The 53,876-nt window shown below is 70.3% G+C and carries 59 protein-coding genes and 1 pseudogene (2 of these 60 running past the window's edge); 30 read left to right on the plus strand and 30 right to left on the minus strand.

Translation table 11 applies throughout. The features are described 5' to 3' along the window. On the minus strand, nucleotides 1–306 hold the 5' portion of the coding sequence (locus G6N45_RS17170; protein WP_163723346.1) for a pyridoxamine 5'-phosphate oxidase family protein. The gene continues 135 nt to the left of window position 1, outside the view; 306 of the gene's 441 nt are visible here — the first part of the coding sequence; its start codon is at nucleotides 304–306; its stop codon lies off the left edge, out of view. A 170-nt stretch (nucleotides 307–476) separates the two neighbouring features. Here G6N45_RS17170 and thiD point away from each other — a divergent pair, with 170 nt between their 5' ends. Continuing rightward, nucleotides 477–1,325, plus strand: a complete 849-nt coding sequence (thiD, locus tag G6N45_RS17175; RefSeq protein ID WP_163723347.1) for a bifunctional hydroxymethylpyrimidine kinase/phosphomethylpyrimidine kinase — start codon at nucleotides 477–479, stop codon at nucleotides 1,323–1,325. A gap of 49 nt (nucleotides 1,326–1,374) precedes the next feature. Beyond that, nucleotides 1,375–1,941 (plus strand): dihydrofolate reductase family protein, encoded by a 567-nt coding sequence (locus G6N45_RS17180; RefSeq protein WP_163723348.1) that lies wholly within the window; start codon nucleotides 1,375–1,377, stop codon nucleotides 1,939–1,941. A gap of 17 nt (nucleotides 1,942–1,958) precedes the next feature. On the opposite strand, the gene G6N45_RS17185 is transcribed toward G6N45_RS17180, so the two are convergent. Continuing rightward, entirely contained in the window at nucleotides 1,959–2,861 is a 903-nt protein-coding gene (locus tag G6N45_RS17185; RefSeq protein WP_246228707.1) for an LLM class flavin-dependent oxidoreductase, read from the minus strand. 313 nt (nucleotides 2,862–3,174) lie between these two features. On the opposite strand from G6N45_RS17185, the gene G6N45_RS17190 reads away from it, so the two are divergent. Further along, nucleotides 3,175–4,269 (plus strand): S1C family serine protease, encoded by a 1,095-nt coding sequence (locus tag G6N45_RS17190; protein ID WP_308207060.1) that lies wholly within the window; start codon nucleotides 3,175–3,177, stop codon nucleotides 4,267–4,269. Between the two features lie 14 nt (nucleotides 4,270–4,283). Here the strand turns inward: G6N45_RS17190 and G6N45_RS17195 are convergent, their stop codons facing one another. Then, complete coding sequence (locus tag G6N45_RS17195; RefSeq protein WP_163723350.1) at nucleotides 4,284–5,321, minus strand: zinc-dependent alcohol dehydrogenase family protein; 1,038 nt, start codon at nucleotides 5,319–5,321, stop codon at nucleotides 4,284–4,286. 63 nt (nucleotides 5,322–5,384) lie between these two features. Here G6N45_RS17195 and G6N45_RS17200 point away from each other — a divergent pair, with 63 nt between their 5' ends. Further along, nucleotides 5,385–5,915: a nitroreductase family deazaflavin-dependent oxidoreductase gene (locus G6N45_RS17200; protein ID WP_163723351.1), complete on the plus strand. Its 531-nt coding sequence runs from the start codon at nucleotides 5,385–5,387 to the stop codon at nucleotides 5,913–5,915. On the opposite strand, the gene G6N45_RS17205 is transcribed toward G6N45_RS17200, so the two are convergent. Then, entirely contained in the window at nucleotides 5,869–6,336 is a 468-nt protein-coding gene (locus G6N45_RS17205) for an SRPBCC family protein (RefSeq protein ID WP_163723352.1), read from the minus strand. The two genes, G6N45_RS17200 and G6N45_RS17205, sit on opposite strands and share 47 nt — an antisense overlap. Nucleotides 6,337–6,402: 66 nt before the next feature. On the opposite strand from G6N45_RS17205, the gene G6N45_RS17210 reads away from it, so the two are divergent. Then, nucleotides 6,403–6,969 (plus strand): FKBP-type peptidyl-prolyl cis-trans isomerase, encoded by a 567-nt coding sequence (locus tag G6N45_RS17210; protein WP_163723353.1) that lies wholly within the window; start codon nucleotides 6,403–6,405, stop codon nucleotides 6,967–6,969. Nucleotides 6,970–6,975: 6 nt separating this feature from the next. Here the strand turns inward: G6N45_RS17210 and G6N45_RS17215 are convergent, their stop codons facing one another. Then, on the minus strand, nucleotides 6,976–7,836 hold the full coding sequence (locus G6N45_RS17215; protein ID WP_163723354.1) for a MurR/RpiR family transcriptional regulator: 861 nt from the start codon (nucleotides 7,834–7,836) through the stop codon (nucleotides 6,976–6,978). Nucleotides 7,837–7,841: 5 nt separating this feature from the next. Further along, complete coding sequence (locus G6N45_RS17220) at nucleotides 7,842–8,636, minus strand: class II glutamine amidotransferase (RefSeq protein ID WP_163723355.1); 795 nt, start codon at nucleotides 8,634–8,636, stop codon at nucleotides 7,842–7,844. Between the two features lie 127 nt (nucleotides 8,637–8,763). Here G6N45_RS17220 and G6N45_RS17225 point away from each other — a divergent pair, with 127 nt between their 5' ends. Genes G6N45_RS17225 through G6N45_RS17245 form a run of 5 tightly spaced genes read left to right on the plus strand, consistent with a single transcriptional unit; the run spans nucleotide 8,764 to nucleotide 15,518 of the window. Further along, complete coding sequence (locus G6N45_RS17225) at nucleotides 8,764–10,071, plus strand: type I glutamate--ammonia ligase (RefSeq protein ID WP_163723356.1); 1,308 nt, start codon at nucleotides 8,764–8,766, stop codon at nucleotides 10,069–10,071. 16 nt (nucleotides 10,072–10,087) lie between these two features. After that, nucleotides 10,088–11,608 carry an APC family permease gene (locus G6N45_RS17230; RefSeq protein WP_163723357.1) on the plus strand — a complete coding sequence of 507 codons (1,521 nt, stop codon included), beginning with the start codon at nucleotides 10,088–10,090 and terminating at the stop codon, nucleotides 11,606–11,608. Further along, on the plus strand, nucleotides 11,605–12,912 hold the full coding sequence (locus G6N45_RS17235; RefSeq protein ID WP_163723358.1) for an aspartate aminotransferase family protein: 1,308 nt from the start codon (nucleotides 11,605–11,607) through the stop codon (nucleotides 12,910–12,912). The genes G6N45_RS17230 and G6N45_RS17235 overlap by 4 nt, the downstream gene beginning before the upstream one ends. Then, the gene (locus G6N45_RS17240) at nucleotides 12,899–14,074 is read left to right on the plus strand and encodes an amidohydrolase family protein (RefSeq protein WP_163723359.1); all 1,176 of its coding nucleotides are present in this window, start codon (nucleotides 12,899–12,901) and stop codon (nucleotides 14,072–14,074) included. The genes G6N45_RS17235 and G6N45_RS17240 overlap by 14 nt, the downstream gene beginning before the upstream one ends. Further along, the gene (locus G6N45_RS17245; protein WP_163723360.1) at nucleotides 14,064–15,518 is read left to right on the plus strand and encodes an aminotransferase class I/II-fold pyridoxal phosphate-dependent enzyme; all 1,455 of its coding nucleotides are present in this window, start codon (nucleotides 14,064–14,066) and stop codon (nucleotides 15,516–15,518) included. The genes G6N45_RS17240 and G6N45_RS17245 overlap by 11 nt, the downstream gene beginning before the upstream one ends. Before the next feature lie 12 nt (nucleotides 15,519–15,530). On the opposite strand, the gene G6N45_RS17250 is transcribed toward G6N45_RS17245, so the two are convergent. After that, nucleotides 15,531–16,103, minus strand: a complete 573-nt coding sequence (locus G6N45_RS17250) for a TetR/AcrR family transcriptional regulator (protein ID WP_163723361.1) — start codon at nucleotides 16,101–16,103, stop codon at nucleotides 15,531–15,533. 94 nt (nucleotides 16,104–16,197) lie between these two features. On the opposite strand from G6N45_RS17250, the gene G6N45_RS17255 reads away from it, so the two are divergent. Continuing rightward, nucleotides 16,198–17,070, plus strand: coding sequence for an SDR family NAD(P)-dependent oxidoreductase (locus G6N45_RS17255; protein ID WP_163723362.1), 873 nt, complete (start codon nucleotides 16,198–16,200; stop codon nucleotides 17,068–17,070). 18 nt (nucleotides 17,071–17,088) lie between these two features. On the opposite strand, the gene G6N45_RS17260 is transcribed toward G6N45_RS17255, so the two are convergent. Continuing rightward, nucleotides 17,089–17,526, minus strand: a complete 438-nt coding sequence (locus tag G6N45_RS17260) for a VOC family protein (RefSeq protein WP_163723363.1) — start codon at nucleotides 17,524–17,526, stop codon at nucleotides 17,089–17,091. Further along, the gene (locus G6N45_RS17265; protein ID WP_163723364.1) at nucleotides 17,526–18,170 is read right to left on the minus strand and encodes a dihydrofolate reductase family protein; all 645 of its coding nucleotides are present in this window, start codon (nucleotides 18,168–18,170) and stop codon (nucleotides 17,526–17,528) included. The genes G6N45_RS17260 and G6N45_RS17265 overlap by 1 nt, the downstream gene beginning before the upstream one ends. A 292-nt stretch (nucleotides 18,171–18,462) precedes the next feature. On the opposite strand from G6N45_RS17265, the gene G6N45_RS17270 reads away from it, so the two are divergent. Continuing rightward, nucleotides 18,463–19,653 carry a lycopene cyclase family protein gene (locus G6N45_RS17270; RefSeq protein ID WP_246228708.1) on the plus strand — a complete coding sequence of 397 codons (1,191 nt, stop codon included), beginning with the start codon at nucleotides 18,463–18,465 and terminating at the stop codon, nucleotides 19,651–19,653. 27 nt (nucleotides 19,654–19,680) lie between these two features. Beyond that, entirely contained in the window at nucleotides 19,681–20,325 is a 645-nt protein-coding gene (locus G6N45_RS17275) for a pyridoxamine 5'-phosphate oxidase family protein (RefSeq protein WP_163723365.1), read from the plus strand. 12 nt (nucleotides 20,326–20,337) lie between these two features. Here G6N45_RS17275 and G6N45_RS17280 read toward each other — a convergent pair whose 3' ends face one another. Then, the gene (locus G6N45_RS17280; RefSeq protein ID WP_163723366.1) at nucleotides 20,338–21,144 is read right to left on the minus strand and encodes a YhjD/YihY/BrkB family envelope integrity protein; all 807 of its coding nucleotides are present in this window, start codon (nucleotides 21,142–21,144) and stop codon (nucleotides 20,338–20,340) included. 45 nt (nucleotides 21,145–21,189) lie between these two features. Between G6N45_RS17280 and G6N45_RS17285 the strand changes: the two genes are divergently transcribed. After that, nucleotides 21,190–21,876, plus strand: a complete 687-nt coding sequence (locus G6N45_RS17285) for a CDP-alcohol phosphatidyltransferase family protein (protein WP_163723367.1) — start codon at nucleotides 21,190–21,192, stop codon at nucleotides 21,874–21,876. Here G6N45_RS17285 and G6N45_RS17290 read toward each other — a convergent pair. Both G6N45_RS17290 and G6N45_RS17295 read right to left on the minus strand, forming a co-directional pair. Beyond that, complete coding sequence (locus G6N45_RS17290; protein WP_163723368.1) at nucleotides 21,779–23,326, minus strand: phytoene desaturase family protein; 1,548 nt, start codon at nucleotides 23,324–23,326, stop codon at nucleotides 21,779–21,781. The two genes, G6N45_RS17285 and G6N45_RS17290, sit on opposite strands and share 98 nt — an antisense overlap. Next, on the minus strand, nucleotides 23,323–24,456 hold the full coding sequence (locus tag G6N45_RS17295) for a glycosyltransferase family 2 protein (RefSeq protein ID WP_197746845.1): 1,134 nt from the start codon (nucleotides 24,454–24,456) through the stop codon (nucleotides 23,323–23,325). Before G6N45_RS17295 ends, G6N45_RS17290 begins: the two co-directional genes overlap by 4 nt. A 98-nt stretch (nucleotides 24,457–24,554) precedes the next feature. Here G6N45_RS17295 and G6N45_RS17300 point away from each other — a divergent pair, with 98 nt between their 5' ends. Continuing rightward, complete coding sequence (locus tag G6N45_RS17300; protein WP_246228709.1) at nucleotides 24,555–25,376, plus strand: carotenoid biosynthesis protein; 822 nt, start codon at nucleotides 24,555–24,557, stop codon at nucleotides 25,374–25,376. Beyond that, a complete protein-coding gene (locus G6N45_RS17305) occupies nucleotides 25,373–26,935 on the plus strand; it encodes an FAD-dependent oxidoreductase (RefSeq protein ID WP_163723369.1) in 1,563 nt (520 codons plus the stop codon). Before G6N45_RS17300 ends, G6N45_RS17305 begins: the two co-directional genes overlap by 4 nt. An 8-nt stretch (nucleotides 26,936–26,943) precedes the next feature. On the opposite strand, the gene G6N45_RS17310 is transcribed toward G6N45_RS17305, so the two are convergent. The 4 genes and pseudogenes from G6N45_RS17310 to G6N45_RS17325 all read right to left on the minus strand — a co-directional run bounded on the left by G6N45_RS17310 (nucleotide 26,944) and on the right by G6N45_RS17325 (nucleotide 30,019). Further along, complete coding sequence (locus tag G6N45_RS17310) at nucleotides 26,944–27,390, minus strand: VOC family protein (protein ID WP_163723370.1); 447 nt, start codon at nucleotides 27,388–27,390, stop codon at nucleotides 26,944–26,946. Between the two features lie 214 nt (nucleotides 27,391–27,604). Beyond that, a pseudogene (locus G6N45_RS17315) lies at nucleotides 27,605–27,895 on the minus strand (putative quinol monooxygenase). 101 nt (nucleotides 27,896–27,996) lie between these two features. After that, entirely contained in the window at nucleotides 27,997–28,287 is a 291-nt protein-coding gene (locus tag G6N45_RS17320; protein ID WP_163723371.1) for a hypothetical protein, read from the minus strand. Nucleotides 28,288–28,402: 115 nt separating this feature from the next. Next, nucleotides 28,403–30,019 carry an NAD(P)/FAD-dependent oxidoreductase gene (locus G6N45_RS17325; RefSeq protein WP_163723372.1) on the minus strand — a complete coding sequence of 539 codons (1,617 nt, stop codon included), beginning with the start codon at nucleotides 30,017–30,019 and terminating at the stop codon, nucleotides 28,403–28,405. Nucleotides 30,020–30,219: 200 nt separating this feature from the next. Here G6N45_RS17325 and G6N45_RS17330 point away from each other — a divergent pair, with 200 nt between their 5' ends. Continuing rightward, nucleotides 30,220–31,179 (plus strand): esterase family protein, encoded by a 960-nt coding sequence (locus tag G6N45_RS17330; protein WP_163723373.1) that lies wholly within the window; start codon nucleotides 30,220–30,222, stop codon nucleotides 31,177–31,179. Nucleotides 31,180–31,294: 115 nt separating this feature from the next. On the opposite strand, the gene G6N45_RS17335 is transcribed toward G6N45_RS17330, so the two are convergent. Then, nucleotides 31,295–31,561, minus strand: coding sequence for a hypothetical protein (locus tag G6N45_RS17335; protein WP_163723374.1), 267 nt, complete (start codon nucleotides 31,559–31,561; stop codon nucleotides 31,295–31,297). Nucleotides 31,562–31,686: 125 nt separating this feature from the next. Between G6N45_RS17335 and G6N45_RS17340 the strand changes: the two genes are divergently transcribed. Both G6N45_RS17340 and G6N45_RS17345 read left to right on the plus strand, forming a co-directional pair. Further along, nucleotides 31,687–32,028 carry a DUF3253 domain-containing protein gene (locus G6N45_RS17340; protein WP_163723375.1) on the plus strand — a complete coding sequence of 114 codons (342 nt, stop codon included), beginning with the start codon at nucleotides 31,687–31,689 and terminating at the stop codon, nucleotides 32,026–32,028. Between the two features lie 30 nt (nucleotides 32,029–32,058). Then, nucleotides 32,059–32,601 carry a class I SAM-dependent methyltransferase gene (locus G6N45_RS17345; protein ID WP_246228710.1) on the plus strand — a complete coding sequence of 181 codons (543 nt, stop codon included), beginning with the start codon at nucleotides 32,059–32,061 and terminating at the stop codon, nucleotides 32,599–32,601. 1 nt (nucleotide 32,602) lies between these two features. Here G6N45_RS17345 and G6N45_RS17350 read toward each other — a convergent pair whose 3' ends face one another. Genes G6N45_RS17350 through G6N45_RS17360 form a run of 3 tightly spaced genes read right to left on the minus strand, consistent with a single transcriptional unit; the run spans nucleotide 32,603 to nucleotide 34,295 of the window. Then, the gene (locus G6N45_RS17350) at nucleotides 32,603–32,986 is read right to left on the minus strand and encodes a DUF4267 domain-containing protein (protein ID WP_057148023.1); all 384 of its coding nucleotides are present in this window, start codon (nucleotides 32,984–32,986) and stop codon (nucleotides 32,603–32,605) included. A gap of 4 nt (nucleotides 32,987–32,990) precedes the next feature. Then, the gene (locus G6N45_RS17355; RefSeq protein WP_163723376.1) at nucleotides 32,991–33,359 is read right to left on the minus strand and encodes a SpoIIAA family protein; all 369 of its coding nucleotides are present in this window, start codon (nucleotides 33,357–33,359) and stop codon (nucleotides 32,991–32,993) included. Nucleotides 33,360–33,413: 54 nt separating this feature from the next. Next, the gene (locus G6N45_RS17360; protein ID WP_163723377.1) at nucleotides 33,414–34,295 is read right to left on the minus strand and encodes a TIGR03854 family LLM class F420-dependent oxidoreductase; all 882 of its coding nucleotides are present in this window, start codon (nucleotides 34,293–34,295) and stop codon (nucleotides 33,414–33,416) included. A 67-nt stretch (nucleotides 34,296–34,362) separates the two neighbouring features. Here G6N45_RS17360 and G6N45_RS17365 point away from each other — a divergent pair, with 67 nt between their 5' ends. Both G6N45_RS17365 and G6N45_RS17370 read left to right on the plus strand, forming a co-directional pair. Continuing rightward, a complete protein-coding gene (locus tag G6N45_RS17365) occupies nucleotides 34,363–35,115 on the plus strand; it encodes an alpha/beta hydrolase family protein (RefSeq protein WP_163723378.1) in 753 nt (250 codons plus the stop codon). A 247-nt stretch (nucleotides 35,116–35,362) separates the two neighbouring features. After that, entirely contained in the window at nucleotides 35,363–35,665 is a 303-nt protein-coding gene (locus G6N45_RS17370; RefSeq protein WP_246229124.1) for an MOSC domain-containing protein, read from the plus strand. A 6-nt stretch (nucleotides 35,666–35,671) separates the two neighbouring features. Here the strand turns inward: G6N45_RS17370 and G6N45_RS17375 are convergent, their stop codons facing one another. After that, on the minus strand, nucleotides 35,672–36,178 hold the full coding sequence (locus tag G6N45_RS17375) for a hypothetical protein (RefSeq protein WP_163723379.1): 507 nt from the start codon (nucleotides 36,176–36,178) through the stop codon (nucleotides 35,672–35,674). A 114-nt stretch (nucleotides 36,179–36,292) separates the two neighbouring features. Between G6N45_RS17375 and G6N45_RS17380 the strand changes: the two genes are divergently transcribed. Continuing rightward, nucleotides 36,293–36,883 (plus strand): YdcF family protein, encoded by a 591-nt coding sequence (locus tag G6N45_RS17380; protein ID WP_163723380.1) that lies wholly within the window; start codon nucleotides 36,293–36,295, stop codon nucleotides 36,881–36,883. Here the strand turns inward: G6N45_RS17380 and G6N45_RS17385 are convergent. From G6N45_RS17385 to G6N45_RS17400, 4 genes are all read right to left on the minus strand, one after another. Further along, nucleotides 36,876–38,723, minus strand: coding sequence for a fatty acyl-AMP ligase (locus tag G6N45_RS17385; RefSeq protein ID WP_163723381.1), 1,848 nt, complete (start codon nucleotides 38,721–38,723; stop codon nucleotides 36,876–36,878). The two genes, G6N45_RS17380 and G6N45_RS17385, sit on opposite strands and share 8 nt — an antisense overlap. Nucleotides 38,724–38,789: 66 nt before the next feature. Beyond that, nucleotides 38,790–39,413: an NlpC/P60 family peptidoglycan-binding protein RipD gene (gene ripD, locus G6N45_RS17390; RefSeq protein ID WP_163723382.1), complete on the minus strand. Its 624-nt coding sequence runs from the start codon at nucleotides 39,411–39,413 to the stop codon at nucleotides 38,790–38,792. A 197-nt stretch (nucleotides 39,414–39,610) separates the two neighbouring features. Further along, the gene (gene tpx, locus G6N45_RS17395) at nucleotides 39,611–40,108 is read right to left on the minus strand and encodes a thiol peroxidase (protein WP_163723383.1); all 498 of its coding nucleotides are present in this window, start codon (nucleotides 40,106–40,108) and stop codon (nucleotides 39,611–39,613) included. Between the two features lie 42 nt (nucleotides 40,109–40,150). Next, complete coding sequence (locus G6N45_RS17400; protein ID WP_163723384.1) at nucleotides 40,151–40,846, minus strand: DUF899 domain-containing protein; 696 nt, start codon at nucleotides 40,844–40,846, stop codon at nucleotides 40,151–40,153. 86 nt (nucleotides 40,847–40,932) lie between these two features. On the opposite strand from G6N45_RS17400, the gene tenA reads away from it, so the two are divergent. From tenA to aceA, 5 genes are read left to right on the plus strand one after another with little or no spacing between them, the layout of a single operon-like run. Further along, nucleotides 40,933–41,670: a thiaminase II gene (tenA, locus tag G6N45_RS17405; protein ID WP_163723385.1), complete on the plus strand. Its 738-nt coding sequence runs from the start codon at nucleotides 40,933–40,935 to the stop codon at nucleotides 41,668–41,670. A gap of 46 nt (nucleotides 41,671–41,716) precedes the next feature. After that, nucleotides 41,717–42,952: a GTP cyclohydrolase II gene (locus G6N45_RS17410; protein ID WP_163723386.1), complete on the plus strand. Its 1,236-nt coding sequence runs from the start codon at nucleotides 41,717–41,719 to the stop codon at nucleotides 42,950–42,952. Next, nucleotides 42,949–44,163: a URC4/urg3 family protein gene (locus G6N45_RS17415; protein ID WP_163723387.1), complete on the plus strand. Its 1,215-nt coding sequence runs from the start codon at nucleotides 42,949–42,951 to the stop codon at nucleotides 44,161–44,163. The genes G6N45_RS17410 and G6N45_RS17415 overlap by 4 nt, the downstream gene beginning before the upstream one ends. After that, a complete protein-coding gene (gene upp / locus G6N45_RS17420) occupies nucleotides 44,164–44,793 on the plus strand; it encodes a uracil phosphoribosyltransferase (protein ID WP_163723388.1) in 630 nt (209 codons plus the stop codon). It abuts the gene before it with no gap. 37 nt (nucleotides 44,794–44,830) lie between these two features. Continuing rightward, the gene (aceA, locus tag G6N45_RS17425; protein WP_163723389.1) at nucleotides 44,831–47,119 is read left to right on the plus strand and encodes an isocitrate lyase ICL2; all 2,289 of its coding nucleotides are present in this window, start codon (nucleotides 44,831–44,833) and stop codon (nucleotides 47,117–47,119) included. A 13-nt stretch (nucleotides 47,120–47,132) separates the two neighbouring features. On the opposite strand, the gene G6N45_RS17430 is transcribed toward aceA, so the two are convergent. After that, the gene (locus G6N45_RS17430) at nucleotides 47,133–47,909 is read right to left on the minus strand and encodes an O-succinylbenzoate-CoA synthase (protein WP_163723390.1); all 777 of its coding nucleotides are present in this window, start codon (nucleotides 47,907–47,909) and stop codon (nucleotides 47,133–47,135) included. Between the two features lie 36 nt (nucleotides 47,910–47,945). On the opposite strand from G6N45_RS17430, the gene G6N45_RS17435 reads away from it, so the two are divergent. Continuing rightward, a complete protein-coding gene (locus tag G6N45_RS17435) occupies nucleotides 47,946–48,689 on the plus strand; it encodes a glutamine amidotransferase (protein ID WP_163723391.1) in 744 nt (247 codons plus the stop codon). A gap of 9 nt (nucleotides 48,690–48,698) precedes the next feature. Here the strand turns inward: G6N45_RS17435 and G6N45_RS17440 are convergent, their stop codons facing one another. The 4 genes from G6N45_RS17440 to G6N45_RS17455 all read right to left on the minus strand — a co-directional run bounded on the left by G6N45_RS17440 (nucleotide 48,699) and on the right by G6N45_RS17455 (nucleotide 51,453). Further along, nucleotides 48,699–49,070, minus strand: a complete 372-nt coding sequence (locus G6N45_RS17440) for a group I truncated hemoglobin (RefSeq protein WP_163723392.1) — start codon at nucleotides 49,068–49,070, stop codon at nucleotides 48,699–48,701. A 103-nt stretch (nucleotides 49,071–49,173) separates the two neighbouring features. Continuing rightward, a complete protein-coding gene (locus G6N45_RS17445; RefSeq protein ID WP_163723393.1) occupies nucleotides 49,174–49,467 on the minus strand; it encodes a Dabb family protein in 294 nt (97 codons plus the stop codon). Between the two features lie 19 nt (nucleotides 49,468–49,486). Then, the gene (locus tag G6N45_RS17450) at nucleotides 49,487–50,176 is read right to left on the minus strand and encodes an Rv0518 family GDSL lipase (protein ID WP_163723394.1); all 690 of its coding nucleotides are present in this window, start codon (nucleotides 50,174–50,176) and stop codon (nucleotides 49,487–49,489) included. Nucleotides 50,177–50,238: 62 nt separating this feature from the next. Further along, nucleotides 50,239–51,453 carry an acyltransferase family protein gene (locus tag G6N45_RS17455; protein ID WP_163723395.1) on the minus strand — a complete coding sequence of 405 codons (1,215 nt, stop codon included), beginning with the start codon at nucleotides 51,451–51,453 and terminating at the stop codon, nucleotides 50,239–50,241. A 245-nt stretch (nucleotides 51,454–51,698) separates the two neighbouring features. Between G6N45_RS17455 and G6N45_RS17460 the strand changes: the two genes are divergently transcribed. Beyond that, entirely contained in the window at nucleotides 51,699–52,880 is a 1,182-nt protein-coding gene (locus G6N45_RS17460; RefSeq protein WP_163723396.1) for a PP2C family protein-serine/threonine phosphatase, read from the plus strand. After that, on the plus strand, nucleotides 52,870–53,876 hold the 5' portion of the coding sequence (locus tag G6N45_RS17465) for a sensor histidine kinase (protein ID WP_163723397.1). Its footprint extends 577 nt past the window's final position; only the first 1,007 of its 1,584 coding nucleotides appear in the window; its start codon is at nucleotides 52,870–52,872; its stop codon lies beyond the right edge, outside the window. Before G6N45_RS17460 ends, G6N45_RS17465 begins: the two co-directional genes overlap by 11 nt.

The raw sequence follows: 53,876 nt of genomic DNA on the forward strand, positions 1-53,876 counted from the left end.
ATCCAGCAGTAGATTCAGGCCATCTCGGGCGGCGCTGCCTTGGAGCAGTTCGGCTGTCCCCCAAGCGATCACGCTGCGCCAGTTCGAGAGGTCGGTGATGTTCTCGACCTCGAAGCACACCGTGTCGTCGTGGCTCAGCGCGGTGAGCTTGGCGCCCGGCATCGAGTGCCCGTACACGCAACCCTCGTGGTACACGTAGCACACCGGCACCACATACGGTCGCCCGCTGCTCAGGCAGCCGATGCGGCCGACGACGCCCCCGCGCAGCTCGGCCTCCACATCGGCGGCATCGAGGTCGCCCAGCATCTACTACCTCCCGGTTGCGGTGCACGTTCACTTTGAACAGCTCGATGCTGCGTCGCCCGCTGCGTCGCGGTAATGGCCGAAAGACCCATGGTGCGCGGGCGTCGGTCACCGGTTCTCATCCAGCCGATAGTGTTACCACCACCGAAACCGTCTCACGAAGCGATCGATACATGGCCGACACGACGCACAGCCTGCCGCTGACGCCGCCGGGACAGACCCCGCGCCGCGTCATGACGATCGCGGGCTCGGATTCCGGTGGCAGTGCCGGTCTGCAGGCCGACATGCGCACATTCGCGATGCTGGGCGCGCACGGCTCTGCTGCCGTGACGGCCGTGACAGTTCAGAACACCCTGGGCGTCAAAGCATTTCACGAGGTTCCGGCGGATGTCGTTGCTGCCCAGATCAGCGCGGTGGCATCCGACATCGGAATCGAGGCGGCCAAGACGGGCATGCTGGCCTCGACCGCAATCATCAGGGCCATCGTGGCGACGTGGTCGGCGGAAGGGCTCGACGGCACCGTGCCTCTGGTCGTCGATCCGGTATGCGCCTCCAATGTCGGCGAGCCGCTTCTGCACGCCAGCGCACTCGACGCCATGCGCGACGAACTGATCCCCCTGGCCACGCTGGTGACGCCGAACCTCGACGAAGTGCGACTGCTCGTCGGGATCGAGGTCGTGGACGACGACACCCAGCGCGACGCGGCCAAGGCGCTGCACGCGCTGGGCCCGCAGTGGGCACTGGTCAAGGGCGGCCACCTGCGCACCTCACGCATCAGCTCCGACCTCCTGTTCGACGGCTCCGATTTTCATCAGTTCGCGGCGGCTCGAGTCGACACCCGCCACGACCACGGCGCCGGCGACACGCTCGCCGCGGCGATCACCGTGGCGCTGGCACATGGCCACTCGGTTCCCGATGCGGTCGCATTCGGCAAGCGCTGGGTGACCGAGTGCATTCGCGCCGCCTATCCCCTGGGCCACGGCCTCGGCACGGTGAACGGGATGGCCAGTCTGTACCGCTGACTCGCGTGGCGTCGCGATGAGTTCCGCGCTTCGGTGCAGTCTGATCTGCGTGGGCACACTCATCTATGGCTTCAACGTGTCGGTCGACGGGTACATCGCCGACGCAGACGGCAACATCGACTGGGGCGAGCCGAGCGAAGAGTTGCACCAGTACTGGAACGATTTCGAGCGGGAGACCGCCCTGTCGTTCTACGGGCGGCGGCTCTACGAACTGATGTCCTCTTACTGGCCGACCGCCGACAAGGCGCCGGACGCCACTCCGCAGATCGTCGACTACGCCCAGGTCTGGCGCGACATGCCCAAGGTGGTGTTCTCGCGCACCCTGGAGTCCGTCGACTGGAACTCCCGCCTCGAACGCGGCGACCCGGTCGAGGTGGTCAGAAAGCTCAAAGCCGAAACCGAGGGCAGGCTGGAGGTGGCCGGCGCGACGCTGGCCGCACCGATCGTGCAGGCCGGTCTGGTCGACGAGTACCGGATCGTGCTCGCGCCCACCGCCGTCGGTGGCGGTCTTCGGTTCTTCCCCACACTCCCGTCGTGGATTTCGCTGCGGCTGGTGGAGAACCGCACCTTCCCAGGGGGCACGGTGCTGCTGCGCTACGAGGCGAAACGCGACTGATCGGACGCCCGCACGGATCAGCCGCGGCGTAGCAGCGGCGCGACCTGAGTGCCCACGAACTCGACGTACTCCTCGATGGGCACCGCGGCCCGCGGCTGGAACACCAGCGTGTCCGCGCCGGCAAGGAGCCACCGTTGCGCCGCGCCGGCGATCTCCTCGGCGGTACCCCAGACTCCGACGTCGGCGCCGGGATCAAAGCCCCACTCCCCGATCTCATCGAGAAGATCTCGGCGGGCGTCCGGCCCCGTCGTGCACAGCAGATAGGTGACGATCGCGTGCCCGCGCGCGTCGGATCCCTGGCCGGCGCGGATGTGAGAAGCCGCGGCGCGCAACTGATCTGGAGAGGTCCCTCCGGTGATGACGGTACCGGCGGCGAGTTCGCCGCTGAGTCGCAGCGTCTTCGGTCCCACCGCAGCAGCCAAAATCCCCGGGGCGGGATCCGGTGGCCAGTCGAGCTGCACCTGATCGAGGTCGACGTACCGACCGTGGAAGGTGACGCGTTCTCCGCGCAACAGCGCGGTCAGGCAGGTGAGGTACTCCCGAAGGAGCGTCATCGGTGAGCTGACCCTCTCGCCGATCTGAGCCATCCAGTCCTGCACGCCGTGGCCGACGCCGATGCGAAGCCGCCCGGGGAACGCGCGGGCCAGGGTCGCGATCTCCATCGCTGCCAGCGCGACGTTGCGCACCGGCACGGGCAGCACTCCGACGCCCACTGTGAGACGACTGCTGTGCGACAGCGCGACGGCCGCGGCCGAGATGCCGCCGGCCAGGAAGCAGTCTTCCCACAACCACAGTTCGTCGAGCCCGGTGGCATCGGCCGTTGCCGCCGCTGCCGCTATCAGCTCCGGCGCCGTCTGCGGGCGGTAGACGGCGCCGACTCGCGGCACGGCCGGGATCGTCGTCCGCCAGTGCGTGGTCACGTTCGGATCCTCGCACAGTGTCCGGCATCACTGGGAAGACCGCGATGTTCTCGGCCTTTGCTGAAGTCCTTCTCAGTCGCGTCTCAGACGTCATCGGCACGCTCGAAGCAAGCGAAAGCATTGCGTACGACCGAAGGGAACGACACAGATGGTGAACCCGCCCCCATCCCCCGCGTATGAACCGAGACAGGGCTACGACTGGGCGGGCGGGAACGCGCAGCTTCCTCCGAATCCGTTGTTCGACAACCACACACACCCGGCACCCGTGCCGCGTAGCCGGCGCCGCGACGGGCGACGCCGCACGCCTCGCGTCGTGGTGCTTGCGGGCGCGGCAGCGATCGCCATCGCAGGCGGCGGCATCGGTGCGGCGACAGCGGTAGCCGTGCAGGACCACGCCCCTTCGTCGGCGACTTCGCCGTCCGCAGAACGCGTTCAGGCGCTGAAGCCCGCTGCCGACGCCGCCCCGGGTTCCGTCGAGCAGGTGGCCGCCACCGTGATGCCCAGCGTCGTGAAACTGCAGATCACTACGGGCCAAGGCGTTGCCGAGGGTTCGGGGATCGTCCTGAGTCCCGACGGACTCATCCTCACCAACAATCATGTGGTCGCCCCGGCGACCGAGAGCGGCACCGCGGGCGCTCAACCCGCGGCTTTCGACGGCGGAGACACGACGAGCACCGTGACGTTCTCCGACGGGCGCAGCGTGCCGTTCACCGTGGTCGGCACCGACCCGACCGGCGACCTGGCCGTCGTGCGCGCCCAGGCCGTCACCGGACTGACGCCGATCGCCATCGGCTCCTCGAAGGACGTCCGGATCGGCCAGGAAGTGGTCGCCATCGGATCCCCGCTGGGTCTGCAAGGCACCGTCACCAAAGGCATCGTCAGCGCATTGAACCGACCGGTGACAGCCGGAGAAGGCGGTGGCGACTCCGGCGTCGTACTTGAGGCGCTGCAGACGGATGCCGCCATCAACCCCGGTAACTCAGGCGGTCCCCTCGTCAACATGAAGGGCGAACTGATCGGCGTGAACTCGGCCGGCGCCAGCACCGGTTCCGGTGGGGGGTCGATCGGACTCGGTTTCGCGATCCCGTCGGATCAGGCCAAGCGCATCGCCGACGAGTTGATCTCCTCCGGCACCGCCAGTCACGGATCGCTCGGGGTTCAGCTGAGCACCGACGGAGGAGACGCGGCCGGCGCGGCGGTGGCCGACGTCGTCGCGGGCAGTCCGGCGGCCCAGGCTGGCCTGTCGAGCGACTCGGTGATCACCAAGATCGACGATCAGGTCATCGACGGACCGGAGGCTCTCGCCGCGGCGGTGCGGTCCAAGGCGCCGGGTGATCAAGTGTCGGTGACTTATCAGGACGGTTCGGGCGCGACGCGGACCACGCAAGTCACGCTCGGGTCCACGTAGCCGAGGGCGGGAAATCAGCGGCGTGGGTCGATGATCGTGATGCCGGCGGGCGAGGCGGTGTCGAAGGTCGGCAGTGCCGCGGCCGCGTCCTCGAGCCCGATGGTCCGCTCGATGAGCTCCTGTGGCCGCAACTCGCCACGCTCGATCATCGCCAGCATCGGGGGGTAGTCAGCCGCCCCCATCCCGTGGCTTCCCAAAACGTCGATCTCCCAGGCGATCACGCGATCCATGGGCAGACGCGGGTGACCGTGCACCGGCGGTAGCAGACCCACCTGCACATGCCGGCCGCGTCGGCGAAGACTGAGGATCGCGCACGCGCACGCCGCTTCATTGCCCACCGCGTCGACTCCGACATGACTTCCACCGCCGGTGATCTCGTGAACCCGTGCAGCAATGTCGTCACTGTCGACGACCAGGGTGTGGTCGGCCCCCAGCGCTTCGGCCGCGGCCAGGGCGCCGGGCGTGCGATCGATCGCGATCACGTTGGCGCCCAGCGCCTTACCGATCATGACCGCGCTCAGCCCCACCCCGCCCGCGCCGACCACGGTCAGCCACTCCCCTTTCGACAGGCCGGCGCGGCCGGTGAGCGCCCGATAGGCGGTGGCGAACCGGCAGCCCAGGCTCGCGGCCGCCGCGAACGAGACGGATTCGGGAAGAGCAACGAGGTTGGTGTCGGCAGCGGGCAGAGCGACGTACTCGGCGAACGAGCCCCAGTAGGTGAAGCCCGGCTGCTCCTGACGGGGACAGACCTGCGCGTTGCCGGACCGGCACCATGCGCATCTGCCGCAGCCGCACACGAACGGCACCGTCACCCGGTCACCGACTGTCCACCGCGTAACGCCGGCGCCGACCGACTCGACGACGCCGGCAAGTTCATGGCCCGGAACGTGCGGAAGCGTGAGATTCTCATGACCGGCCCACGCGTGCCAGTCACTGCGGCACAAGCCTGTTGCGCGCACGTCGACCACGACGCCGTCGTGCGGCGGCGTCGGGTCCGGTACGGTCCGGATCTCGAGTGGACCGCCGATGCGATCCATCACCATTGCGCGCATCCGTCCAGTCTGACGGTTACGGCTCACGGTGGCACGGTGCCGGCTCAGATACCCTCGCCAAGCATGGGCATCCCCGAGGTCGAACCGACAGCGCCGTCGCCGCTGTTCAAGGCAGGCGCCAAGCTGATGGGCACCGACGCCGCGCGCCGGTTCCTCAAGCGGTACGGCTGGCGCATCGACCGGGCCGTCATCAAGCTGACGAACGGGCACGTCTCGATGTCGCTCGTGCTTCCCGAAGTGCTGCTCACCCACACCGGCGCGAAGACAGGTCAACAGCGCAGCACGCCGCTTACCTACTTCACCGATCGCGGCCGGGTCATCACCATCGCCTCCAACTACGGCGGCGAGCGCCATCCCGCCTGGTACCACAACGTCAAGGCGCATCCGCACGTCACGCTGTCGGCACGCGGCTACAGGGGCACGTTCGTCGCCGAAGAGATGACCGGCGCCGAACGCGACCGGCTGTTCGACTTGGCGAAGCGGTTCGTGCCGAACTATGCCGACTACGAGCGGATGGCCGGCGGACGGCGGATCCCGGTCGTGGCTTTCACGGAGACGACGTTTCGGCCGCCAGCCGGGCCAACGTGTCGCTGAGCTGGTCCTCGGTCACCAGCGGGAACTTCACCTTCTTCAGCAGTTCCTTGTCGGTGACTTTCGACCAGTCGTAGGTGTGGCGGACCAGGGTCTCGTTGGGGCCCTGGGCTTCCAACTCCCACAGCCATTCCCAGCCGGGAGGCTCGGTCCCGGCGGGCGCCGTCTTCCACGCCAGAAGCTTGTCCTTGACGTACCCGGAGACGTGGTTGTCCGTCTTGTACTCCCCGCCCATGTGGTCGCCCTGCATGTTCATCGTGAACACCTCGCCGACCTTCTGGATCCGGTCGGCGTGGTCCACGCTGCGGATGAATCCGGATCCGTCGAGCGCCGGATGCCGCTGGGGATTCGACAGCACGTCGAAGACCGCGTCGGCGGGCGCGTCGATGCTTCGTTCAACTGTGACTTTGTTGTCGTCGCTCATGTCTCCGGCATGCCCGCACCCAGCCCGTGCCCAAACCTGTCCCGCAGCGGCGGTAGCGTGGTGCCGATGAAATTCCGGAGCCTGCCGCCCTCGTTCACGTTCGCCGTCTGCGCCGTATCGATCGCGGCACTGACCGCTTGCGGCTCCGCGCCCTCGTCGGAAGCGCAGGCGCCGGCCTGCCCGACCGCCGCGCCTGAGAGTGCCGGCACGCCGGAATGGACGCTGCCTGGCACGACAGGCAGCGTCGCCGTCACCGGATCGACGGACACCGCAGCTCCCGTGGTCACCGTGACGCCACCGTTCAGCGTCGCGGAGACGCGGGTGCACACGCTGCAGGCAGGCTCCGGACCAGTTGTCGCCGACACCGCAACCGTGTCGGTCTGCTACATGGGAGTCAACGGTCGCGACGGCTCGGTGTTCGACAGCAGCTACCAGCGCGGCACCCCGGTGGATTTCCCGCTAAACAGCGTGGTGCCCGGCTTCCAGAAGGCCATCGCCGGTCAGAACGTCGGATCCACCGTCGCGGTCGCGATGAACTCCGCGGACGGCTACCCCGAGGGCCAGCCCGGCGCCGGCATCCTGCCCGGCGACTCACTCGTCTTCGCGATCAAGATCCTCGACGTCACCGGCTGAGTTCCGTCACGGCAGCACCTCGCCGCGACGACGCTCCTCCCACAGCGCCATCCGGGTCCGCGCCGCCTCTCCGAGCGCATCCATCACCAACGGGATCAGCAACTCGGTGAGCAGGAATCCTGCCGACATGCTCTGGTACACGGTGCCGACGGTGCTCGACGCGGCCAGCACCACCTCGGCGTCCGGCGCCACCGGACAGGCCATGTCGTCGGTGATCAGCAGCAGGGTCGCTCCGGCCCGGTGCACGTCGGCCGCCAGCTCTGCGGCGCTGCGGTGATAACGGTGATAGTCGAACAGCACCACGACATCTCGCCGGGTCAGGTCCATCATCGTGCCGAGGTCCCTGCCCTTCGGGTCCGACAACAGCCGCACCCCGGGGCGCAGCTGCTCGAGATGGGCCGCCAGGTACACGGCGAGCAGATGGGAGAACCGGCCGCCGTGCAGGTGCAGCGGGCGCGACGCGTCGGCCATCAGCGCCACCGCGGCCTCGAGCATGGGTGCCGGCAGTCGCGCCAAAGTCTCTTCAGCGCAGGCGTTCTGAGCCCGCGCCTGATGTAGGAGGCGGTCGAGCGGACTGCCTGCCGGCGGTGCGTCGGCCAGCCGCGTCAAAGGGCCGCTGGACTGCTGGGTGAGTTCGGCCCGCAGTGCCACCTGCAGGTCGGTGAAGCCGTCGTAGCCGAGCGACTGCGCGAAACGCAGCACCGTCGGCGGACTGACCTCCGCACGCTCGGCGAGCCGGGCGGCACTGGCCAAGCCGGCGCTGGGGTAATCGGCGAGCAGCGCGCGGCCCACCCGCCGTTCGGCGCGGCTGAGCCAGGCCAGCGCGGCGTTGGTGCGGGCCGCCACCGTCTCGCCGCGTTCGTCCATGCAGGTCAATCTGCCATGATCGGCACGACCGTCACCGACAAGTCCTCCAGCGACACCGCCGCGACGCTCTCGGGCGGGAGCGGGCTCCAGTCCAGATCTCCGAACCCCGTCGAACCGATCACCACGGTCGCCTCGTCGGGCCGGGCGATCCTCAACGAGAAGTAGTCCTCGAGGTGCTCGGCCGGTAGATCGGTGGCGCTGATCTCTTCGATGTCCTCGTCGAGCAGCCTGCTCCTGGCGTGGGCGTGCACCGCGATGAGGTGGCCCTCCCCCAGCATCAGAGCGTTCAGGCTGGCGTCGGGGTAGATCTGCCGGAGTTCGGCGACCGTCCGCCGCACCGCCTCGACGAGATCCGGTGCCGCAGGCCGATGCTGGCGCATCAAGGCGAAATAGCGTTCGCTGTCGGTGGTGCCGCGCAGCGTCGCCGCCATGCTCGGTTCGAGCAACGCCTCGAGTGCGCCGATCGGTTTGATGGACCCGTTGTGGGCCATCGCCAACCCGTCGGCGGCGAACGGATGCGAGTTCTCCGGCTGTACGGCCAGCCCGTTGGTCGCCCATCGCAGATGCACGACCGACCCCCGGGCGGACTCTTTGGTCGCGGTGCCGAAGCGGGGGTCGTCCAGGGCGCTGTCGGCGGAAACCTCCACGCGTGGTGTGTCATCAGCGTCGCAGACCGATGCCACTCCCCAGCCGTCGCCGTGAATCTTGGTCAGCGCAAGGAAGTCCGTGAGCACCGAGTCGCCGACGGTGTCGGCGACCGAGGTCGGCAGCACCGACGCGACACCCAGCAGACGGCACATCCGCATCTCCGTTCACCCGACGACACGATCTAATGAATCGATCATAAAGGTCGGGAATTAAAGACGCTGAAACATTTATGACATAGCGTGAATCCCGACACCAACCGTTGGAGGAAGTTCGTTGCCCATGGGACACCCCGACCTGCGTGCTGAGGGCGTGGCCATCGTCGCCGGCTCGGTGACCGATCTGGCCGGCGTCACCAGAGCCAAGTACGTGCCCGCCTCGCGGCTGGACGCCTTTGCGCGCTCGGGGATGGGGGTCTCCCCCTCCTGGAGCGTCTTCTGCGTGGACAGCGGCATCGCGTTCACCCCGACCATCGGCGTGGCCGGCGACCTACGGATCCGCATCGACCCCGACGATCTGCGGGTCGTCGAGGACGGGGTGGCGTGGGCGCCGGGTTCTTTGAACGACCAGTACGGCCGGCCGGCTCCGCTGTGTACCCGCACGCTGCTCGCCCGATATGAACGCGCCGCCGCCGACCGTGGCCTGGACGTCCGCATGGGCGCGGAACTGGAATGCACCATGCTCGCGGCCGACGGCGGCCCGGCCACCACCGAGGCGTGGTCTCCCTACGGCATCAGGACCTCGCTGGACCGGTCGGCATTCCTTGTCGACCTGGCCGGCGCCGCCGAGCGCGCCGGCCTGCCGGTCGAGCAACTCCACACCGAGTACGGCCACGATCAGTTCGAGATCTCGCTGGCCCCCGATACGCCGGTGGCGGCCGCCGACGCCGTCATCCTCGCGCGGATCGTGCTCAGCCGCGCCGCGGCCCGGCACGGACTGCGAATCTCGTTCTCGCCGGTGCCTTTCGACGGTGCCGCAGGCAACGGCGCACACCTGCACCTGTCGCTGTCCGACGCCGACGGTCCGCTGCTCTCCGGCGGGGACGGTCCGCGCGGGCTGCGCACCAGCGGTGCCGCCGCCGTCGCCGGGGTGCTCGACACCCTTCCCGACCTGATCGGTCTCTACGCCGGATCGGCCGTCTCGGCGCTGCGGCTCAAGCCCGGCAACTGGGCCGGAGCCACCGCATGCTGGGGGTTGGAGAACCGGGAGGCGGCGGTGCGGTTCATCGCCGCCACCCCCGGGAACCCGCACGGCGCCAACATGGAGCTGAAACTCATCGACCCCAGCGCCAACCCCTACCTCGCCGCCGCCGGATTCCTCGGCAGCGCACTGCGCGGGATCGACCGCACCCTCGACCTCCCCGAGGAGATTCCGGAGAACCCGGCACAGTCCGGTGTGCCGACCCGTCCCCTCCCCCCCGCCCAGCGGGAGGCGCTCGACACCATGGAGACCTCCGAGGCCGCCGCCGAGTTGCTCACCCCGGAAGTTCTCGACGCCCTTGTCGCCGTGCGCCGCTACGAATGCACGACGTTCGGCGACTTGCCCCCCGCTCAGATCTGCGACGCCCTCCGGCTCGCCTGGACCTGCTGAAGTGAAGGAGAACCCCATGACATCGGAAGCCGCGGAAACCTCAGAGCAACCCGACCAGATCCCGCACCGCCGGCTGCCGTTCTGGGTCGCGCTCGCGTTGTCGGTGGCACTGGTCGGTCCGACCCTGGCCATGTCCGGCAACGGCCAGGGCCTGATCGGGACCGTCGGCAAGTCCATTCCGCTGGTGTTCCTGATCGGTCTGGTCGGCGTCTCGCTGGTCGGCTACAGCTTCGTGCGGCTCACCCGGCACCTCAACCACGCCGGATCGGCCTACGGGCTGGTGGGCGGGACGATCGGGCCGCGCACCGGCTTCTTCTCGGGCTTCGCGATGCTCGGCGCCTACTGGGGCTTCTCGATCGGCACGCTCGCGTTGACCGCGGCCTTCGTGAACTCGTTCATCGCGGCGCTTCAGCCCGGCAGCGACAACCCCTACCAGGTCCCCTGGCTGCTGGTCGTGGTGATCGGCGCTGCCATTTCGTTCCTGTTGTCCGGCAGGGACATCCAACTGCTGGCCAAGATCCTGCTCGCCATCGAGGGCATCGGCATCCTGGCGATGATCGTGCTCGTGGTGGCGATCTTCGCCAAGGGCGGCGCCCCCTCGACGGGCATCGACTTCTCGGTGTTCTCCTTCTCCGGCGGCGTCTCCGCGTCGGCGGTGCTCGCCGGCGTGGTGGCGGCGTTCCTGTCCTGGGCCGGATTCGAGGCGTGCGCGTCGATGGGCGAGGAGACCGACGACCCGAAGCGCAACATCCCCCGAGCCCTGGCCGGAACACTGATCCTCACCGGCGTGCTGTTCGTCGTCGTGATGTTCGCCCAGGTGGTCGGATTCGGCACCGACGCAGCGGGACTCGAGGCGTTCCAGGGTTCGGGTAACACGCTCGGCGATCTCGGCGGCACCTACATCGGCCAGTGGTTCTCGCTCGTGATCATCTTCACCGCGATCGTCTCGGCGTTCGGCTGCCACCTGGCGACCTCGGCGACGTCGGGCCGCATGCTCTACGCCTTCGGCCGTGACGGATTCGGCCCGAAAGCGTTGGCGCACATCCATGCCGACACCGGCGGTCCGCGCCGGGCGACCTGGCTGGTGGTGGTGGTCGCCCTGGTGGTCGATCTGATCTGCGGGGCGATCGGCTGGCCCGACATGGGCACCGGCAATCCCGCGATCGACACCTATTTCCTGTTCGCGGTCGCCGGCTCGGTGTGCCTGATGGTGTGTTACCTGCTCGTCGAGATCGCCGCGGCCTACTTCGTCGGCGCGCCGAAGTTCAGGTCGGTGCACGGTGGCACGGGCAAAGTGCCCGGCCTGGCGCTCCCCCTGCTCGGTGCGGTCGTAATCGTCACCGTGCTGTGGTTCAACGTCAAGGACGCCGACAGTTGGTCGGCCGCACCGCTGCTCGGTCTGTACTGGTGTGTGCTCGGCCTCGTCATCGCGGTCGCGCTGTCCGGCATCGCCAAACGCGTGGGCGAATCGCTGGCGGTCGAACTCGAGCTCGCGCCACGCGGCGCCGGTGCGGCCGAACCGACTCGCCCCGCGTGAGCACGCTCTACGCCCGCGACGCGGCCGCCATCGCGGGCATCGAGAAGCTGCGGTTCTTTCCGCTCGAAGTGCAGTCCGGACACGGGTGCACGCTCACCACGCCCGACGGCCGTGAGCTGCTCGATCTGTCCGCGACGTGGACGGCCTCCGGGCTGGGGCACGGTCACCCCGCGGTCGTGGAGGCGGTCAGTCGCGCGATCCGGGACGCGCCCGGATCCGGCGGACTGTCGGCGGTGCACCCCGACTCCGTCGGGCTCGCCGAAGACCTGCTCGCGTTGGTGCCCGGCGAGGGTGAACGCCGTGTCTACCTCGGGCACGCGGGCTCCGACGCCAACGACGTCGCGCTGCGCGCGTGCCGGCACGCGACCGGGCGGCGCACCGTGGTCGCGTTCGAACACAGCTACCACGGTGGGGTCGGCATCGCGATGGGCGTCTCCGGCGTGCACGTCGACGCCGGCGCACCCGCCGATCCCGACGCGGTGTTCCTCTCCTACCCCAACCCGTTCCGGCCCGGCCCGGACGGTGTCGAGGCCGATGTCGAAGCCTGCCTGGCGCTGGCCGAGCAGCACCTGGGCGGCGGTCGCGTCGCGTGCCTGATCGTCGAACCGATCCTGTCCGACGGCGGCTTGGTGGTGCCCCCGGACGGCTTCCTGGCGCAGCTGCACGAGGTGTGTCGCCGGCACGGGGTGCCGATGATCTGCGACGAGGTCAAGATGGGCCTGGGCAGGCCCGGCACCCTGCACGCCTTCGAGCACGACGGCGTGGTGCCCGACATCATCACGTTCGGAAAGGTGATCGGCGGCGGGCTGCCGCTGTCCGCCGCGGTCGGACCCGCCGAGATCCTCGACAACCCGCCCGCGGCCGCGCTGCTGACGACGGCGGGTAACCCGGTGTGCGCCGCTGCGGGACGCGCAGTCCTCAAGGCCATCGTCGACGAAGGCCTCGTTGACAACGCCGCCACGGTTGGTGCAGCGCTGGCGGATTCGCTGCGCGGACTGGCCGACTCCCCCGGCGGTGACCGGATCGGCGACGTCCGCGGCCGGGGTCTGGCCATCGGCGTGGAACTGGTGGACCCCGCAACAGGTGACCGGGACCCCCGGCTGGCCGCCGCGGTGGTCTACCGTGCTTGGGAGTTGGGTGCGGTCGTCTACTACGTCGGCGGCAACGTCCTCGAGATCACCCCGCCGCTGGTACTCACCGAGAGCCAGGCGACGCAGGCGGCGGAGATCCTCGGGGCGGCGATCGGCGACGCGGCCGCAGGGAAGGTCGACGCCGAGGAGGTCGCGAAGTATGCCGGCTGGTGAACTGCAGGACGTGTTCGACGGCATCGAGACGCAGGTCCCTGACGGCCTCGCCGACCACCTGCGCACCGTCACCCTGATCGACCACCACGTGCACGGCACCTTCACCGAAGCCGTGGACCGGGCCACCTTCGAGTTCTCGATCAACGAGGGTTCCAACGATCCGGTGCCGTCCTGGATGACGCAGTTCGACTCGCCCCTCGGACTGTCGATACGGCGTTGGTGCGCACCACTTCTCGGCCTCCCGCCCCGTGCCGACGGCGAGGAGTACTGGAAGCGCCGCTGCGAGTTCGGTCCCGACGAGCTGGCGACGTCGATGTTGCCGGCCGCCGGTGTGTCACGTTGGATCGTCGACACCGGCTTCAAGGGTGACCGGATCACCTCGCACGGCCGTCTCGCCGAACTGGCCGGTGGGCAGTCCTCGGAGATCGTGCGGCTCGAACGGGTGGCCGAGGATCTGCTCGAGGACGGGACCGCACCGGAGGACTTCCCCGACGCGATGCGCGCGGCTCTGGCACGCGCGGCCGACGACCCGGTGGTCGTGGGCACCAAGACGATCGTGGCCTACCGCACCGGTTTCGACATCGACTGGAGCGTGCCGACCGACGCCGACGTCGTGACCCGCGCCCGGGAGCTCCTCGCCCGGCCGGGCGCGCCGCGCATCGACGACCCGGTACTGATCGCGTTCGGTGTGCACGAGGCCGCCGCCCACGGCCTCCCGATCCAGGTGCACGTCGGGTTCGGCGACCGTGACCTGGATCTGCACCGCTGCGACCCTCTGCTCCTCCTCCCGCTGTTGCGCAGCATGCCGACGGTGCCCGTGCTGCTGCTGCACTGCTACCCGTTCCACCGCCAAGCCGGTTATCTGGCACAGGCTTTCGATCATGTGAACTTCGACGTGGGGCTGGCGATCAACTACCTGGGGCCCCGCTCGACGGGCCTGGTGGCGGAGGCGCTGGACACGGCGCCCTTCGCCAAACAGCTGTACTCGTCGGACGCGTTCGGCCCACCGGAGCTGCACGTGCTGGGGTCGGTGCTGTGGCGGCGCGCCATGGGGCTGGTGCTCGGCGAGTGGGCCCGGACAGGTGACTGCGCCGAGGCCGACGCGATCCGCATCGTGGACATGATCGGCGTGAGCAACGCGCAGCGCGTCTATGGGCTCTGACCACACCCGCGCGCCATTGTTCGCCTCGCTGCGCGAGTTCGTCGATCGCGGGCAGGCGCCGTTCTACTCTCCCGGTCACAAGGGCGGCCGCACGCTCGACCCGTGGCTGCGGGAGAACATAGCCGCACTGGATCTGAACAATCTGCCCGACACCGACACGCTGCACTGCCCGGAGGGGCCGATCCTCGAGGCGGAGCGGCTGATCGCCGATGCGTGGGGCGTGCCGCAGAGCTTCGTGATGGTGCAGGGGTCGACGGGCGGGAACATCGCGGTGGCGCTGACGGCGCTGCGCCCCGACGAGCCGGTTCTGGTTGCGCGCAACGCCCACAAGTCGGTGCTGGCGGGCCTGGTTCAGGTGGGCGCCCGGCCGGTGTGGCTGGAGCCGCGCTGGGATGCCGAGTTCGGGGTCGCGCACGGACTCGACGCCGACGTCGTCGAGCGGGCCTTCCAGACATCCGGAGCCAAGGCCCTGTGGGTGCTGCACCCGACCTACTACGGCACGACCGGTGACATCGCCGCGCTGGCCGAGGTGTGCCGCCGCTACGGGGCACGGTTGCTCGTCGACGGTGCGCACTCGCCCCACTTCGCGTTCCACCCGGACCTGCCCACGCCGGGCGAACAATCCGGTGCCGCCGCCACCGTGCAGTCGGTGCACAAGATCCTGTCCGGACTGAGTCAGGCCGCGGTGCTGCACGTCGACACCTCCCAGCTCGACGAGGCGTCGGTGCGGCGGTCCCTGCAACTCGTCCAGACCACCAGCCCGCACTTCGCGATCATGGCTTCGATCGATCTGGCGCGCCGGCAGATGGCGCTCGACGGCCGCACCCTGCTCGACGCCGCGCTGACCCGGGCGCGCGCAGCCGCGGAGCGGCTCACCGGGATCCCGGGCCTGACGGTGCTGCGACCGCACCATCTGGCCGGGCCCGGCACCGGTCTGTGCCAGCTCGACGAGACCAAGCTGCTGATCGGGACCGCCGCCCTGAACGCCGATGCGCGGCAGATCCTGGCCCGGCTCAACCACCTTCACGGCGTGCAGCCCGAACTCGCCGGAAGCGGACACATCCTGTGCATCAGCACCATCGGCAACACCGCACACGATTTCGACCGGCTGACAACGGCTTTCGCGGAAGTCTCGGTGCATTTCGGGCGACGCGACACCGGCCGGGCGCCGGCGTGGACCGCTGACCTGCTCGCGGTGCGGCCGGATGTGGTGCTGACGCCGCGCGAAGCATTCTTCGCCGACGCCGACAGGGTCGCGTTGGCCGACGCCGCCGGACGCATCGCCGCCGAGGCCATCACCCCCTACCCGCCCGGCATCCCGCTGGTCATGCCGGGCGAGCGGCTCGGGCAGGACGTCATCGACCTGCTGGTGGCGCTGCGCGCGGCGGGCAACCCGATCAGCGCGTCGGATCCGACGCTGACCGTCGTCACGACCGTGCGCTGACCTGTAACGGCGCTACGGCGCCCCGATGAGTGCGGTGAACGCCGCCTCCAGCACGGTCTGCAGTTCGCCGGGGTTCGCGTGTGCCAGCGTGCTCGTGCCGACGACGCTGCGCATCAGCAGCACACCAGAGATCGTCGACAGGATGGCTTCCCCACGCAGGTGTGCCCCCGGGCCCGCCAGTTGTCGGGTCAGTCGCCGGCCGACGTGGCGTTCGATGGCGTCGCGCACGATCTCGGTGGCACGGGGGTTCGAGAGGGAACGCAGCATGATCAGAAACGGCTCGGGCGGGTCGGCTCGCGGATCAGTGTGCGCGACCAGTGCGGCGGCCACCTGGCGCGCCAGATCTGCCGCCTCGTCGACGACGAAAACCGGTTTTGAGAAAGACATCTCGACCGCCTCGACGAACAACTGCTCCTTCGATCCGAAGTAGCGATTCACCAGCATCGCGGTGAAGCCGGCATCGGCGGCGATGTCCCTCACGCCCGCGCCGTCGTAACCGGCCCGCGCGAAATGGCGGACGGCGGACTGCAGAATCGCCGCGCGGGTGGCGACCGCATCGCGGCGGCGCGGGGACGTGGACGGCATGCCTCAGGGTAATGGAATAAACGGCACAAAGTCTACATTCGTAGACATAGGGTGTGCGAGTCGATTTGGCCACCATCACAGGAAAGGGATTGTCATGACGAACCCATCGAAGGTCTTTCTGGTCACGGGCGCCTCCCGGGGCCTCGGACGTCACCTCGTCGACCGGGCGCTGGGCGCCGGACACAGCGTCGTCGCCGGCGTGCGGTCGCCCTCCGCACTTGCCGACCTCGCCGCCCGACACCCGGATCGGCTCGCCGTGGTCGAACTGGACGTCACCGACGCCGACCACGCCCGTGCCGCCGTCGCCACCGCGGTCCGGCGATTCGGGCGGCTCGACGTCCTGGTCAACAACGCCGGCTATGCGAACATGGCCGCCATCGAGGACGTCGACATCGAGGACTTCACGGCGCAGATCGACACGAACTTCTTCGGCGTCGTTCGGCTGACCCGGGCCGCGATACCGGTCATGCGGGCCCAACGGTCCGGCCACATCGTCCAGATCTCCTCTGCAGGAGGACGATTGACGCGCCCCGGCCTCGCCGCGTACCAGTCGGCCAAGTGGGCCGTCACCGGATTCTCCGGCGTGCTGGCTGCCGAAGTCGCCCCACTGGGCATCAAGGTCACCGTCATGGAGCCGGGCGGCATGCGCACCGACTGGGCCGGCTCGTCGATGCGGATCGACGAGGTGCGCGATGAGTATGCGAGCACCGTCGGCGCGGCGGCGCGGATGAGTCGATCCAGCAGCATCGGTGCCAGCGATCCCGCCAAGGTTGCCGATCTGGTGCTGCAGATCGTCGACATGGCCGAGCCGCCGGCCCGGCTTCTGGTCGGGCCCGACGCCTATGACTACGCCACGGCCGCAGGGCGTGCGCTGCTCGCTGACGACGAACGGTTCGAAGCCCTGAGCAGGTCGACCGCGGCCGACGACGTGACCGCAGAGCAGCTCGATCCGCTCAACAATGCTTGACCCGAGGCGATTTCGGTGTCACTCCTTCGTCAGCTTCTCGGCGAGCATCACAAGGATGCCGCTGGGCCCGCGCAGATAGGTGAGCTTGTAGAGGTCCCGGTAGGTCGCCACGCCGCGCAGCGGATGGCAGCCGTGCCGTGCGGCGATCGCCAGGGCGTCGTCGATATCGTCGACCGAGAAGGCGACCCGGTGCATGCCGATCTCGTGGGGAAGGGTCGGTGGCGACGGGATCGCCTCCGGGTGGATGTACTCGAACAGTTCCAGGCGGCCCTGACCGTCGGGCGTCTGCAGCATCGCGATCTTCGCGTGATTGCCGTCCAGACCGACCGCGGTGTCGGTCCACTCTCCGCTGACGGTGTCCCGGCCCACGACCTCCAGCCCCAGATCGGTGAAGAAGGCGATCGTCGCTTCCAGGTCGGCGACCGCGATGCCGACGTTCTCGAGTGCGATGGCCATCAGTCGGATGTCACCGATGCAGGTGTGGCCCGCCGGATGACGCGGAAGCGCAGATGGGCCACCCCCGGCGCGTCGAGTACCCGCTCGAGTTCGAGTTCGGGTGTACCGGCGTCGAAGCCGTCGAAGAGCCGTTCGCCGGAGCCGAGGATCACCGGGCTGATCTGCAGATCGATCTCGTCGACCAGTCCCGCGTCGATCGCCTGGCGGGCACACGATGCGCCGCCGGCGATCGAAATGTCCCTGTCCCCGGCGGCGGCTTGCGCTCGAGCGTAAGCCGATTCGATGCCGTCGCTGACGAAATGGAAGGTCGTTCCGCCGGCCATCTCGATCGGGTCACGGGGATGGTGGGTCAGGACGAACACCGGACAGTGGTACGGCGGCTCCTCACCCCACCACCCCGTCCAGACGGAGCCCGTCCAGTCGCCGCGGATGGGCCCGAACATGTTGCGGCCCATGATCGTCGCGCCGATACCGTCCATCATGTCGGAGACGACCTGCCGGTTGACTGGATCGTCTTTGGCGGGGCCGAGATGCCAGCGGTGGAGCTGCTCGCCACCGACGCCCAGGGGGTGATCGCGGCTTTGATTCGGCCCGGCGACGAAGCCGTCGGCGGACATCGACATCGACAGGTTGGTTCTGGGCACAGGGCCTCCGTTGCGCTCGTTCGGTCAACCACGATTCTGACTGCCGCGGGCGGGCGAACTCATCGCCGTCACTGGAGAACGCTCAGGACGAACGCGCTCACCAGTCCGACCGCCACGACGGGCAGGCACCGGCGTACCACCGCGAAGAGCCACCATGCGACCCGGATAACCGCCAACGGCGGGATCGAACCCTTCGGCGGCGCCGCCTCGCCCGTCGAACTGCTACCTTCGCGGACGAGACAGCCGACGCTCGGTGTCCTTTCGACGAGCTTGTGGGGCGATGATGGGACAGATGGACGTGTTGGTGGTCGGCGGCGGCCCCGCCGGGACGGCACTGGCCGGCGCTTGCGGGCGGGTCGGGCTGTCCACCGGTCTGGTCGACCTCGCCCCTGGCCGGCCGTGGACCGCGACCTACGGCATGTGGAGCCGGGAACTGCTCGCCGATCTGCCTGCCGACGTGGTGGCCGCACGGGCCGCCGGCCGGGTGACGGCGCTGACCGACCACCACCTGGGCTGGGAGTACGCCGTCCTGGACGTGCCCGCCCTGCAGCGCCACCTCACCGACGGGCTGGCCGGTGTCACCGTCTACGCCGGGCGCGTGGTCGGCGCATCCGGGAACGGCGCGGTCACCTTGGCCGACGGGTCGCAGCTGCGCGCGTCGGTCGTTGTCGACGCCGGCGGTCAGGCGCGTCCGCTGAACGCCCGGCGGCAGCGCCGCACCCGGGCAGCGCAGACGGCCTACGGGGTGTTCGTCGACGAAGCCGCTGCCGCACCGCTGATCGTCCCCGGCGAGGCCCTGTTCATGGACTGGCGGCAGGACCACGGCGAAGCCGGTTGGCCCACCTTCCTCTACGTCGTCCCCCTCGGCGGCGGGCGGGTGCTGCTGGAGGAGACCTCGCTGGCCCGCCGGCCAGGTCTGCCGATGTCCACTCTGCGTCGCCGGCTCTACGCCCGGCTGGCGCACCACGGCGTCATCCCGCCGGACGGCGTTGCGACCGAGAAGGTGGCGTTCCCGGTGGATCAACCGCGGCACCGCGCGCCCGGCGTGCTGGGGTTCGGCGCCGCGGCGCCGCTGATCCACCCGGCGACCGGCTTCAGCCTGGCGGCGTCGCTGCGGCTCGCGCCGCAGGTGGCCGCAGCGTTCGCCGCGCACCTGCCCGACGACCCGGACCGCGCACTGGCGGAGGCGCGGAACACCGTGTGGCCGCTGTCCGCGCGGGTGGTCCACCACGTGCGGCGTGTCGGCCTTGAAGCGCTGCTGCGGATGCCCCCGGCGGAGGTGCCCGGGTTCTTCGAACAGTTCTTCGCCCTTCCCGAGTCCCACCGCTGGACCTACCTGACCGCCCGGGACGACGTTCGCGGCATCGTCGAGGCGATGACCTGCCTGTTCCGCACGTCGAACGGCCGGCTGCGGGGGCACCTCGTCAAGCCCGCGTTGCTGCCGCCATTGCAGACCAACGACCACGCCACCTCGCACGTGTGAGTCGACCGGAGTCGCTAGCCTGACGCCATGACACCGTCCACCCGGGTGACCAGGCTGCCGGAGAAGCAGCGCGACAGCCGCGCCGAGTTGTATGCGCTGCTGGACAGCACGCCGCTGGCGACCGTCGCTGTCATCAGCGACGGTCATCCTGCGATCTTCCCGACCGGATTCGCCCGTGTCGCAGACGAACTGGTGATCCACGGCTCGACCGGCTCGCCGTGGCTGCGCGCACTCGCCGCGGGTGCCCCGGCGGCGGTCTCGGTCACCACGCTGGACGGCATCGTGGTGGCGCGCAGCGGCTTCGAGTCGTCCTTCCACTACCGCAGTGCCGCGCTGTTCGGCACCTTCACCCCGGTACCCGACGCCGACAAGGTGCGGTACCTGGAGACGCTGACCGACGCGTTCATCCCCGGCCGGGTGGCCGAATTACGGCCCAGCACACGCAAAGAGGTCGCGGCGACGTTGGCGCTGCGGCTCGACATCGGCGCTGACAACTGGTCGCTGAAGGTCAGTGACGGCTGGTCGGAGGACCCGGAGGACGACGTCGCCAGCGGTGCGTGGGCCGGTGTGGTGCCGTTGACGGTCCGGGCGGGAGCGCCCCGCCCGGCGCCCGACGTGCCTGCCGGCATCCCCGTTCCCCCGTCGGTGCGGGCGCTGTCGAGCGCGGACTGACCCGATGGCAGCTCAGCCGGTGCGGTTGAGCTGATCGAGCACCACGGTGGCGCGGAATCCGCACAGCACGAGGATGTGCATGATGTAGAGCCACAGCGCCAGAGCGGTCACGGCCCCGACGATCGGCAGTCCGCCGAACGGCGCCGACCACGGGATCGGGATCGCCAGGAACAGCACGAAACCCTGCAGGAAGCCCGCCAGGATCGAGCCGGTGCCGAAGGCGCCCACCGCGAGCGCCCGCCACCCGATTCGTCCAGGACCGATCAACCCGAACACGCCCAGCAGCGCCGTCGACACCGTGATCCAGACGATGTGGAACGCCGCGATCACGCCCCACACCGTCGACCATCCGCCGCCCGCGTAGAGCGGACCGACGTACGGCGCGGACAACAGCACCGCGAGCACCAGGAACGGCGCGACCGCGGCCACGCCCAACAGGCCTGCCCGGCCGCGCCAGCCGGTCAGCGTGTCGGGCGCCGCCGTCATCTGCACGAACGCGCGCCGCAGTCCCTCGCCGTAGAGGCTCGCCGGGAACAGCACCACCAGCGCCTGCACCCACGACATCGACAGCGCCACCCGGGTCAGGGTGCGTAACGCCTCCGGGGTGCCGTGACCGCCGGGCAGGCCGTCGATCCCGGCGTTCATCGCCGTCGTCACCGTGTCGTGCCCAGCCAGCGCGCCGACGGCCCACAACGCCGCCAGGGCCAGCGGGACCAGACCGATGACACCGAAATACGTGGCGCCCGCCGCCCACAGGGCGAGGTCGCTGCCCGGGAAGGTGGTCCGTACACCGGAGGCGAACTGGCGCAGCCGACTCACGGCATGTCCCCCGCCGTCGGGTGCGCGCGCTGGCAGGCTGGCCCCATGACATCCGACGACCCCGCGCGCGGCGCCGACGACGCCGGGTGGTCGCAGCTGCACGGTGGCGTGCAGCCGTCGCCGGTGGTGCGCGGCTGGTTGCGAATGGTGCGTGTGCTGGCGTCCGGCCCGATCGCCCGGATACCGCCCGACGTGCTGTCGGTGGCCGGCGTGGGCGCGCTCGCGGCGGCCTGGGCCGCCGTCGCGGGACCGGGCTGGCCCGTCGCCGTCGTCCCGCTGGTGTTGCTCGCGGGCATCCTCGACGGACTCGACGGCGCGGTCGCACTGCGCACCGGACGGGCCCGTCCGCTCGGCGCGGTCGTGGACTCGGTCGCCGACCGGATCGGCGATCTGCTGCTCGGTGCCACCCTGTACGCCCTGGGCGCGCCGGCGGCATGGGTGCTGGCCGCGGTGGCGCTGGTGCTGCTGCTGGAGTACCTGCGGGCACGCGCCCAGGCGGTCGGGATGCCGGGCGTCGGATGCGTCACCGTCGCCGAGCGACCCACCCGCCTGATCGTGGTCGGGCTGGCCGCCGGCGGCGCGGCGGCGTTCCCCGAGGGCGTGCCGCCGCTGGGCTGGAGTTGGGCCGGCATGTTCACGATCGTGTGGACCGCCGTTGGGCTCGTCGGGCTGGCCCAGTTGCTGCGCGGCGTCCGGCGCTCGATGCCGGCGTCGTTCCCGCCGGACCGATGAGTCCGGCGACGATCTCGGCCGACATCAGCACCAGCGGGATGCCGCCGCCCGGATGCGCCGACCCGCCGACGAGGAACAACCCCGGGACCGGGCTGCGGTTGGCCGGCCGGCGCAGCGCGGCGCGCGGTCCGTGCGACGCGGTGCCGTAGATCGCGCCGCCCGGCGCGCCGGTGCGGCGTTCGAGGTCTGCCGGCGTGATGATCTCGGTGAAGCGCAGCCGCGGCCGAACGTTGACGCCGCGCTCGGCAAGCACGTCGAGCACCCGGTCGGCGTAACGCGCGGCGACACCGTCGGAGTCCCAGTCGACCCCGCGCGCCGGGTCGTGCGCCGGTGTGTTCACCAGCACGAACCATCCCTCGGAGTCCTCGTCGGGACGCAGCGCCGGGTCGTCGGGGGCGTGCACGTAGACGGTCGGGTCGACCACGGGGCGCGGGTCTGGGCCGAAGATGGCGTCGAACTCCGCGTCGTAGTCGTCGGGGAAGTAGATGCGGTGCGCCGCACCCGGCACGCGACCCGACAGCCCGAGCAGCATCACGAACCCGGCCATCGACCGGGGCGTGCGGCGCAGCGCCCGGGTGATCCGCGTCGGCGCGCGGTCGATCAGCCGCCCGTACAGCAGCGTCGCATCGGCATCGCTGACCACCGCGTCCGCCGGGATCTCCCGGTCTGCGCACCGCACCCCGCTGACCCGTCTCCCCGTCATCAGCAGCTCGTCCACCGTCGTGCCCGTTCGTATCTCGACACCCAGGTCGCCGCAGCGGCGGTCCAGCGCCTCGACGATGCGGCGCAGACCGCCCGGCACGTACCACGCACCGAACTCCTGCTCGACGAACGCGGTCACCGCGAGGACCGACGGTGTGCGACGCGGATCAGACCCCGAGTACGTGGCGTAGCGGTTGAGCCACATCCGCAGTCGCGGGTCGGTGCACGCGCCGCGGCCCAGCCCGTCGATGGTGCGCCACGGCGCCACCGCCCGGAGGTCGGCAGGCCAAATGCTCATCCGCGCCAACCGGGTCAGCGAAACCGGCTGTCGCAGAACGGGTTCGGCGACCAGATCCCACAGCCGGCGGGACCGCTCATGCAGCCGCCGCCACGACTCCCCCGCACCGTGGCCCAGCGCCGCGTCGATCGCGGCGGGTATCTGCGCGCCGTCGTGGGGCAGCAGCATCTCGGTGCCGTCGGCGAACCGGTACGCGCAGGCCGGGTCGACCGGTGTCACCGCCAGATCCGCCGGGCCGCCGGTGTCGTCGAACAAGTCGGTGAGCAGGCCCGGAAGCGTAAGCAGCGAGGGGCCGGTATCGAAGACGAACCCCTCACGCTCGATCACCCCGAGCTTGCCCCCCACCGTCGGTGCCGCCTCGCACACGGTGACGCGGTGCCCGAGCGCGGCCAGCCGGGCCGCGGCGGCCAGCCCGCCCAGACCCGCCCCGACGACCACCACCCGACTCATACCGGCCGCCCCTTCCAGCGCAGGGTGCCGCGCAACCGCCCGGCCCACGACGACGCGAGCAGACCCGTCAACGCCACGATCGACAGCGGATGCGCGGCTGCGTCGAGCACGTCCGCCACTGCACCGCGGCCGCACCACCGCCGAGCCGACACCCGGCCCACGACGCCCGCGGCGTAACCCAGCGCACCCACCCGCGACCCGGCCACCGCCGCGACCGCGGGGACGACGTAGACCACGCACAGCGCCGCAACGACCGCGACCGCCCCCGCCGGTGACCCGAACGCCGCCCACAGCGACTTGCGGTACCCCTCGCTGAGTTCGCGCCCCGTGGCGTACATCCGGCAGGTGGCGACCGCCGACCCGTCGGCGACGCCGGTGCGGCCCCCGGCCGTGCGCACTGCCCGCGCCAGCGCGATGTCGTCGAGCACCTCGCCCGCCACCGCCTGCCAGCCGCCGGCTCGGGCCAGTGCCGCCGCGTCGACCACCAGGAACTGCCCGTTGGCCACCGCCATCGACGGGCGGCGGGACCGCTCGGCCAGGCGCAGTGGCAGCGTGGTCAGCCACGACCACGCCAGCAGCGGTTGCAACAGGCGCCCGAGCACCCCGACGGCCACCTGTCGGGGCCAGGCGCTGACGAGCGCCAGCGCGCGGGGGCCGCGCAGCAGAGGGGCGACCGCGGCGACGGCGTTCGGGGCGAGCACGACATCCGCGTCGACGAACGCCAGGATCTCGCCGCGCGCGGCGGCGGTGAGCTGGGCGCACGCGTGCGGCTTGCCCAGCCACCCCGGCGGTGTCGGCGACCCGGTCAGGATCTTCAGCCGCGGATCGTCGTCCGCGGCCCGGCGGACCGCCTCGGCGGTGCCGTCGGTGGAGCCGTCGTCGAGGACGAGGATCTCCACATCGGTCAGGCCGCGCTGGGCGAGCACCGACCGGATCGTCGGTGCGATGCGGTGCGCCTCGTCGCGGGCGGGAATCAGCACCGACACCACCGCGCCGACCGAAGCGGGATCATCGGGAAGCCGCCGCAGCAGCCGAAGATTGAGCAGTTCATGAGCGGTACCCAGGCAGGCGAGCGCGGATCCGGCGGCCACGACGGCGCGTAGGATTTCGGCAGGGCGCGCATCGGGCACCTGCAAACTCTACGCAGGCCCACGATGCCAGGTGTAGAAGCCAGCTTCGGCGGCATGCGCCGCGGCGGCTGACAGACTGGAAAGTGGAGGTTCTGCGGGTGGCGGTTGCGGTGCCCCTCGCGCCGGTGCGCTCCGGACATGCGGTGTGGACGATGGTGGCGTCCGCCATCGCCGTGCAGATCCTCTACCCCCTGATGCCTGAGGCGTGGCGCACCGAAGTGACGGTGCTCAGCGTCGCCATCTTCTTCCTGGCCTCGCTGGCCGACACCGGCCGGGTGCACGGGCTGCGCGGCGCGCTGACCCTCGCCGTGGTCGCAGGCGGCGGCGGTCTGGTCGCCGAGTCGGTCGGTGTCGCCACCGGGTGGCCGTTCGGGCACTACAGCTACACCGGGACACTGGGCACCGAGCTCGTCGGTGTCCCGGTCATCGTGCCGATGGCCTGGGTGATGATGGCGTGGCCGGCGCTGGTGGTCGGCCGCACCCTGGTGCGGCGCGGCCCCGCGGTGGTGGCCGTCGCCGCCTACGCGTTGACGGCATGGGACGTGTTCCTCGACCCGCAGATGGTCGCCGCGGGCCACTGGACCTGGCTGGACCCGCACCCCACCCTGCCGCTCATCCCGGACATCCCGCTGTCCAACTACGCCGGGTGGCTGTTGGTCTCCCTCGTGATGATGACGGCCCTGCACCTGCTTCTCCCGCCGTCGCGGGCCTCGACGCCCTCGTGGCCGGCGGCCGCGCTGTACCTGTGGGTCTACTTCTCCTCGGCGATGGCCCACGCCGCCTTCTTCGGGCTGCCCGGCTCCGCGCTCACCGGGGGCGTGCTGATGGGGGTCGTCGCCGTGCCGTTCGCGATCGAAGTGGTCGCCGTGCTGCGGCGGGCCCGCCGGCAGCCACCGATTCCCGAGGAGCCGTCGCCATGACCAATGCCCTGACCAGCCGCGCCGCTCCGCTGCGCATGCGTCCGCGGTCTCTGGTCACGCCCGACCCGCTGCAGCCGCATCAGGCGCCCGAGGGCACCGAGGCGGTGATCGTCGGCGGCGGCATCGCGGGCGTCTCCGCGGCGGTCGTGCTCGCCGAGCGCGGGGTTGCGGTCACCCTGCTAGAGGCGGCCGATCACCTGGGCGGACGGTTGGGCGCGTGGTCCGAGCGCCTTCCCGACGGCGCCGAGCAGATCATCGAGCACGGGTTCCACGCGTTCTTCCGGCACTACTACACGTGGCGGGCGATCCTGCGCCGCGCCGACCCCGAGCTGTCATTCCTCGCGCCGGTGAAGAGCTATCCGGTGATCTCGGCGGACTGGCCCGCCGAAGACCTGTCCGGACTGCCCGCCGCGCCGCCGCTGAACCTCCTCGCGCTGGCGCTGCGCTCCAAGAGCCTCACACGCCGCGAACTGATGACCGCCGACGCCGACACCGGGCGTGCGCTGCTCGCCTACGACCGCGCGACCACCTACGCCGAGTTCGACGACGTCGACGCTGCGACATTCCTCGACGGGTTCGGGATGAGCGAGCGCAGCAGAACCATGCTCTTCGAGGCCTTCGCGCGGTCGTTCTTCTGCAACCAGGGTCAGCTGTCCGCGGCCGAGCTCGTCGCGATGTTCCACTACTACTTCCTCGGTAACCCCGAGGGTATCGGCTTCGACGTGCCCAGCACCGATTACGCCACCGCGATCTGGAATCCGCTGCGGAACCACCTGGAGCGGCACGGCGCCGACGTGCGGATGGGTGCACATGTCACGTCCCTGGAGCCGCAGGGCCACGGCTGGCGGGTGTCCACCGACGGCGACGCCGTCGACACCCGGCACTTGATCCTGGCTCTCGACCCCGGGGCCCTCTCATCGTTGGTCGGCGGTTCGGCAGCGACGGCGCAGGCCGCCCCTTTGCTCGCCCGCCGCTGCGACAACCTCGTGGTGGCGCCGCCGTTCGCGGTCAGCCGGATCTGGTTCGACCGCGACGTCGCGCCGAACCGCGCCCCGTTCAGCGCCGTCAGCGGACAGCCCACGCTCGACTCGATCGCCGTGTACTCCCGCCTCGAGGAGCCCAGCATCGAATGGGCGCGGAACACGGGCGGTTCGATCGTCGAGCTGCACTCGTATTCGTGCCGCCTGCCCGACGCCGCCAGCGCCGCCGCCGCGCTGCGCAGCGAGCTGGCCATCCTGTGGCCGGAGACCGTCGACGCGACGATCCTGCACACCCACGATCGGCTCGAGGCCACGGCGCCCGCCTTCCCGCCCGGCTCGGCCGGGATGCGGCCGGGGGTGCGCACCGATGCGCGCGGGCTGCGTCTGGCCGGCGACTACGTCGACACGCGATATCTGTCGGGACTGATGGAGCGGTCGGCCATGTCGGGCGTTCTCGCCGCCAACGACGTGCTCGCCGAACTCGGCGTCGCGGCCGAGCCGATCCTCGGGGTGCCACAGCGCGGCCTGCTGGCCGGGGTGCCGCGAATCGGCGGCCGGGCCGGCCGCCCGGCCCGGTAGCGTCGGGCTCAGCGGCCGGGCAGTCGGGTGGTCACCTCTTGGAGCACCCACTCGTTTCCGTCGGGATCGCCGAACGTCGCCAGCGAGGTGTAGCTGCCCCCCTGCGCGCCGGGCCCGGCGACGCGGCCGACGGTGCCTGCCCGCTTGAACACCCCGGACTCGTCGTGGAACACCTCACTCACCTCGACGCCGCGGGCCAGCAATTCCTCGCGGGCGGCGAGGATGTCGTCGACCACCAACAGCAGTCCCTCGACCGACCCGGGGCCGGCACCGGAGACCCCGTCGCCGAAGATGACCGAGGCGGGTGAGCCGGGTGGGGTCACCTGGATGATGCGGTAGCCGTCGGCCACGGTGAAATCGGCGTCGAGCCGCCAGCCCAGCCGGTCGTGGTAGAAGCACAGTGCCTTGTCGACGTCCGAGACGGGCACGATGACGACCTCGAGTTTGAAATCCATTGTGAATCAGCCACTTCCATACTCATGTCAGAGCCGTGGCGAAACGCGGTTCGACGGTGTCCTGACCGGCATGCCACCGGAATGATGCTGTAACGCCAGAATGTGCGCCCCGCATTCCCCGCGTTCGTCGTAGGCTCGCTCACCATGATCCTGGTGTCCTCACCATGGCGATGGCGTCACCGCGATGGCCAACGGAGGGTGATGGGTCGGGTGATCAGCCGAAAAGTGTTCGGGCGCCGTTGATCCGGTATTCCGCCACCGACGCGGACCGGATCGCGGCCAGTTGCTCGTCGCTGGGACCGCTGCTCCTGAACGCCTCGACATCAGCCGGGGATTCCCACTGCTCCTAGACGTTGATCCGGCCGGGGTCCACCAGGTCCGCGGAGATCGCGAAATCGAGGCAGCCGGGCGCTGCCCGCGCCTGCCGCACCACGGTCGCGCAACCCGTGAGGTAGGACTGCCGGTCGGCGGGATCGACCATCAGGTGTCCGGCGACGATGATCATCGGCGTGCTTGTCGGTTCGCCCATCACGAGGGATGGACCTCAGCGGTCCACCGGACTCATCGATCAGCGGCGGCTGCGGTGCGCAGCCGTCGCATGGTCGGCTACTCGTGTTCCTCGTCGGACCTGCTCAACGCCCGGTCGGCGCTGCGCACCAGGTTGCGGTTGAACTGGTACTGAGCGGCCACGAGCGTGTCCGCGAGCTCGATGGCAGCGTCGACGATCTTGTTCCGCAGCGGCTGGACCGCCTCGGGAACCGCCTCGTCGACCGTCTGCCGGAACAGTCGCAGCGCCTCGGCGACCGCGTGCTGGCCGATCTTGGCCGATTCACGGACGTCATCGAGAAGCTCACCGGAATGCGTTGCGGGCTTCGGTGTTTCGGATACCTGGGTCATCATGGGTCCTTTCGAGCGGTGTGGTCCCCCACGCTCGACGCTAAGCGCGCAGACCCTGCCGCGGTACGGACCAAGGTCCTCAATGGGCCGCCGACGGTCTCCAGGGGTCGCCCGATCAGCCGCCCAACTCGGTGACCGCCGTGTCGAGCGCCGCCGCCTGCGCGGAGAGCTCGGCTTCATCGAGGTCCGTGGTGCCGCCCGTGCGCTCCAGCAGCGTGGATCGCGAGATCACCTCCATCGCTCCGCGGAACGCGTCGTCGTCGAGCGCCTCGCGCGGGATCACCTCGGCGCGGCCCTCGATCAGAACCAGCAGGGCATCGGAATCAGCGGTCAGCAGGCGGTGCACATCATCAGTCGAGATCGTCATCCCCGACGGGTGCCCCGCCACGGCCGTTTCACTCCCGTCGACCGATTCGTCGCAGTTCGACCACGTGTAGAGCTGTTCGGGAGTATTGGCGGCACCGAGCATGAACGCCCGGTGATAGCGGGTGGTCCGCGCGATCGTGGCCAGCCAGGTCGCCACCGTGCTGACCCTGTTGCTCAGGCCGGTGAGGAAGGCGATGTGGAGCACGCCCCAGGCCAGCCAGCCGGGGAACCCCGACATCTTCAGCCGTCCGACCTGCAGCAGAGCGTTCCCGTGGCTGATGTAGGCCGCCGACCCGAGGTCGCGGTAGCGATAGTCGCGGCGGGGCCGGCCCGCGAGTTCCCGGCGGACGCACGTGGCGACGTGCAGGCCGCCCTGCATGGCGTTCTCGGCGACACCGGGCAGGTTGTCGCGGCCCACCAAGTCGCCGATCACGAAGATCTCCGGGTGCCCGGGGACCGACAGGTCGGACGCGACCGCGATGCGGCCGGCCCGGTCGGTCGTGACCCCGAGCACCTCGGCGATGTGCCGGGCGAACGGCACGGCCTCGACGCCCGCGGTCCACAGCACCGTGCGGGCCTCGTAGTGCTCGGCCGCGCCGCCGCCTTTGGGGGTGACGGTGACCCCGTCGCGGCGGACATCGGTGACGTGCACGCGCATGTGCAACTCCACGCCGAGCTTCTCCAGTGTCTTGGTGGCCTTCGCCGACAGATCGGGGGCGAACGTCTTGAGCACCCGGTCGCCGCCGTCGAAGAGCAGCACCCGGGCGTCCTCGGGCTCGATGCTGTGGAACTCGTTGGCCAGCGTCTGGGTGGCCACTTCGCGGATCTGTCCGGCCAGTTCCACCCCGGTCGGCCCGCCTCCGGCGACGGCGAAGGTGAGCCACGCGGTGCGCTCGGGGCCAGGTGGCACCGTCTCGGCGATCTCGAACGCGGTGAACAGGCGCTGCCGGATGCTGAGCGCGTCGTCGAGGGTCTTCATGCCGGGCGCCCACTGCGCGAAGCTCTCGTTGTCGAAGTAGGACTGGCGCATCCCCGCCGCGACGACCAGCACGTCGTAGTCGAGGGTGAACCGTGACTCGTCGGGCCGCATCGCGGTGAGCCTGCGCGCGTGCGGATCGAGTTCGACGGCCTCACCGAGCAGGATCGTCACATTGCGGTGGCGTGCGAATTCCTCGCGCAGCGGACGGCTGATGTGGCCGATGCTGAGCTTGCCCGTCGCGCACTGGTAGAGCAGCGGCTGAAACAGGTGCCCCGCCGCACGGTCGAGCAGGGTGACGTCGACGTCCGCGCCGCCGAGCCGGCGCGCACAGAACAATCCGCCGAAACCCCCGCCGATGATCAGCACCCTCGGGCGACCGTGACTCATCAGGGGAAGGCTAGTACCCGGCGAGGTCGGTTTCTGACGAAACCCGGCGGGGAGTAACGCCGATACGTCACGTGACGAAGTACTCGGCGCGGGCGGATGTGAAGCAAGGGCATCCTCGGCACCGCGGTGCCGACCGTAACCAGGCAATCCCGTGACGCGCGCCCGCAAGGGCGCGCGCTGTAGAGGACGGCAATACACGAATGAAATTTCTGCTCAACTTCAGGCGCCGGCTGCTCGCCGGCGCGATGGCGGCGCTGCTGCTGCCGGGTCTGGTCGCCGTGGCCGGTGGATCGGCGACGGCCGGTGCGTATTCACGGGCCGGGCTGCCGGTCGAGACGCTGATGGTTCCGTCCGCGGCGATGGGGCGCGACATCCCGGTCAAGTTCCAGGGCGGCGGGCCCAAGGCGGTCTACCTGCTCGACGGGCTGCGGGCACGCGACGACAACAGCGGCTGGGACATCGAGACCGCGGCGTTCGAGAACTACTTCGAGTCCGGGTTGTCGGTGGTCATGCCGGTCGGCGGGATGTCCAGCTTCTACACGAATTGGCAGCGGCCCGCTGTCGGGAACGGCACGACCTACAACTACCAGTGGGAGACGTTCCTGACCTCCGAGCTGCCTGCGTATCTGGCGGCCACCAAGGGCATCTCCCCCAGCGGTAACGCCGTCGTGGGTCTGTCGATGTCGGGCAGTGCGGCGCTGATCATGGCGGCCTACCATCCCGGTCAGTTCAGCTACGCCGGTTCGCTGTCGGGCTTCTTGAACCTGTCCCAGGGCATCTGGCCGACGCTGGTCGGATTCGCGATGCGTGACGCGGGCGGTTTCGACGCCACGGCGATGTGGGGTCCGGGCGGCGGTCCGGCATGGCAGCGCAACGATCCGACACTGCAGGCGGGGCGCCTGGTGGCAAACGGCACCCGAATCTGGGTGTACACCGGCAACGGCCGGCCGGGAGACCTCGGCGGCGGCGGCGACATCCCGGGTCAGGTGCTGGAAAGCATCACCCAGGACAGCAACAAGGCGTTCCAGAAGGCCTACACCGGCGACGGTGGCCGCAACGCCACCTTCAATTTCCCGGCCAACGGCACGCACGGCTGGGGGTACTGGGGTGCGCAGCTCAACGCGATGAAGCCGGACATCCAGCGCACGCTGGGGGTCTGACCTCGTCGCCCGAAAGCGGCCGGGGCGCAGTCACTCTGCGTCCCGGCCGCTGTCGTCTCATGAGAAAGCAACCACCGCAGACCCGTGCGGATCTGCGGTGGTCGCCTGGTGTCGATCAGTACGTCGGGACGAAGACGCCGTTGAGCCAGACGCCCCAGTGCTGCCAGCCCTGATCCCAGACCTGCGGGTTGCCCGCGGCCCAGACCGGGTCGACCGGCTTCGGCGGGGCCGAGGCCGGCGGGGTGCCGGTGCTCGGTCCGGCGGGCGGAACCGGCGGCGGGGTCCACCCCGGCTGGGCGGCAGCGGTTCCGGCGATTCCCATCGCACCGGCGGTGAGGCCGCCGAAGACGGCTGCGCCGGCGAGGATCTGAGTCAACTTCATCGGTAGAACTCCCATCCCGGGCCCGTCGGCCCGCAGTTCAATGAGTACAGCTAAGAACTAACCGCAACGTGTGTGGGATAAACGCATGCTGTGGCCGATCACACACCGGCTGCTTGACTGGAGCCATGGCGGACCGGCTGCGCAACGAGTTGGTGGGGATCGCCGACGGGTCCGGACGGTATGCCGACGCGGCGCGCGCCGCGCTGGGCGACGCCCCCGTCGGCACGCGGCTCGGGTTCGCGATCCGGGCGCTGGCGGGACATCGCGGTCCTGGCAGCAGCACCTGCCCGTCGGACGCCGCCCGCGCGGTCGGGGGCGAGCGCTGGCGCGCTCTGATGGACGACGCCCGCGACACAGCGCGCTCGTTGGCCCGGTCCGGGCTGGTCGAGATCACCCAGCGCGGCGAGGTGCTCGACCCCGACACCGACTGGCGGGGCCCGATCCGGATCCGGGCCGTGGAGCGGTGACCCTCCAGCGCCGGCGCCTACCATGACGGCGTGTCCGACGACGACCGTGACCGCTGGGACCGGCGCTACCGCGGTATGCCGCCCGCATCCCCCGACGACGTGTGTCTGCCAACGGTTTTCCGGCCCTTCGCTCACCTCTTCCCCACCACCGGCACCGCGATGGACGTGGCGTGCGGGCGCGGAACAGCGGCGGTGTGGTTGGCGCGGCGCGGCGTGACGGTCCGCGGCTACGACATCTCGCCGGTGGCCATCGCCGAGGCCCGCGCGCTGGCGCAGCGGTGCGGATGCGCAGGCGCGCTTTTCGCGGTGGCCGACCTCGATGGCGGGCTACCGCCCGGCGACCCGGTGGATGTGTTGCTGTGCGCGAACTTTCGCGATCGGCGCCTGGACGAACCGATGCAGCACCGCGTCCGCGAGGGTGGGCTGGTGGCGGTGAGTGCGCTCAGCGAGGTCGGCGCGGCCCCCAGCCGGTACCGGGCGGCGCCGGGTGAGCTGCAGCGTGCGTTCGGCGCGCTCGATGTCGTCGCCTGCGGGGAAGCCGACGGCCGGGCCTGGTTGCTCGCGCGGCGGTGATTCAGGCGTCGGTGCGGCGCGGACGGCGCAGCGCCCCCCACAGCCCGACGCCGATGCCGACCACCGCGCCGCCGAGCCCGATCGCCTTCTGGGAGCGGCCCAACTGATCGTGCACGCTGATCCCGCCGAGGAGATCAGCCGCGTCGGCGCCGCCCGAGGCCAGGAACCAGCCGCGGGTGTCTCGCTGCTGCAGTGCCGCCGCGATCAGCATGGCGCCGATCAGCGCGTCGCGGTATCCCATGGAGCGCAGCAGCAACCGCGCGGTCGGGGGCGGATCTCCCGGGTCCCCCCAGAGCCGGTTGGCGCGAAGCGGATCCACGAGGAACGAGATCCCCGAGGAGAGGCGGATGCCGCCGGCGACGAGGGCGGCGCGGTCCAGGGTCATCGTTTCAGCCCGCCGCCCATTCGGCGGCCTGGTCCAATTCGGCGAGCGGATACAGCGCGATCTCGCCGGGCACCATCCAGGCGAACGCGTGCAGCGCGTGCACCACCCACTCCTTGTCGGTGACCACCGCGACGCGCCGGAACGCCGCGTGATGGCGGATCAGCGCCCCCAGCCCCAGGCGCAGATCCTCGGCCAGGCCGCCGGGGCCGAACCCGTCGTAGTCGTCGGCGACGACCTCGACGAGCCGGATCTCCCCGGTCGCCAGCATGTCGTCCATCGCGGGCCGGAACTCGCGCAGATCCTGACCCCGTAGCCGGCCCGAGACCCGGATCCCGGCCACCCCCGGCGGCATGTCGTGCAGTATCTCGATCATGCTGCGCAGTCTGGCACGCCGGGCGCGTACTTGGGTGCGATCCGGCGGCTCTTGTCAATTCTGGCGCGGCAGAAGCTCTTTGACGAACGTGTCGAGAAAATCCTCGGTGCTGATCGTGCCGGCGGGCCGGATCACGAACTTGATGAGCCCCGCGGCGATGTAGCCGTCGAGCAGGCGGTGCAGCTGCGCCCAGTCGGCGGCCACCAACTCGGCCGGATCGAGGTCCGGACGCCGCTTGCGGATCGCGGCTCGCACCGGAGCCGGCAGCTCGCCGTCGCCGACCGCCAGGTTGATGCCGTAGTGATCCTCGGGCACCTCCCGCTCGGCGGCCGCGGCGGCCATGCGGATCTGCCCCACCGCCTCCCGGGCCTCCGCCGGGGTCAGGAAGCTCCCCAGCCAGCCGTCGCCGTAGGCCCCGATGCGCCGGTATCCCGCCGGTGACGACCCGCCGAGCCAGATATCCAGCAGCCCAGCCGGTTTGGGCAACACCGTGGCGTCGCGGACGGAGAAGAACTCGCCGGAGAAGGTGACGGTGTCTTCGCACAGCACGCGGCGAAGCAGGTGCAGCGACTCGTCGAACACCGCGGCGCGTCTTCCCTCGGGCACCACGAACAGGTCGCGCTCGACGGGCAGTGCCGAGCGCAGCCCGAACACCGGAAGGACCCGCTTGGGGGCGAGTGCGGCCAGGGACGTGAGCTGCTTGGCGACCAGCACCGGGTTGCGCCCGGGCAGCACCGCGACCGACGTGCCCACCTTGAGGTGGCGGCTCCGGGCGAGCGCGACCGCCATTCCCACCACGGGATCGATCGCGGGTGAATAGACCAGCTCGGAGAACCACAGCGAGTCGATACCCGCCGACTCCAGTTGGTCGACGAACCCGGGAAGTGCGTCCGCACCGACGTCGACCCCGAGGCTGACCCCGAACCGCACCTTCACACCGGTCTCCTCTCGCCGTGACGACCACTCCAGCATGCGGCACGGTCGTCGGTGACAGGATGTGGGCGTGGCAGAACGCATCACCTTCCCCAGCAGCAGCGGCCCGTCGCTGGCCGGACTGGTCGACGTGCCGCAGGGCGAGATCCGCGGCTGGGGCGTTTTCGCGCACGGCTTCACGCTGGGTAAGGACTGCCCCGCCGCGAACCGGATGTGCAAGCAGTTGGCCGCAGAGGGCATCGGCATGCTGCGGTTCGACAACCTCGGCCTCGGGCATTCGGAGGGGGACTGGGGCGACGGGTCGTTCTCCCACAAGGTCGCCGACACAGTGGGGGCCGTCGCTTTCATGAACGACTCGGGCCGCGAGGTGCGTCTGCTCGTCGGGCATTCGTTCGGGGGCGCCGCCGCGATCGCCGCCGCCCATGACTGCCCGACGGTGACCGCGGTGGCCAGCGTCGCGGCGCCTTTCCAGCCGGCGCACGTGGAGAAGAACTATGACGCCCTGGTCAGCCGGATCGAATCCGACGGCGAGGCACCGTTTCTGATCGGCGGCAAGGCGCTCACCCTGCGCCGGCATTTCATCGAGGACGTCCGCAACGCCGACCTGCGCGAGCGCATCAAGACGCTGCGGCGGGCGCTGCTGGTCATGCACTCGCCCACGGACAACACCGTCGGGATCGCCAACGCCAGCGACATCTTCCGCGCCGCCCGGCATCCCCGCAGCTTCGTCTCCCTGGAGGGGGCCGACCATCTGCTGACCGAGAAGAACCAGGCGGCCCGGGCCGCGCGCATCGTCAGCGCGTGGGCCGACCCCTACCTGTAGAGCGCAGCAGTGGGCGGGGCCGCGAGCGTCCGCGGAGCCCGCCCACCGTCACGATGTCAGTCCTGCGAACCGCCGGACCCGGGCGACGGAATTCATCGCGATTAGGCTGGACGACCGTGCGTATCGTCGCGATCCATCTGGCCCCGGGCGACGCATCCCGACGCGTTCGGTCGACTCGGTCGTCGCCGAAGAGGGCAAGGGACTGGTCGGCGACCGCTACCACGGCACCCGGCACCGCCACGTCACCCTGCAGTCGCGCGAAGCGCTCGACGCCGCGGCGGCGCAGCTGGGCCGCCCCGTCGACCCTGGTGCGACGCGCCGCAACATCACCGTCGACGCCGGCGAGATCCCGACGAAACCCGGCACGAGGATCCGCATCGCCGACGTGGACCTGGAGGTGGTGCGGTTGTCGGCACCGTGCCGTCTGCTCGACGACTGGATCGGACCCGGCGCCGCCGCGGCGCTCAGCCGGCGCGGTGGCTCGGTGTGCCGGGTGCTGAGCAGCGGCACCCTGCAGGTCGGCGACGACGTCGTCTGCTCGCAGAACTGACGCCGGTCAGCTGCCGTCGCCGCCGGCCTCGGCGGGCAACGGTGGCGGCAACGGCGTCGTCGGGGTCGCCGAGCTGGTCGGGCCCGCGCCCGGAGAGCTCGTGGTTCCCGGCCGCTGGAAGTCCAGCATCGGTTCGTCGCGGATCACCTTCTCCCCCGCGCTGATCACCAGCGCGTCGGAGGTGACCATGTACTCGATGCCGTCCCGCGACGCGGTGAAGGCGCCGTCGGCCGACTGGGACGCTGCGGCGATCAACCTCGCCCCGTCCCGAACGCGCACCCCGCGGTATTCCAGATCCCCGTCGGAGAGCTTGCAGATCGCCACCCGGGATCCGGCGGTGCTGCCGAAGACGACCGCCGTCGCCGGCGCCGCGCACCGGGCGGTCGAGTCGATGTATCCGCGGCTGTCCGACGGCGGCGCCGAGACTGCCGGCGGCGCCACCGCGAGCAGCGCCACGGCCGAGGCGGCCGTCGCCAGGACGGTGCGGACGAGGATGGTGCGGTGCGAAGACATCACTGTCCACCAGACCACGTCGGGACAGAACTTGCGAACGGCCCCGGCCGATTTTCGCGCATCGTTGGGCCATCGAGACCGGACCGTAATGAACGGCCTCCCGTCGGCGATGACATGATCGTGACCTTCTCCGGCGCCGCGGCGCGGTGCGGCGCGCTGCTGCTGGCCGTCGCGGCAGCCTTCGCCCTGCTGCTCGGAGCCGGCCCCGCACTGGCCGCCCCGCCTCTGGTGGCCAAGGACTTCTCCAAGCCGGCGATCGTGATCCTCGGCTACGGGCTCAAGGACAACGGGACGATGCGGCCCATCCTGTACACCCGCGTCCTCACGGGTCTGGCGGTGGCGCAGATGTTTCCGCAGTCGCCGATCATCGTGACCGGCGGCAATCCCCGCAACGGCCGGACCGAGGCGGGCGAGATGCGCAAGACGCTGCGCGTACTGGGTTTCCCTGACGACCGGATCCTCGTCGAGGACCGGGCCAACAGCACCGTGCAGAACGCACGATTCTCGGTGCCGCTGGCCGAGGCCGCCGACACCTCGGGCATCATCCTGGTGACCTCGTCGTCGCATCAGGACCGCGCCGACGGCAACTTCGCCGATGCCGGCGGCAACGTGCTTGCGACGGTGAGCTTTCCGGACGGGAACCCGTCGATCAACATCGCCCAGTTCGTCAGGGACGTGCTGAGCCCGTTCGTGGCGATCACCTGAGGGCTCGAGATCCGTCGAACTCGCCGTCCAGATACGCCGCGCGGCAGGCGCGGCGCGCCAGCTTGCCACTGGTCGTCCGCGGGATCGCGCCGGCGGGCACGATCCGCACATCGGCCACCGGAGCCTGATGGCGTTCGTGCACAGCGGCTTTGATGGACGCCACCGCGCCGGCGGGATCTGTGCGCGCCGTGCCCGCGGCACGCTCGGCGACGATCACGAGGCGATCCTGCCCGCCGGCCTGCACCGCGAACGCTGCGACGTATCCGCGCCGCACGATCGGTGACGCTTCGGACGCGGTGGCTTCGAGGTCGTGCGGGAAGTAGCGCCGGCCGCCGAGGATCACCACGTCGGCGATCCGGCCGGCGATGTAGAGCTCGCCGTCCAGATAGAACCCGAGATCGCCGGTGCGCAGCCAGGTTCGGGCCGGATCCGCGCCGACGGCGTGGCTGCCGTCGGCCAAGGTGCCCGCCAGGCGCGCACAGAACGTCCGCTGCGACTCCTCGGGCCGGTGCCAGTAGCCGCGGGCGATGTTGTCGCCCTGCAGCCACGGCTCGCCGACTCGCCCGTCGGGGAGCTCGCGGCCGGTGTCCGGATCGACGATCACGCAGGACAGGCTGCGCGCGACCTGTCCGCACGACACGTGCGCGGCCGCGAGGTCGTGGTCGGGCCGGACGCGCACGGCCGTGCCGCGGGCCAGCTCCTCGCGGTCGACGTACAGGGCCTGCGCCTGAGCGGCGGGGGCGATCGTCGCGACGAGGAGCGTCGCCTCGGCGATGCCGTAGGACGGCTTGAAGGCGGTGCGCGGTAGGCCGAACGGTGCGAAGGCCGCGTCGAACGCGGCGATCGCGTCGATGCTGACCGGCTCGGATCCGATGATCAGCACCACGTTGGCCAGGTCGATCCCGGAGTCGGCGCCGGGCACGCCCCGTGCCGCTGCCCACTCGTAGGCGAAGTTGGGCGCCGCGGTGACCACGCGCCCGGTCGCCGACCCCGCCGACAACGCCTCGATCCAGCGCAGCGGCCTGCGGACGAACGCGGTCGGCGACATCAGCGTCGAGTGGCCGCCGTAGACCGCCGGGAAGCCGATCATCGACAGACCCATGTCGTGATAGAGCGGCAACCAGCTGACCCCGTGGGTGTTCCGGTCGAGCAGGTCGATGGACAGGATCATCTGCACCAGGTTCGTGCCCACGGCGCGGTGGGTGATCTCGACGCCGGCGGGAGGCCGCGTCGCCCCGCCCGTGTACTGCAGATGCGAGACGTCTTCGACGTCGATCGCCGTCGGCACGAAGCCCGTCGCCGCCGCGTCGGGCACCTCGTCGATCGTGATGATCTCGGGCCGTGGCACCCCGGTCAGCTGGTCGAGGAATGCCTCGACTCCGGCGCGGGCGGCCGAGGTGGTCAGCACCGCGGCAGGCCGCGAATCGCGCAGCGCGACGTCGAGACGTTCGGCGTGCCCGGGCAATTCGGGGGCGAACAGCGGCACCGCCACCGCGCCGGCCTTGATCGCGCCGAAGAAACCCGCGATGTAGTCGAGGCCCTGGGGCGCGAGCACCGCGACCCGCTCCCCCCGCGCGGCCGCCTTCTGGACGCGCGCCCCCACGGCAGCCATCCGCACCCCCAGCTCGGTCCAGGTGATCTCCGAGGTCTGGGTCCCCGCGCCGGAGAAGTCGAGGTAGCGGTAGGCGACCTCGTCACCGACGTGGGCGATGTTGCGGTCGATCAGCGAGATGAACGTGATGTCGTCGGGCAGGTCGATCCCGCCGTCGGCATCGAGGCAGTCCTCGACCTGCAGCAGTCCGTCGCTGATCGGGATCGACCTGCCCGTACGGCGATTCATGCCCGCAGTCTAGGTGTCGAGGTCCCGGTGCAGTGACGTGTCCGAATCGCCAAGGCGCGCAACCGGTCAGGCGATGATGCGCACCAGGTACGGCGTCATGTCCTTGGTCCGCACGTCGGAGAGCGCGACCCCGGAGTCGGTGGTCTCGACCATCTTTCCGTTACCGATGAACAGTGCGACGCTCTGCGTCCCCTCCGGGCCGTAGAACAGCAGGTCACCGGGAAGCGCGAGCGACGGCATGACCTTCTGGCCCACCTTGTACATCTCGCCCGAGGACCTCGGCAGCTTCACGCCCACTCCGGCGTACGAGTAGACCATCAGCCCGGATGCGTCGAAGCCGACGACCTCCACGCGCGGGGCCGGCGTCGGCGCCGGGACCGCGGCGGGCAGGTTGAGCCCCGGCGTCGTCAGATCCAGCGCCGACGCGTCGAGCTCGGCCTGATCGGGCTGATCGGGCTGAGCCGGGTCGGCGGACGTGGGTGCCGCCGCCGTGCCCTTGCTCGGTCCCGAGGCGCCGCCGCCGCCGTAGGCGAACGGGACGCCGCGCTGCGAGAGCGCGCGGGCGATGACGATCTCGACCGCCTTCTGGTTCGTCGCCGATCGCGTGGGCTGAGCCGCCGCCAGACCCGGCGTCGTCACCAGCAGGGCGAGACCGAGCACGAGGACTACGAACACACGGACGCGTGTCATGGCACTTCCACCGCTTTCCAGCTGCCAGCACCGCGCGGGCACTGGACCTCATTGATTAACAACAGTCACTATGACCACTTCTACACCACCTGAGCTGGTGTATTGACGTCATCGCAGGACGCTGAACCAAGGAGATGCGGGACCGGGACCGAACGGTGACCTACGTCGACGCGTCGCCCTCTAGGGTGTGTCGCGCGTCACGCCTTCAGTGCGGCAATCGCGGCCTGATAGTCCGGTTCCTGACCGATCTCGGGCACCAGCTCGGTGTAGGACACCGTGCCGTCCGCCCCGACCACCACGACAGCGCGGGCCAGCAGCCCGGCCATCGGGCCATCGGTGATCGTGACGCCGTAGTCATCGCCGAAGCTGTCGCGGAACGCCGACGCTGTCGTCACGTGCTCGATTCCGTCTGCACTGCAGAACCGCTTCTGCGCGAAGGGCAGATCTTTCGACACGCACAGCACGGACACACCCAGTTCGGCGGCGCGCTCGTTGAATGTGCGCACGCTGGACGCACACACCGGGGTGTCGACGGACGGGAAGATGTTGAGCAGCAGCGGCTTGCCGCGGAACTGGTCGTCGCCGACCGCACCGAGATCGGTTCCGGTCAGGGAGAAGCCGGGCGCCGGCGAGCCGACGGCGGGCAGCTCTCCGACGGTGTTGATCGGATTTCCGCGCAAAGTTATCTGTGCCATGCGCACAGTGTGCCAAGCGGCACGGGTTTCGTCGCGTCCGGGTCAGGCGCCGTCGGGGTCGCCGTAGGCGCGCGCGATGTCCTCCGACGACGCCCACCCCGAGTACGTCGGCCGCTGCGGCCAGCCCTCGGGCGAATCCTGCCAGTCCTCCTGGCGGCCCCACGGCAAAATGTCGATCAGCGCGAACGAATGACTGAGCTGTTCGGTCCCCCGGCCGTTGGTGTGCCAGGTGCGGTAAACGGTATCGCCGTCGCGCAGGAACACGTTGACGGCGAAGCCCTCACCGGGTGCGGCGTCGACGTCGGCGGCGAACGGACTCTGCGACGACGAATACCACTCCATCGCGTTGCCCACCCGGCGCTTGTAGGCCAGTGCCTCCTCGATGGGCCCCGACGTGACGATCACGAACCGGGCGTCGTAGTTGTCCAGGAACCCCAACCTGGTGAACTGGGACGTGTAGCCGGTACAGCCGCCGCACTGCCAGGTCTCGCCGTCGCTCCACATGTGGTTGTAGACGATCAGCTGCGATCGGCCCTGGAAGATGTCGGCGAGCCGGACCGGGCCGTCGGCGCCGATCAGCGTGTAGTCCGGCATCTCGACCATCGGCAGGCGGCGTCGCTGCGCGGCGATCGCGTCGAGTTCACGGGTGGCGGCCTTCTCTCGGGCCCTCAGCTCCTCGAGTCGGCCGCGCCAGGCTGCGGCGTCGACGACGGGCGGAAGGGCGGTCGTTTCGATCATCGGGTCATCCTGTCAGCGGTGTCACAGTGGGTCACCGGGATTGACCGGCCCCGCGCCGAGAACTCATCGCTGACAGGATGGCGAGCATGACATCGAGCTCGGAAGCGCCGCCCCGCATCGGATCCGGGCGGCCGGAATCCTGGACGACGCGGCTGTGGGCCGACATCGACGGAATCTTCGGCGCGATCACCGCGCACCCGTTCCTCACCGGGCTCACGGACGGCACGCTCGACGCCGACGCCTTCATCCACTACGTGGCCCAGGACGTGCACTATCTGCGCGCCTATGCCCGCGCGCTGGCCGTGGTCGGCGCCAAGGCCCCGACGCTGGCCGACACCGCGCTGTTCGCCCGGCACGCCGCCGAGGTGTTCGACGTCGAGCTGGAGCTGCACGGTGAGCTGTTGCCCGCATTGGGGCTCTCCCCCGGGGCGGTCGACCGGGTTCCCGTCGCCCCGACCACGCAGGCCTACAACAGCTATCTGATCGCCACGGTGTACGACGGCGGATTCGCCGACGGGCTCGCCGCGGTGCTGCCGTGCTACTGGATCTACGCCGAGGTCGGTGCCGAACTGGCGCACCGGGGTTCGCCGGACGCGCGCTACCAGCGTTGGATCGACAGCTACGGCGGTGACGAGTTCGCCGCGACCGTCACCGACGTGCTCGACCTCGCCGACCGCGTTGGGCCGACGCTGACCGCGTCCGACGAAGCCGCCGCCCGCGCCCACTTCGTCACCACCGCCCGCTACGAGTGGATGTTCTTCGACGCCGCACACCGCCGCGAGGCGTGGCCGGCGCCGACCACGGGCGCATCCGCCGCGCAGTGACTAAGCTGGCGCCTCTCCTTACGACCCACCCCAGCGAAGGAGACCGATGCCCACCGGTCACGTACGACTGACGTCGCACAGCGGTGGCACCGACGCGCCGACACTGCATTGGGGTGCCCCCACCCCCGCCGCGCGTGGACCTGTCGTCGGCACCACCGCCCGGGCGCACCGCAACGTGATCGGCACCCACAGCGGCGCGTACGGCGTCTACCGGGCGCTGGCGGTCGCGGCCGGCAAGCTGTCCCCCGAGCACCGCGCCGACCTCACCGACACCGCGCCGACCGACCGGATCGGACCCCACCCGCAGTGGGGCGACCCGGCGACCATCGTCAGCCTCGATCCGTGGGGGGCGATGGTCACCGAGGCGTTCGCCGCCGAGATCGCCGCCGGCATCGACATCCGCCCCACGATCGCGGTCACCAAGGCCCAGGTCATCCTGCCCGAGATCGGCGACGCGCTCGGCAAGGGCCGACTGACCCCGGACGGTCGCGTCCTGCTGGCGACCGGCGCCGCGCAGGTCACCAAGGCCGCCGTCGAACCCGTATGGCATCTGCCGGGGGTGGCCGCACGCTTCGGCTGCAGCGAGAACGATTTGCGCCGTGTGCTTTTCGAAGAGACCGGCGGCATGTATCCCGAGCTGGTGACCCGCCCCGACCTCGAGGTCTTCCTCCCCCCGATAGGCGGTCAGACGGTCTACATCTTCGGCGACCCGGCGCACCTCGCCGACGCGTCGGTCGAGCTGACCGCGCGGGTGCACGACGAGTGCAACGGCTCCGACGTGTTCGGCTCCGACATCTGTACGTGCCGGCCCTATCTCACCCACGCGATCGAGGAGTGCATCATGGGCGCCCAGCGTGGCGGCGTCGGTCTGGTCGCCTACTCCCGCAAGGAGGGCCGCGCGCTCGGCGAGGTGACCAAGTTCCTGGTCTACAACGCCCGCAAGCGGCAGGCCGGCGGCGACACCGCCGACCAGTACTTCGCCCGCACCGAATGCGTTGCCGGCGTGCAGGACATGCGGTTCCAGGAGCTGATGCCCGACGTGCTGCACTGGCTGGGCGTCACGAAGATCCACCGGCTGGTGTCGATGAGCAACATGAAGTACGACGCGATCACCGGCGCCGGCATCGAGGTCGGCGAGCGGGTGTCGATACCCGACGAGCTGATTCCCGCCGACGCCCGCGTCGAGATGGACGCCAAGATGGCCGCCGGCTACTACACCCCCGGCCAGGTCCCCGACGCCGACGACCTCAAGAGGGTGAAAGGCAGGGGGCTGCACGGATGACCGTGCCCGCCGAGGCCGCCGCGGTGCTGCGCACCACGACCGCGGTGCGGACGCGCTCGGCGCTGCTGCTCGAGCGGGCCCGCGCGGGTGAGTCCCGCTGGTTCACCGTGGACGACGACGCGCTGCCGGGCGCCGCCGACGACGTCGCCGCGCTCACCCGCACCCGGTTTCCCGACCTCGACATCCCGCCGCACAGCCGGTGGCGCCACTTCGAGACCGGCGGCGTGGACCGGCGCGCCGACCTCGACGGCCTGCTCGGCGGGGTCGACACCCGTGAGCGTGCCCGCGCGATGATCGACCTGACCGTGGTCAGCGTGCTGCTCGACGCCGGCGCCGGCGCCGACTGGGGATACGTGGAGAACGGCGTCCGGTACACCCGCTCGGAAGGTCTCGCGGTCGCCAGCTGGCACGGCTTCCTCGCCGGCACGTTCTCCAGCGACCCCGACCGGCCGCTGCGGGTGGACGCGGCAGCGCTGCGGGCACTGACCGTCGACCGCCTGGCGGCGGCCCTGCAAGTGAACGCGACCAATCCGCTGGTGGGCCTGGACGGTCGGGTGCAGCTGCTGCGCCGCCTGGGCGATGCGCTGGCCGACCAGCCCGAGGTGTTCGGCCAGGCAGGCCGCCCCGGCGGACTGTTCGACGCGTCGTCCGCCCCGTCGGGCGTGGTCGACGCGCATGACCTGCTGGTGGCGCTGCTGATCTCGATGTCCCGAATCTGGCCGTCGCGCAACATGATCGGTGACGTGCCGCTGGGTGACTGCTGGCGCCACGATGCCGTCGGCGGGCCGGGGCTGACTGCCGGCTGGCTGCCGTTCCACAAGCTGTCGCAGTGGCTGACCTACTCGCTGATCGAACCGCTGCGATGGGCCGGGGTGACGGTGACCGGTGTGGAGGCGCTCACCGGGCTGCCCGAGTACCGCAACGGCGGCCTGCTGCTCGACACCGGGGTGCTGCGCCTGCGGCATCCGGCCGACGCCGAGCATGCGTGGGCCCCGGCCGACGAACCCGTGGTCGAGTGGCGCGGGCTGACGGTGGCCCTGCTCGACGAGTTGGCGCCGCTGGTTCGTGCCCGGCTCGGAACCGGCGCGGCGCAGCTGCCGCTGGCGTGCGTGCTCGAAGGCGGCACCTGGGCGGCCGGCCGCGCCGCGGCGCAGCGGCTACGCGGCGGGCTGCCGCCGCTGTCGATCATCAGCGACGGGACGGTGTTCTAGATGACGCAGGTGCACGTGGTCGACCATCCGCTGGTGCAGCACAAGATCACTCTGATGCGCCGGAAAGACGCCTCCACCAACACCTTTCGCCGACTGGTGCACGAAGTGTCGGCGCTGATGGCCTACGAGGTGCTTCGCGACATCGGCATGCACGAGATCGCCGTGGACACCCCGATGGAGTCCACCACCGGCAATGTGATCGATGGCAAGAAGCTGGTGTTCGTCTCGGTGCTGCGCGCGGGCACCGGGATCCTCGACGGCATGCTCGACGTCGTGCCGTCCGCCCGCGTCGGCCACATCGGGCTGTACCGGGAACCGAAAACACTTGTCACCGTGGAGTACTACTTCAAGATGCCCGGCGACCTGGCCGAGCGCGACGTGGTGGTGCTCGACCCGCTGCTGGCCACCGGCAACTCCGCGGTCGCGGCGGTGGAGCGGGTACGCGAGTGCAACCCCAAGTCGGTGAAGTTCGTGTGCCTGGTGACGTGCCCGGAAGGCATCGCGGCGATGACGCAGGCGCACCCCGATGTGCCGATCTACACGGCGGCCGTCGACCGGCAACTCGACGGCAACGGCTACATCCTGCCCGGCCTCGGCGACGTCGGCGATCGCATCTTCGGCACCAAGTAGCCTCGCCGAGGGCACCCCGCGATCTAGGCTTCGAGTCATGGCCATCATCGAAGCCGACCTCCAGCCTGAGACGCCGTTCGAACGCGACGTCGCAGAGACGCAGCGCTATTTCGACAGCCCCCGCTTCGAGGGCATCATCCGCCTCTACACCGCGCGGCAGGTCGCCGAGCAGCGCGGCACGATTCCCGCCGACTACCCCGTCGCGCGGGAGGCGGCCACCGCGTTCCATCCGCACCTGCGGGAGCTGTTCTCGCGCGGCAAGAGCATCACCACCTTCGGGCCGTACTCCCCCGGCCAGGCCGTTGTGATGAAGCGGATGGGCATCGAGGGCATCTATCTCGGCGGCTGGGCCACCTCGGCGAAGGGGTCGATCAGCGAGGACCCGGGCCCCGACCTGGCCAGCTATCCGCTCAGTCAGGTGCCCGAGGAGGCCGCAGGCATCGTCAGGGCGCTGCTGACCGCGGACCGCAACCAGCAGTACCTGCGCCTGCAGATGACCGAGGAGCAGCGCGCGGCCACGCCCGCCTACGATTATCGGCCGTTCATCATCGCCGACGCCGACACCGGGCACGGCGGCGATCCGCATGTCCGCAACCTCATCCGCCGCTTCGTCGAGAACGGTGTGCCGGGGTACCACATCGAGGACCAGCGTCCCGGCACCAAGAAATGCGGCCACCAGGGCGGCAAGGTGCTGGTGCCGTCCGACGAGCAGATCAAGCGGCTCAACACCGCGCGGTTCCAGCTCGACGTGATGCGGGTGCCCGGCATCATCGTCGCCCGCACCGACGCGGAGGCGGCGAACCTCATCGACAGCCGGGCCGACGAGCGCGACCAGCCGTTCCTGCTCGGTGTGACCAACCTGAAGATCCCGCCGTACAAGTCCTGCTTCCTGGCAATGGTGCGGCGCTTCTACAACCAGGGCGTGACCGAACTGAACGGTCACCTGCTCTACGCGGTGCCCGACGGCGAGTACGCCACCGCCGAGGCGTGGCTGGAGCGCCACGGCGTGCTGGCCCTGATCGACCAGACCGCCGCGGCCTGGCAGGACGGCGCCGAACCGTCCCTCGACGCGGCGTTCGACACGGTCGAGTCCAGGTTCGTCGACGCCTGGCAGGACGACGCCGGGCTCGACACCTACGCCGGCGCCGTGGCCGATCTGCTCGAATTCCGGGAACGCGAGGGCGAATCGGCGACGATGAGCGCGAAGGAGTGGCGCGCCTTCGCCGAACGCGCGCCGCTGTACAACGCCCGCGAGAAGGCCAAGGAGCTGGGCGCCGACGCGGCGTGGGACTGCGAGCGGGCCAAGACGCCCGAGGGCTACTACCAGGTGCGCGGCGGCATCCCGTACGCGATCGCGAAGTCCCTGGCGGCGGCCCCGTTCGCCGACATCCTCTGGATGGAGACCAAGACCGCCGACCTGGCCGACGCCAAGCAGTTCGCCGACGCCGTCCACGCGGTGTACCCGGACAAGATGCTCGCCTACAACCTCTCCCCGTCGTTCAACTGGGACACCACCGGCATGACCGACGAGGAGATGCGGGCGTTCCCCGAGGAGATCGGGAAGATGGGCTTCGTCTTCAACTTCATCACCTACGGCGGCCACCAGGTCGACGGCGTGGCCTCCGAGGAGTTCGCGACCTCGCTGCGGCAGGAGGGCATGCTGGCGCTGGCCCGGCTGCAGCGCAAGATGCGCCTCGTCGAATCCCCTTATCGCACACCGCAGACCCTGGTCGGGGGACCCCGCAGCGATGCCGCGCTGGCAGCGTCGTCCGGGCGCACCGCGACGACGAAGTCGATGGGCAAGGGCTCCACGCAGCACCAGCACCTGGTGCAGACCGAGGTGCCCAAGAAGCTGCTCGAGGAGTGGCTGGCGCTGTGGAGCGAACACAACAAGCTGCCCGAGAAGCTGCGCGTGCAGCTGCGGCCGCGGCGGGCCGGCTCCGACGTGCTGGATCTGCAGATCCTCGGCGACGGTGAGGAGCCGCTGGCCAACGTCGTCGTCGACCCGATCAAGGACCGGCACGGCCGCAGCATCCTGACGGTGCGCGACCAGAACACCTTCGCCGAGCAGCTGCGTCAGAAGCGCCTGATGGACGTGATCCATCTGTGGCTGATCCACCGGTTCAAGGCCGAGATCGTGTACTACGTGACGCCGACGGAGGACAACATCTATCAGACCGAGAAGATGAAGTCGCACGGCATCTTCAGCGACGTCTACCAGGAGGTCGGCGAGATCATCGTCGCCGACGTGAACCAGCCGCGCATCGACGAACTCCTCGCGCCCGACCACAAGGCCCTGCTCCGGCTGATCAGCAAGCAGGACTGAGCGCTCGGCGGGGTCAGAGGAGCGCGGCGGCGCGGCGGACGAGCGCGCGCCACTGCTGCACCGTTGCCGCATCGGTGACGAGCAGGCGTTCCAGCCGCACCGGGTCGGGCGCGGCCGGCATCGGCGCGGCCGGGAGGTACCCGTCGGCCGGGATCAGCGATCTCGCCGGTGAGACGACGTCGCCGTCGCGCAGCCACGGCGGCACCGGACCGCACGCATAACTGAGGTCCTGCAGCGCCGCGGCGAGCGCCACGTCGGCGGCCAGACCGATGCTGGTCGCCCCGCTGAACTCCACCAGCACCGGCACCCCGAGTCTCTCCGCCCGGCGCATCGCGCGCCGCACGCCCCCGAGTGCGCCGCAGCGCAGCACCGCCACATCGGCGCACTGCGGATCGGCGCCCAGCAGATCGGCCTCGACGGCGACCGGCACGTCGACCCGGCGCCGCACCTGGGCCGCGTCGGCCGGGCTGTGGCAGACCAGCCGCGCGAGTTCGAGGTCGCCGGCGGCGCGGATCTGTGCGACCGCCACATCGACGTCATCGACCCCGATCACCTCACGCCGCGCGCCGTCGGTCACCGGCACCCGGCCGCGGAGGGCGTCCGGCCAGCCGACGGTGCTCGGCTCCATGGCCGCTGTCAGCCAGCGCGCGGCCAGCGCGTCGTCGCAGTCCGGGGGCGGGCTGAACTCGCCCCAGCCCTGCGGGCCGTCCACCAGCAGGCCCCCCTGCGGCCCGTCGGCGGTCGGGATCGCGAACACCGGTGCGTCGTCGAAATCGATGAGTGTTCTCACTGACCGACAAAGCTAGCCCGTGGCTAGTCTTGTCCGGTGGCCGCCGCCCCATTTCTGCTGCTGTCGATCCGCGGCGAAGACGAGGCCGCCGACGACGAATACCGGGCGGTGATGCGGTTCGGCGGGCTCGACGAGCACACGCTGCGACGGATCCGGCTCACCCACCGCGAGCTCGGCGAGATCGATCTGTCCCGGTGGTCGGGCATCATCCTCGGCGGCGGGCCCTACACCGTCAGCGACGATCCCGCCGCGAAGTCGCCCACCCAGCAGCGGGTGGAGGCCGAGCTGGCCGACCTGCTCGGTGCGATCATCGCGGCGGACTTCCCGTTTCTGGGCTGCTGCTACGGGGTCGGCACGCTCGGTACGGCGGTGGGCGCCGTCATCGACCGCTCTCACAGCGAGCCGGTCGGACCGGTGACCGTCGACCTGACGCCCGAAGGACACGCCGATCCCCTGTTCACCGGCCTGCCGCAGACGTTCGACGCATTCGGCGGCCACAAGGAGGCTGCGTCGGTGCTGCCCGCACACGTCGCCCAGCTCGCCACCTCGACGGCGTGTCCGGTCCAGGCGTTCCGGGTGGGCGCCAACGTCTATGCCACCCAGTTCCATCCAGAGCTCGATGTCGACGGCCTGTGCACGCGCATCGATGTCTACAAGAACCACGGATATTTCGCGCCCGAGACCGCGCAGTCACTCAAAGACGCTGCGCGGCAGCGGACCGTCACACATCCGATGACGATTCTGCGCAGGTTCGCGCAGCGGTACGCCCGGCCCTGCTGAGGCCTCGGGTCAGCTGGCACGCGCCGAGGCGCCGGGCGCGATCTCGGCTTTCAGGGGCGCAAGCTCGGCGCCGATCGCCTCGATCGTCGGACCGTCGACGCCGAGTCCGGCCAGCGTGTCCACCAGATGGGTGACCACGAGATCGAAATGCTCGGGCGCAATAGCGAAGGGCGCGTGCGCTTCTCGCATCGAGCGCCCGAGATAGGGATCGGGGCCACCGATGGCGGCGGCGATGAACGCTCGCTGATGGCCCTTGAGCCGCTCGAGGTCGACGGCGTCGAAATACGGTGCCAGCGCGGAATCGGCAAGCACTCTGCGGTAGAAGTCGTCGACCGCCGCCGTGACTGCCGTCGGGCCGCCGATCTGGTCGAAGATGCTCATGGGTCCAGGCTGTCCCCGACGTGTAACGCACGACCGCATGCGGATTGTGAAACGCGTTAACTTGTCCTCACGGTGGGCTCCGTCGGGCGGTGAGGTCGCCGGATCAGCCGGCGGGCACCTCGAACTGCGCCCGGGCGATCTGGTCGACCATCGGCGCCAGCCGCGCCCGCAGTGCGTTGTGCTCGGCGTCGGCGTCGTAGCCGCGGTAGGCCTCGATGTCGGCGAAGTCGGCGACGATGACGAAGTCCCAATTCCCTTCGCGCAGGCCGGCATCCGTACCCACCGTGTAGTTCAGCGTGCCGGGGAGGCCGAGATCGCGCAGGCCCTGCGCAATCCGCGCCACCTCGGCGCCGTCGTGGCCGTCCTTGAGCTTGGCGAGCACCACGTTGCGAATCATCAGCGCACCCTAACAGCCGTCAGTACGGGGCGAGCTGGGTGCCGATCAGCGGCGCGATCTTCTCGGCCATGTAGGTGTGGCCGGCGTCGGTCGGGTGCACGCCGTCCTGACCGATCAGCTCTGGCCGCCCGACGAACCACCGCGCGGCGATGGGGTCGACGAACGCGGCCCCGGCGAGCTCGGCCTGGTAGCTCAGGACGTCGCGGATCCGCAGCACCTCCGGCGGCGGGTCCGCTGTCGGCCACGGCGGTCCGATCACGAGCATCTTCGCCGAGCGGGCGATCTGGCGGGCCAGCTTGAGCGTGCCGTACATCGCGATCGACAGCCGCGTCGGCTCGACCTTCATGTCGTTGCGCGAGCCGAAGAACACCACCAGCGCATCGTTCGGTTTGACGGCCCGCACGGTCAGGTCCTCGAACACGCTGCCCCGGTTGCCGCGGGTGCAGTAGCCGGCGCCACCCTCCGCGGCGACCGTCGGGGTGACGGCGATCCCGTGGTCGCTGAGCGCCTGCCACGCCTGCGGCGCCCAGCCCTGCGGACCGTTGCCGCCCTGATCACTACCGGTCGTGTAGGAGTCGCCGATCACGGCGATCCGGTTCACGGCATAGTCCAGGACCCGTACCTCGCGATGCGTCACCACGGGTGCGGGCGAGCTGAGGGCGCCGAAAAGCATGGCGGCAGAGAGCATCCACGTCAGCACACGACTCACTGGACCAGCCTAGGGGTGCGCCGGCGCCGACCCGGCCCCGACTCGCCGCGGTTCACGAAGACTTATCCCGCCCGCGCGGTGACCGGCTGCAATCTGCCGTGCGGCGGCTCCGACGGGCGTGCCACGCGCGGGCGGGCCGGCTCGATCATCCGGCGCATCCAGCGGCGGCCGGGCTCTTCGACGACGTGATAGAGCAGCGCGGCGAGGACACCGGCGAGCAGCACGAGCCCGAGCACCGTGAACTTCGCCGGCCAGCCGGGCGTCAGCGTGATCCCGAACTGCTGGGTCGCCCAGTTCCACGCGGTGTGGACGATCTCGTGGACCATGTACAGCCCGAAGGAGATATGGCCCAGGTACACCATCGCCGACGTCGAGAGCAGCGCAGGCAGTGAGCCCGCTCCGATCGACAGTGCGATGACCAGCGGCACGAACAGCACGTCGATCAGGCCGCCGGCGTCGAGCATGTCCCCCGGCGGGTACGCGTCGAGCAGGTACAACCCGCCGATGATCGCGACGACGAGCGCGACGGCCGCGAGCCCGGCGGCCTGCCGGTTGCGGTCGGAGAGCTGCAGCCTGCGCACGGCGGCGCACGCCAGCGCGCCGGCGGTGAACTGCATGACGATCCTCGGCAGCCAACTCCACGGTGTGTAGAAGACGCCGTGGGCGAGCAGCAGCAGGGTCGGCGCCAGCGCGGCCGCGATCGCCAGCCAGATCAATCCGCGCGCCCGGGTCACCGCGGCGATCCGGAACACCACCAGCACCAGCCCGCCGAAGAGCAGGTAGGCCAGCCATTCCGCGCTGATCGACCACGCCGGCCCGTCCCAGCTCGACCCGTCGAAGTACGGCTGGAACCACAGCTGCACCAGCAGCACCTGTTTGAGCCAGCTCAGGGCGTTCAGCGACCCGATGACGTCAGGGGGCAACGGGAACCGCCCGACGTAAAGGGTGAAGACGGCGAACGCGGCGGCGAGATGCATCGTCACCAGGTACACCGGCCACACCCGTGCCAGCCGCAGCCACAGGAACCGCAGCGTCGACCGCATCGACCAGGATTCGCCCATCCGGTCCAGGTAGTTCCATGTCAACACGAACCCGCTGAGGATGAAGAACAGGTCGACGCCCTGGGCACCCGCGTTGAGCACCGGGGCCAGCGCGTCGCGGAAACCCGGGGACGCCTCGGCCAGCATCGGACGGAAATGGAAGAGCACGACCCACACGGCGGCCACGATGCGCAGCCCCGACAGGGCCTTGATCTCACCGGTGCGCACACGACTCATTTCGTCTCGAGAACAGAAGCAGTCGTCGACGACGTCGGCCGGAAGGGCGGTGGTGCTCGCCGCCTCCCCCCGACGGAAACGCCGGCGACCGGTCGGAGGCTACCAGCGCGAGCTGGGAGATCGGGTGCCGCAACGCCGCCGCCGGGAGGATGTCCACGGCAACGACCGCCCCAGGTATCCTCGGGAAATTGTCAATCGAACATGCCAGCGCGCGCGGTGGGGCGCGACGGAAAGTGCCGGGGCGCATGCACGTCCCGGATGACGGCGAGCCGTTGTCGCTGCTGCTCGTCGAGGACGACCGGGCCGACGCGATCCTGGTCGAGGAACTGATCGCCGACGCCGGTGTCGACATCGCCGTCGTGTGGGCCGAATCGATGGCCAAGGCCGAGCAGGCGATCGCCGCGGCGCGCCCGGACTGCGTGCTGCTCGACCTGCACCTGCACGACACCGACGGCATCGCCGGGGTGAAACGCATCGCCGAGCGGGACGCGACGATTCCGGTCGTGGTGCTCACCGGCCTGAACGACGAACACGTCGCGTCCGTAGCGGTCGCCTCGGGCGCCCAGGACTACCTGGTCAAGGGCCGCGTCGATCCCGAGACTCTGCGGCGGGCGGTGCTGTACGCCATCGAGCGCAAGCGTGCCGAGCTGACCGCGGTGGACCTGCACGCCACCCAGTTGCGGGAGCGGGAGAACGCCCGCCTGGAGCGCGGCCTGCTGCCCTCGCCGCTGCTGCTCGACGACCCAGGCGTCGACATCGTCACCCGGTACCGGCCCAGCCGGCAGAATGCGCTGCTCGGCGGCGACTTCTACGACTTCGTGCAGACCCCGGACCGCACCGTGCACGTCATGATCGGCGACGTCGCCGGCCACGGTCCGGATGAGGCCGCACTCGGGGTGGCGCTGCGCATCGCGTGGCGGGCGCTGACCTTCGCCGGACTGCGCGGCGCCGACCGGATGCGCCAGCTCGAGCGCATCATGCGCGCCGAGCGGGCCGGGAAGGGTATCTTCGCCACCGTCCTCAGCCTCGCCATCCCGCCGGAGGGGTCGCTCGTCACCGCAGTGCGGGCGGGCCATCCGGGCATGCTGCTCCACGGGCACGGCACGGTCGACTGGGTGGAGCCGGCCGGCGGGCCTGCGCTGGGCCTGCACGCCGGGGACTGGACGCCGCAGCAGGTGGAACTGCCGCCCGGCAAGGGCCTGGTGCTGCTGACCGACGGCCTGTTCGAGGGGCATATCGGACGGGGCAACGAACGCCTCGGCGAGGCCGGCCTGCTCGAGCTGGCCCGCACGCTGGCCCACCTGCCTGGTCTGGAGTTCGTGGAGGCGCTCATCACCGCCGTAGAGGACCGCGCCCAATCCCACGGCGGCATCGCCGACGACATCGCGGTGGTGCGGGTGGAAAGGACGGGACACCATGAGTCCTGATCAACGCGGGGTGCGGGCCCTGACGGTCGAGGGCTGGCAGTATCTGGTGCTGTCGATCATGGCCGCGGTCGTGCTCGCCGGCGCCGTCACGACGGCGGTGCTGCTGCACCGCACCGATCAGGTGTCCAATCGGATCACCGAAAACGTCGGGCCCGCCCGGGTGGCCGCTTATCAGCTGCAGGCCGCGCTGCGCGACCAGGAGACCGCAGTCCGTGGCTACGTCATCGCCGCCGACCCTCAGTTCCTCGAGCCGTATGGCGACGGCCGGGAGGTCGAGGCGCAGGCCTCGGCCGCGCTGCGCCAGTTCGAGCAGAAGCAGCCACAGCTGCTCGACGATCTCGACGAGATCGAGCAGGCCTCCGGCTCGTGGCGCACGGACTACGCCGAGCCTGTCATCGCCGCGGTCAGGCCGGGGCAGCGCAACACCGTCTCCCCCGCCCTGACCGAGGTCGGCAAGTCCCAATTCGATCGTCTCCGGGTGCTTTTCGATCGTCAGAACGAGAACTTGCTGCAGGCCCGCAACAGCGGTGTCGCCGAACTGGATTCGATCAACGCGTGGCGCAACGGGGTGCTGATCGCGATGCTGGCGGCGTTCGTCGTGACGATGGTGATGTTGGCGGTGCTGTTGCGACGCGCTCTGGTGCGCCCGCTGAACCGGTTGGCGGCGGCGTGCCGGCGCGTCGCCGAGGGGAACTTCGGTGAGCGGATCGTGCCGCAGGGTCCCCGGGACATCCGGCTGATCGCGATCGACGTGGACAACATGCGCCGGCGCATCGTCGAGGAACTCGAGGCCTCGAGGGCGGCCACCGAGGCGCTCGACGAGCACGCCGAGGAGTTGCGCCGCTCCAACGCCGAACTCGAGCAGTTCGCCTATGTGGCATCGCACGATCTGCAGGAGCCGTTGCGCAAGGTCGCGTCGTTCTGCCAGCTGTTGGAGAAGCGCTACGGGGACAAGCTCGACGAGCGCGGCACCGAGTACATCGGGTTCGCCGTCGA

The sequence above is a fragment of the Mycolicibacterium psychrotolerans genome (genome assembly GCF_010729305.1).
Taxonomy (GTDB): Bacteria; Actinomycetota; Actinomycetes; order Mycobacteriales; family Mycobacteriaceae; genus Mycobacterium; species Mycobacterium psychrotolerans.

What these genes read in the sequence shown, in the direction of transcription:
- thiD (WP_163723347.1), top strand. Translation starts at nt 477, where the DNA reads ATGGCCGACACGACGCACAGCCTGCCGCTGACGCCGCCGGGACAGACC.
- G6N45_RS17195 (WP_163723350.1), bottom strand. Translation starts at nt 5,321, where the DNA reads ATGCGCGCAATGGTGATGGATCGCATCGGCGGTCCACTCGAGATCCGG.
- G6N45_RS17200 (WP_163723351.1), top strand. Translation starts at nt 5,385, where the DNA reads ATGGGCATCCCCGAGGTCGAACCGACAGCGCCGTCGCCGCTGTTCAAG.
- G6N45_RS17205 (WP_163723352.1), bottom strand. Translation starts at nt 6,336, where the DNA reads ATGAGCGACGACAACAAAGTCACAGTTGAACGAAGCATCGACGCGCCC.
- G6N45_RS17210 (WP_163723353.1), top strand. Translation starts at nt 6,403, where the DNA reads ATGAAATTCCGGAGCCTGCCGCCCTCGTTCACGTTCGCCGTCTGCGCC.
- G6N45_RS17215 (WP_163723354.1), bottom strand. Translation starts at nt 7,836, where the DNA reads ATGGACGAACGCGGCGAGACGGTGGCGGCCCGCACCAACGCCGCGCTG.
- G6N45_RS17220 (WP_163723355.1), bottom strand. Translation starts at nt 8,636, where the DNA reads ATGTGCCGTCTGCTGGGTGTCGCGTCGGTGCTGCCGACCTCGGTCGCC.
- G6N45_RS17225 (WP_163723356.1), top strand. Translation starts at nt 8,764, where the DNA reads ATGGGACACCCCGACCTGCGTGCTGAGGGCGTGGCCATCGTCGCCGGC.
- G6N45_RS17230 (WP_163723357.1), top strand. Translation starts at nt 10,088, where the DNA reads ATGACATCGGAAGCCGCGGAAACCTCAGAGCAACCCGACCAGATCCCG.
- G6N45_RS17240 (WP_163723359.1), top strand. Translation starts at nt 12,899, where the DNA reads ATGCCGGCTGGTGAACTGCAGGACGTGTTCGACGGCATCGAGACGCAG.
- G6N45_RS17245 (WP_163723360.1), top strand. Translation starts at nt 14,064, where the DNA reads ATGGGCTCTGACCACACCCGCGCGCCATTGTTCGCCTCGCTGCGCGAG.
- G6N45_RS17250 (WP_163723361.1), bottom strand. Translation starts at nt 16,103, where the DNA reads ATGCCGTCCACGTCCCCGCGCCGCCGCGATGCGGTCGCCACCCGCGCG.
- G6N45_RS17255 (WP_163723362.1), top strand. Translation starts at nt 16,198, where the DNA reads ATGACGAACCCATCGAAGGTCTTTCTGGTCACGGGCGCCTCCCGGGGC.
- G6N45_RS17260 (WP_163723363.1), bottom strand. Translation starts at nt 17,526, where the DNA reads ATGGCCATCGCACTCGAGAACGTCGGCATCGCGGTCGCCGACCTGGAA.
- G6N45_RS17270 (WP_246228708.1), top strand. Translation starts at nt 18,463, where the DNA reads ATGGACGTGTTGGTGGTCGGCGGCGGCCCCGCCGGGACGGCACTGGCC.
- G6N45_RS17275 (WP_163723365.1), top strand. Translation starts at nt 19,681, where the DNA reads ATGACACCGTCCACCCGGGTGACCAGGCTGCCGGAGAAGCAGCGCGAC.
- G6N45_RS17285 (WP_163723367.1), top strand. Translation starts at nt 21,190, where the DNA reads ATGACATCCGACGACCCCGCGCGCGGCGCCGACGACGCCGGGTGGTCG.
- G6N45_RS17290 (WP_163723368.1), bottom strand. Translation starts at nt 23,326, where the DNA reads ATGAGTCGGGTGGTGGTCGTCGGGGCGGGTCTGGGCGGGCTGGCCGCC.
- G6N45_RS17305 (WP_163723369.1), top strand. Translation starts at nt 25,373, where the DNA reads ATGACCAATGCCCTGACCAGCCGCGCCGCTCCGCTGCGCATGCGTCCG.
- G6N45_RS17310 (WP_163723370.1), bottom strand. Translation starts at nt 27,390, where the DNA reads ATGGATTTCAAACTCGAGGTCGTCATCGTGCCCGTCTCGGACGTCGAC.
- G6N45_RS17320 (WP_163723371.1), bottom strand. Translation starts at nt 28,287, where the DNA reads ATGACCCAGGTATCCGAAACACCGAAGCCCGCAACGCATTCCGGTGAG.
- G6N45_RS17325 (WP_163723372.1), bottom strand. Translation starts at nt 30,019, where the DNA reads ATGAGTCACGGTCGCCCGAGGGTGCTGATCATCGGCGGGGGTTTCGGC.
- G6N45_RS17330 (WP_163723373.1), top strand. Translation starts at nt 30,220, where the DNA reads ATGAAATTTCTGCTCAACTTCAGGCGCCGGCTGCTCGCCGGCGCGATG.
- G6N45_RS17335 (WP_163723374.1), bottom strand. Translation starts at nt 31,561, where the DNA reads ATGAAGTTGACTCAGATCCTCGCCGGCGCAGCCGTCTTCGGCGGCCTC.
- G6N45_RS17340 (WP_163723375.1), top strand. Translation starts at nt 31,687, where the DNA reads ATGGCGGACCGGCTGCGCAACGAGTTGGTGGGGATCGCCGACGGGTCC.
- G6N45_RS17350 (WP_057148023.1), bottom strand. Translation starts at nt 32,986, where the DNA reads ATGACCCTGGACCGCGCCGCCCTCGTCGCCGGCGGCATCCGCCTCTCC.
- G6N45_RS17355 (WP_163723376.1), bottom strand. Translation starts at nt 33,359, where the DNA reads ATGATCGAGATACTGCACGACATGCCGCCGGGGGTGGCCGGGATCCGG.
- G6N45_RS17375 (WP_163723379.1), bottom strand. Translation starts at nt 36,178, where the DNA reads ATGTCTTCGCACCGCACCATCCTCGTCCGCACCGTCCTGGCGACGGCC.
- G6N45_RS17380 (WP_163723380.1), top strand. Translation starts at nt 36,293, where the DNA reads ATGATCGTGACCTTCTCCGGCGCCGCGGCGCGGTGCGGCGCGCTGCTG.
- G6N45_RS17385 (WP_163723381.1), bottom strand. Translation starts at nt 38,723, where the DNA reads ATGAATCGCCGTACGGGCAGGTCGATCCCGATCAGCGACGGACTGCTG.
- ripD (WP_163723382.1), bottom strand. Translation starts at nt 39,413, where the DNA reads ATGACACGCGTCCGTGTGTTCGTAGTCCTCGTGCTCGGTCTCGCCCTG.
- tpx (WP_163723383.1), bottom strand. Translation starts at nt 40,108, where the DNA reads ATGGCACAGATAACTTTGCGCGGAAATCCGATCAACACCGTCGGAGAG.
- G6N45_RS17400 (WP_163723384.1), bottom strand. Translation starts at nt 40,846, where the DNA reads ATGATCGAAACGACCGCCCTTCCGCCCGTCGTCGACGCCGCAGCCTGG.
- tenA (WP_163723385.1), top strand. Translation starts at nt 40,933, where the DNA reads ATGACATCGAGCTCGGAAGCGCCGCCCCGCATCGGATCCGGGCGGCCG.
- G6N45_RS17410 (WP_163723386.1), top strand. Translation starts at nt 41,717, where the DNA reads ATGCCCACCGGTCACGTACGACTGACGTCGCACAGCGGTGGCACCGAC.
- G6N45_RS17415 (WP_163723387.1), top strand. Translation starts at nt 42,949, where the DNA reads ATGACCGTGCCCGCCGAGGCCGCCGCGGTGCTGCGCACCACGACCGCG.
- upp (WP_163723388.1), top strand. Translation starts at nt 44,164, where the DNA reads ATGACGCAGGTGCACGTGGTCGACCATCCGCTGGTGCAGCACAAGATC.
- aceA (WP_163723389.1), top strand. Translation starts at nt 44,831, where the DNA reads ATGGCCATCATCGAAGCCGACCTCCAGCCTGAGACGCCGTTCGAACGC.
- G6N45_RS17440 (WP_163723392.1), bottom strand. Translation starts at nt 49,070, where the DNA reads ATGAGCATCTTCGACCAGATCGGCGGCCCGACGGCAGTCACGGCGGCG.
- G6N45_RS17445 (WP_163723393.1), bottom strand. Translation starts at nt 49,467, where the DNA reads ATGATTCGCAACGTGGTGCTCGCCAAGCTCAAGGACGGCCACGACGGC.
- G6N45_RS17455 (WP_163723395.1), bottom strand. Translation starts at nt 51,453, where the DNA reads ATGAGTCGTGTGCGCACCGGTGAGATCAAGGCCCTGTCGGGGCTGCGC.
- G6N45_RS17460 (WP_163723396.1), top strand. Translation starts at nt 51,699, where the DNA reads ATGCACGTCCCGGATGACGGCGAGCCGTTGTCGCTGCTGCTCGTCGAG.